The following is a 57671-nucleotide window of genomic DNA, read 5'->3' as shown; positions in this document are numbered from 1 at the left end:
TGGCGTAACAAAACAGGCACCTTGCGCCGGGGCGGACCTTCGATCACCGTTTTGGGATCAATGCCATACATCGGCATCAGCGCCTGAACACGATCAATATCCAGCGTGCGTGGCGTAAGATGATTGATATGGCAGGCCGGAAAACATACCACATCCGCGATCAACCGATGTTGTTGGTTCAGCGCCTGATAGGTGCGGCTCTCCACAAGGCTGTGTGAATGCCAGCGGAAGGTTTCCAGCGCTTCGTTGATAAACGCCTGCCCCTGGGACGCCGTCAGTCCGCCCTGCTGTTGATGCAGCGCGATAAGGTTTCGGCATTCCGGCGTGAAAATATCGCGCGAGGCTAAAATCCGTGCGGCTTCATCCCGAAGCGCCGGGTCGGCAATCAGCTCCAGCCGTAACAGCGAGGTAAAAATACGAAAAGGATTGCGCTGCAGCGCTTCATCATCAATGGGGCGAAACGCGGTGGAGTGCACCGGTACGCCCGCCTGCGACAGATCATAATAGCCCACCGGAAACATGCCCATGACGGCAAACATCTGGCGCAGCATGGCAAGCTCGTCCGCACTACCGACGCGAATGGCCCCGTGGCGCTCCAGACTGAGGCGGCTGAGTTCATCGGCCTCGGTCAGCCGTTGCTCTAGCACGCTATCAGCCGCAAGCGTTGCCTCATTAACCGCTTTCACCAACTGCATCAGCGTCCCGTAGAGCGGCACTTCCTGCTGATACATGTCCGACATGGCCTGGGAGAAGCCCGTGCGAATCGTATCCGCACTGATAAAGTTATCCATATTTACCACCTGACAGCATGAGCGTTGCAGCTACTGTAATCCAACGCGCTGCGGTCAGCGGAAAATATCATGAATTTGTGATCGGCTTAAAACCGTAGCGATTTTTCACCACCAGCATCACGGTGGTCAGCAGTGCCGGTATGGCGAGCAGCAAGAAAATAACGCTGAACGACCAGCCGAGTGACAACATTTCAGCCCCGACAAAGGCACTGAGGATGGCGCCGATTCGGCCCACCCCGTGCATCCAGCTGGAACCGGTTGCGCGGGCATGGGTAGGATAGTAGCTGGCGGAAAGCGCATTCATGCCGGTATTCGCTCCGTTAAAACAAAAACCGCTGCAAAAGGCAATGGCGCTCATGATAACGACCTGCGGCGGTGAAAAACCCAGCGCGACAATAGCGATACCGCCGCAGAAGTAGATCACAGCCAGCGACAGACTGGCATTGAAGCGATCCATCAGCCAGCCGGCAAACAGCGATCCCAGCGTGCCGCCTGCCTGGTACATCGCGGTGATTATCGCCGCTTCCGTCACGGACATTCCCTGTGTATTGACCAGGGATGGCAGCCAGCTGCCGATCAGATACACCAGGAACAGCCCCATAAAATAGCCGCCCCAGAGCATCAGGCTGCCGATGCGGTAGCGAGGAGAAATGACCGTTGCGATGGCGCTGTGTTCAGCAGGTGATTTTTCCGCTTCGGTCGCATGGAAATGCGTATCCGGGCTCGTACTGCCGGGAAGAATACGTTCAAGAATGGCGCGAATGTGCTGCGCGGGCGCACCGCGACTAATCAGGAAACGTACCGATTCAGGAAGCTGACGGATCAGGACCGGCAGGACCAGCAAAGGAAGAATACCGCCCAGCAACAGAACGGAATGCCAGTCGTAACGTGGTAACAACCATGACGCGGCAAAGCCGCCGCTGGCGGCCCCAAAGGTAAAGCCACAAAACACCACGGTGATAATGAATGAACGGCGCCGCTCCGGCGCATATTCAGCCACCAGCGTACTGACGTTGGGCATGGCCGCTCCCAGCCCCAGCCCGGTCAAAAAACGGAACAGGATCATCTGTTCGATACTATGGGAAAATGCGGTCACCAGCGTCCACAGACCAAAAAACAGGACGCTGAAAATGATCATTAACCGGCGGCCAAAGCGGTCGGCCAGCGGCCCGGCGACCATCGCCCCCAGCGCCAGACCAATCAGCGCTGCACTGATCACGACACCCAACTGATGAGTACTGACGTGCCAGGCGGTTTTCAGCGTCGGCGCGATAAAACCCATCAGGGCAATATCCATACCATCGAGCGCAACCACGATAAAACAGAGTACAATTAACCGAATTTGGCCACCACTCAGAGTACCCTGATTAATTAACTGGCGAACATCTACCGCCTCGACACTGCTCACGGGTAAACTCCTCAACGGCTGACTTAATCAACTATCAGATTTGGTAAAAAAAACGGCACTTATGATAGCTGATCGTTAACGATAAAACGCATGAAATTTCCGGCCGAAGCAGAAGCAATGCGGTAAGTTGATGTTTTTTCAGCAACCGTGAAAAACGCCCTGTCAGGCAAAAAAACAACGCCATCATTAATAATCAACCACTTAAAACGCTCCGCTGCAAAAAGTACACATTGTTAATAAAAATTTGCAGCAAAGTTAACAAAATCCAGCTTAAATAGTTGCCTGTCACCTGGCAATGTCATTAAGTTGGGTAAATGGAAAAAAATATCCTTTTCAATCAGCGCATTCGCTTGCGCCATTTACATGCCTTTGTTGCCGTCGCGCAGCAGGGAACCCTGGGGCGTGCAGCCGAGACCTTAAGTCTCAGTCAACCTGCGCTTTCTAAAACCCTCAACGAACTTGAAGAACTCACCGGCGTCCGCCTGTTCGAACGCGGTCGGCTGGGCGCACAACTGACCACCATGGGAGAACAGTTTCTTATCCATGCGGTAAAAGTGTTAGAAGCGCTGAATCATGCCGGCCAGAGTTTTAATGAACAGATTAACGAGCGTCCGGTAGTCATTCGCCTTGGTGCCTTAACCACGGCGGCGATGGGCATGTTGCCACAGATTCTTGACCGTTTTCATCAACTGCGTCCCAACACGACCATTCAGGTTGCCACCTTACATAATAATGTGTTGCTGGCGGGGCTGAGAGCGGGCGAATTTGATCTGGGCATCGGCCGAATGGCGGATAAAGAGATGATGACCGGCCTGACCTATGAACTGCTGTTTCTGGAGTCATTAAAGCTGGTCGTCAGACCGGAGCATCCGCTTCTAAGTGACAACGTCACGCTTTCACGTGCCATGCAGTGGCCTGTTGTGATTTCCCCGGAAGGCACCGCGCCGCGCCGCCTGGCACAGCAGATGCTGGATGAGCAAGGGTGCTGTCTGCCGCCCCATTGCGTCGAAACGTCTTCAACGTCGCTGGCCCGTCAGCTGGCGCTACGCTATGACTACATCTGGTTTGTGCCTTCCGGGGCCGTCAAAGAAGATCTCAGCCACAATGCCCTGATATCGTTGCCCATCACCTCTCCCGGCCCGGGTGAACCCGTAGGGATAATCACGCGCACCGGTAACACCTTAAGCCTGAGCGCCGAAGTGTTGATGAGTACCATTCGTAAGTTTCACAGCTAGCGACTGCGTTTAGCATGGCGCTCCCAGTTTTCCTGACGCGCTTTTTCCGTTTTGCGTAGACCGACATAGAGCGCACCGGAGCCGCCATGCTGCTTCTGTGCGACACAAAAGGTCTGGACGTCGTCAAATTCACGCAACCAGCGGTCAAGATAGCTGCGCACAATGTTGGCATGAGAGTCATTGTCCCGGCCTTTGCCGTGAATAATCAGCAGGTTTCTGTAGCCGACTCTACGGACATCCTGCATGAAGGTAAACAAATTTTGACGGCAGGTTTCAACAGGCTGGCGTAGCAGATTCAGGCTGGCATCCAGCGCATATTGCCCCTTGCGTAATTTATCCAGCACGCCCTGCTGAATGCCTTCAGCTTTAAACTCAAGTTGCTGCTCAAGAGGAATGATGTCCAGGTAACCGCGGGTTAAAAAGTTTTCGTCTTCAGGTTCTGGTGACCGAGGCGGCACTTTTTTGCTGGCGGCGCTGTGATTCCAGCGCGTATTTTCTGCATCTTTGAGTGGCGTAACGTCATTCATCGCGTCACGAAACAGATTGTCATCGTCAAGGTTCATGGCTCGCCCCTGGTAAATGATATGACGCAAAATTGACTTGAAACCAAATAGTAGCAAAATCGGTAAAGCCTGCGCTAATCCCGTTTTTATCGTCCCTTCTGGCCTTTCAGATTAAGATAAATTCTGTATGAGATCAAAAATCCGTAAAGATTTGTTTACGATCTTAATAAGATGACATCAAAAAACCCTGTCATAACAGCCTTTAGCAGTATTGCGGAAACCACACTTTTTGTATGCCTAAAAACTGCTCGGATGAGTTCCCTTACACCGAGAAAATGGTAAAATTGACCCCAGTCAATTATCGTCGAGCAAACTACTATGTTCCCTGAAAAACGTATTCAGTCAGGCGGTTGTGCGATTCACTGCCAGGATTGCAGCATCAGTCAGCTATGCATCCCTTTCACCCTTAATGAACATGAGCTGGATCAGCTTGATAATATTATTGAGCGAAAAAAACCCATTCAAAAAGGGCATACGCTGTTCAAAGCGGGTGATGAGCTGAAGTCGCTCTATGCAATCCGTTCCGGCACCATTAAAAGCTATACCATCACCGAGCAGGGAGATGAACAAATCACCGGTTTTCACCTGGCCGGCGATCTGGTGGGATTTGACGCCATTATGAACGCCAGTCATCCCAGCTTCGCCCAGGCGCTGGAAACGGCGATGGTCTGCGAAATTCCTTTCGATACGCTGGATGACCTGTCCGGCAAAATGCCTGCCCTGCGTCAGCAGATGATGCGCCTGATGAGCGGTGAAATTAAAGGCGACCAGGACATGATTTTGCTGCTGTCCAAGAAAAACGCGGAAGAGCGCCTGGCCGCCTTCGTCTGGAACTTATCCCGCCGCTATGGCCAGCGCGGCTTCTCACAGCGTGAGTTCCGTTTGACGATGACGCGCGGCGATATCGGGAACTATCTGGGTTTAACCGTTGAAACCATTAGCCGACTGCTGGGGCGTTTCCAGAAATCGGGTATGCTGGCCGTAAAAGGCAAATATATCACCATTGAGAACCACGCGATGCTGGAAGCGCTGGCCGGTCAGAGTCACCAGGCGGCGTAATCCTCAGGCCGGGTTAACAAATCTTATTTTGTTGATCCGGCTACATCTTTTCACTTTCTTAGTGCACTTAACATAGGCTATCTTTAAAACAGTCGCGTCGGTCTAAGGAGAGTAGCCTATGTCCCAGTATCAAAACATTCTGGTCGCCATTGATCCTCAGCAGGATGACCAGCCCGCGCTGCGACGTGCGGTCTATCTCAACCAGCTTATCGGCGGCAAAATCAAAGCATTTCTGCCCATCTACGACTTTTCATACGAAATGACCACCCTGCTGTCACCAGATGAACGCACCGCGATGCGCCAGGGTGTGATCAGCCAGCGCTCGGAATGGATTCGTGAACAGGCGCAGGCTTATCTGGATGCTGGTGTGGATATAGACATTAAAGTCATCTGGCACAACCGGCCCTATGAAGCAATCATCCAGGAAGTGCTGGCGCATCAACATGATTTAGTGCTGAAAATGGCGCACCAGCACGACCGGCTGGAAGCGGTTATTTTTACACCGACAGACTGGCACCTGTTACGTAAGTGCCCTTGCCCGGTGTGGATGGTTAAGGATCAACCCTGGCCCGAAGGCGGCAAAGCGCTGGTGGCGGTCAATCTGGCCAGCGAAGAACCGCACCACGATGCGCTTAATCAGAAACTCATTCGCGAAACCGTTAAACTGGCCGAAAGCGTCAATCATACCGAAGTGCATCTGGTGGGCGCCTATCCGATTACGCCAATCAACATTGCTATCGAACTGCCCGATTTTGATCCCAGCGTCTACAACGATGCCATTCGCGGCCAGCATCTGGTGGCCATGAAGGCCCTGCGACAAAAATTCTCCATCAGTGAAGAGTTTACCCACGTTGAAAAAGGCCTGCCGGAAGAAGTGATCCCGGAATTGTCCGCCCATCTTGGCGCGGGCATTGTGGTGTTAGGGACGATTGGACGGACCGGACTGTCGGCAGCTTTCCTGGGGAATACGGCTGAGCAGGTGATCGACCACCTGCGCTGTGACCTGCTGGCGATTAAGCCGGATGATTTTGTCTCGCCCATTACGCTTGACGACGAAGACGAGCAAGATTAACGCGGCCTTCAGTAAAAAGGGCGACGGTTATCGTCGCCCTTTTCTTTTACAGCGCTTTCAGAATACTTTCTACGCTGGCTTTGGCATCCCCGAACAGCATGTGAGTATTTTCTTTAAAGAACAGCGGATTTTGCACACCGGCATAGCCCGTACTCATTGAGCGTTTGAACACAATAACGTTTTGCGCTTTCCACACTTCCAGCACCGGCATACCGGCAATCGGGCTGCCCGGATCATCCTGCGCCGCAGGATTAACCGTGTCGTTGGCCCCGATAACCAGTACCGTATCGGTATCGCTAAAATCGTCGTTGATTTCGTCCATTTCCAGCACCACGTCATAAGGCACTTTCGCCTCTGCCAGCAGAACGTTCATATGGCCAGGCAAACGGCCGGCGACCGGATGAATACCAAAACGCACGTTGATGCCGCGGGCGCGGAGTTTTTCCGTGATTTCCGCTACCGGATACTGTGCCTGTGCAACGGCCATGCCATAGCCGGGCGTAATGATCACGGAACGGGAAGATCGGAGCATCTCTGCCGTTTCTTCTGCGCTGATTTCACGATGTTCGCCGGTCTCATCACTTGTCGTTGAAGCTGTGCCATCGCTGCCAAATCCACCGGCAATGACGCTGATAAACGAGCGGTTCATGGCCTTACACATTATGTAAGAGAGAATTGCCCCCGAGGAACCAACCAGCGCACCGGTCACGATAAGCAGATCGTTACTGAGCATAAACCCTGCCGCTGCGGCCGCCCAACCGGAATAAGAGTTGAGCATCGAAACAACGACCGGCATGTCTGCACCACCGATGGAGGCCACCAGGTGCCAGCCAAACGCCAACGCAATGATAAGCATGATCACCAGCGCAAACACCTGCGCACCGCGACTTTGCGTGTTGACAAACCACAGTAGCAGTAAAAACGAGACGACCAGCGCCAGCAGATTCAGCTTATGCCGCTGAGGCAGCATTAAGGGCCGCGACGAGAGTTTGCCACACAACTTGCCAAAGGCGACCAGCGAGCCCGTAAAGGTGACTGCACCGATAAAGATGCCGATAAAGACTTCGCTGAGATGGATGTTTTCAATAACTGCCGGCAAGCCAGGAGCATGATCGATATAGCTGTTAATGCCTACCAGTACGGCGGCCAGGCCGACGAAGCTGTGCAGTATCGCCACCAGCTCGGGCATTTCGGTCATTTCTACCCGTTTCGCCAGCCGAATACCGATGGCACCGCCAATAACCATCGCCAGCAAAATCCAGACAACATGACTGCTGTCGGGACCAAATACAGACGCGATCAGCGCAATCGCCATGCCGCTGATACCAAATATATTGCCCTGTCTTGAGGTCTCATGTTTTGAAAGACCCGCCAGACTCATAATGAACAGAATTGCAGCAACGATATAGGCTGCCGTCACTAATCCGCCAGACATAGCTTACCCCTTACGAAACATTTTCAGCATACGCTGCGTGACGGTGAAGCCACCGAAGATATTGATGCTGGCGATCAATACGGCAATAAAAGAAAGAAAACTCACCCAGCCGCCGTGCCCCATTTGCAATATTGCCCCTACCACAATAATGCCCGAAATCGCATTGGTGACTGACATGAGCGGCGTATGCAGCGCATGACTCACATTCCAGACCACGTAGTAGCCCACCACACAGGCCAGCGCAAAGACGGTGAAATGTGACAGGAATTCACTGGGGGCAACATTCGCGAGGCAGGCGAAGAGTACGACAGCGCCTGCCAGCAGCCCATATTTACGCCGGGGGGCACGGGTGCCGCCGGGCTTTTCGTTTGCGCCGGTGCAGCGGCAGCCGCGGTTTTCGGCGCGGCGGAGACCTGAACTGGCGGCGCAGGCCAGGTGATCTCGCCGTCTCGAATCACCGTGACGCTGCGGATGACGACATCATCAAAGTCAATGACGATCTCGCCATTCTTCTCTTTACAAAGCAATTTCATCAGGTTGACGAGATTGCTGCCGTAGAGCTGAGATGATTGCGTCGGTAACCGGCTGGGCAGATCCGTATACCCGATAATTTTTACGCCGTTGTCCGTTACAGTGACCCGATCGGCGACGGTAAGCGCACAGTTGCCGCCGGTTTGTGCCGCCAGGTCAACAATGACGCTGCCAGGCTTCATGCTGGCCACCATTTCCCCGGTGATCAACGTCGGCGCAGGTTTACCCGGAATCAGCGCCGTGGTGACAATAATATCCACCTCCTGGGCCTGCTGAGCGAACAGCGCCATTTCTGCTTTAATAAAAGCATCCGACATGACTCTGGCGTAACCATCACCACTGCCCGCCTCTTCTTTGAAATCCAGTTCAAGGAACTCTGCGCCCATACTTTGCACTTGTTCCTTCACTTCCGGACGCGTGTCAAAGGCGCGAACAACCGCGCCCAGGCTGCCTGCGGCACCGATTGCCGCCAGACCCGCCACGCCCGCACCAATCACCATCACTTTGGCTGGCGGGACTTTCCCGGCAGCGGTGATCTGACCGGTGAAAAAGCGACCAAATTCATGTGCCGCCTCCACGATGGCCCGATAACCTGCAATATTGGCCATTGAGCTCAGCGCATCCAGCGACTGCGCACGGGAAATACGGGGCACGGCGTCCATCGCCATAACGGTGACCTTACGCGCAGCCAGTTTATCCAGCAGTTCAGGGTCCTGAGCAGGCCAGATAAAACTGACCAGTGTGCTACCCTCGCGCATCAGTGCAATGTCGTCTTCACCGGGTGCATTCACTTTCAGCACAATATCGGCTTGCCAGACCTGCTGGCGATCGGTCAGCGTGGCGCCGGCCTTGACATAGCTGTCATCATCAAAACTGGCAGGCTTACCCGCACCCTGTTCAATCGTGACGCTAAAACCCAGCCTGATGAGTTGTTCAACGGTTTTCGGCGTGGCAGCCACGCGCGACTCATTGGCTGACCGCTCTTTGGGTATTCCAATTAACATAGTGTTCCCTTTCATCGATTAAAGGATGATGACCCTTGTGGTACAGACTGCTCTGACGTCATCCGCGCTCAGGCGGTGTGAATAAATGCAAGGGCATAATCGTGTCTAAACCTACTGAAAATGTTACAGGTTATCTACTGCACAGACGCACCAATGTCACATTCGCGGTAATATCCAGTTTTGGCCTCGTTATGCCGCATAACGTCACTGTCTGATCGCATCACTGGCAGATAAATAACTAACTAAGCGCCCTTCGATACGAACATTCCTTTCGAAAAAACCTAAATTTAACAACGCATTAACGGTTTTGATAAAGTTACGAACGTTTATTTCATCTGCCCGTCTTAAGCGTAAGGTAAAATACTGATTCGTGACGCCGGGATAAAAAAAACCGGATCACCACGAGAGAGAAATCGCAAAAATTGGCTGCGACAGCGTGTTTATAACATGTAATAATCAGCAGCTATTCTGTTATACATCAAGAGTCCAGCACGTTTTCGTACTCATTTTGCGTAAGGCGAAGGATCATTTTTATGAAGCTGAAGAACACTATTCTGGCATCTACATTGTTATCTCTGCTGGCGGGAAATGCGTTTGCCGCTAAAGAGCTGACGCCAGAACAAGCGGCCGCGTTGAAGCCATTCGAACGTATTAATATCACCGGTCGTTTTAATGCAATTGGCGATGCGGCGGATGCCGTCTCCAAACGTGCTGATGAACTGAATGCAGATTCGTATTACATTCAAGGTATTAACGACAGCAACGGTAACAGTGGTAACTGGCGCGTAACCGCGGATCTGTATAAGGCGAATGCGCCTAAAGCGAGTCAGGAAACCGACTACCGGATGTTTAATGGCCTGAAAGAGCTGCCGAAAGCGGAAGCCTATCGCCTTGAACCTTTTGATACCGTGACGGTGACCGGCTTTTTCCCCAGCCAGCCCGATGTGAACGAGGCAATTTCTAAAGCCGCGAAAGAAAAAGGCGCTGCGTCCTTCTTTATTGTGCGTCAGGTTGATGCCAATACCGGTGGCAACCAGTTCATTACCGCTTACATCTATAAGGCGGATGCAAAACAGCGCGCCGTGCAGAGCCCGGATAGCATTCCGGCGGATTCTCAGGCAGGTAAAGCCGCGCTGGCCGCAGGCGGTGCTGAGGCGAAAAAAGTCGAGATTCCGGGCGTTGCCTCCTCTGAAACCCCAAGCAATGCCGTGGGCCGCTTCTTTGAAACGCAGAGTTCAACCGGTAAACGCTATTCTGTGACGCTGCCAGACGGCCGGGAAATCCAGGAGCTGAACGCAGTCACCGCGGCACAGATGCAGCCGTTTGATACGGTCACCTTCAGCGGCCATTTCGGCACACCAACCGAAGTTTCGCAGGAAGCCGCCAAACGTGCGGCTGGCAAAGGTGCGAAGTTCTACCACATCACACGCCAGTGGCAGAACCAGAGCGGGGGTAACCTCACCGTGACCGCCGATCTGTTCAAATAAGCAATTAAGGGCGGCGCAAGCCGCCCTTAACTTTTTAATATTATTGTATTTTTAATAACCTCACTACACATAATTTACCTCATCTCTAAGCCTGAAATTTGCAGGGCTACACGACCTTATCAAGATCTTACCTTATACCTTATTGCAACTCACTGACTTCCCTTTACGGTCTGTTTCGGGGCTCACGCGTATAATGTATGTATTCGAAATAACAATCATCGCAACATTCATCATCTATAGCCATTAGCCTAGAGATTATTGAGCGTTTTACTTTACAATACCTACAGATTTTTGAAGCTATAAACATTATGTTCTACCTTCGGCAACTTAAAGTTAACCTTAACTTTCAAGTGGTTATGCCAGACAAAATAAAACATGATGCATGAAAGTTATTTATTATCGATCAAACCTGCAGCATAAAGCTGATCTGCCTGACGAAAAATAATTTACAAGAGACCTTTTCTAAATAAGTTGCAAATCAAAGCGCGAACTAACAGAACTAACTCGTTGTTATAATGGTTAAAAAGCCGAAAACGCTCGATGATATTTCAGTTTGCGACGAGATCTCCACATAAAGCACTCAGAGCTTTTAAAAAAGTCAGCGAACCAGACGCTTAACCGTGCTGAATGTAAACCCGTAGTACGACAAAATGCCTGGTGCAGTGTAGGTTAGCCCCAACTGTTTGCATAATCCCTGCGCAATTTTGCATAGTCACGCATTGCCATCCTTCACCGCACTCCGTAAAATCCTCCGCCTGTTTTTCAGCGTATTACACGCGATTTACGCAACACAACACCGATATAATAGGGTGTTTATGCTGGTCACCCAGCCACTTATGCTCGCAGGAAGAATGTTTTGGAGAAAAAATTAGGCCTCAGTGCCCTGACCGCGCTGGTACTCAGCTCCATGCTGGGTGCGGGTGTTTTCAGCTTGCCACAAAATATGGCGGCGGTCGCAGGTCCGGCCGCGTTGCTGACTGGCTGGCTGATCACCGGCGCAGGGATTATTTTCCTGTCACTGGCGATGCTGCTGCTGACGCGACTCAAACCCGATCTGGATGGCGGTATCTTTACCTACGCCCGCGCTGGATTCGGTGAATTGACGGGATTTTGTTCCGCCTGGGGTTACTGGCTGTGTGCGGTTATCGCCAACGTGTCCTATCTGGTTATTGTTTTCTCTGCCCTGAGTTTCTTCACCGATACGCCAGACAGGGTTATTTTTGGTAACGGGAATACCTGGCAGGCGATGCTGGGCGCATCCGTAGTGCTGTGGCTGGTTCACTGGCTGGTATTGCGGGGCGTTCAGACCGCCGCCAGCATTAACCTGCTGGCGACACTGGGCAAACTGGTGCCGCTGCTGCTGTTTGTGGTGCTGGCCGTCATGGCCTTCGATTATGACCGCTTCCATTTTGACTTTTCCGGGCTGAGCCTCGGCGTTCCGTTATGGCAACAGGTCAAACAGACCATGTTAATCACGCTATGGGTGTTTATCGGCGTGGAAGGTGCTGTAGTGGTCTCGTCGCGTGCGCGCCATAAAAAGGATGTCGGACGGGCGACGCTGCTGGCCGTGCTGGCCGCCCTGCTGGTTTATCTGCTGGTCACCCTGCTGTCGTTAGGGATCGTGCCGCGCGCGGCGCTGGCTGAAATGCGTAACCCTTCGATGGCGGGCCTGATGACGCAACTGACGGGAAGCTGGGGTAACGCAATCATTGTCTTGGGCTTGATTATTTCTGTCTGCGGTGCCTATCTGAGCTGGACCATTATGGCGGCAGAAGTGCCGTTTATTGCCGCGCAGCAAGGTGCCTTCCCTCGCAGTATTGCCCGCCAGAACGTCCGTAATGCGCCAGCCGCCTCACTGTGGCTGACAAACGGTAGTGTGCAGGTTTGCCTGATCCTGATCGCCCTGACCGGTGCGGATTACAACATGCTGTTGACCATTGCCTCAGAAATGATTCTGGTACCCTATTTGCTGGTGGGATTGTATTTGATCAAGGTGGTCAAAGGGCAACATAAACCCTGGGCGCTCGTGACAGGCATCGGTGCTAGCGTGTACGGCATCTGGTTGCTGTATGCCTCCGGTCCACTGCATCTGTTTATGTCTGTCGTGCTCTATGCGCCGGGCATTTTGCTGTTTATGTTCGCACGTCGGGGCGGACATGCGGTGGCGCTGCGGCCCGTTGAGCGGGTTGCCATGGTCTGTATTATGGTGGCAACCCTGCCTGCGATGTGGGCCCTACTGACTTAGTGAGACTGACCGAGAACCACGCACAGCAGGTCATCCTGCTGTGTCAGCGTCACGGGCTTACGGTACTCTTCATGAATCGCCTCCAGCTGTTTCTCTGACAGCGGATACGGAAGCTGGATATCCACGCGGGCAATGTGCTGCTGCTCGGCTAACGTAATCAGGCGGGCGATGTTGATTTCGTCGCTGACCTGGGTTGATATGATTTGCAAGGCTAATTCTTTCAGGTGATCTTCACTTGCCTGTAAACTGTGCGCAGATTTGCGTGTCACCATGCCGAATATGGGCAGTACGCCATAGATGGCATCCACAAAGCTCCAACGTTTTTTGCAGGATGCCGACAGGAAATCACTGTAGTTAAAGCGGATGCGATCACGGTATACCGCTGATGCCAGCTCTTTATCAAACACTTTGGCTCCTCAAGGTGATCACAATGAATCCGGAACTCATATTAAACGCAGGGTTAATGATTGCATATTTTGCGGATTATATACCAGTTACTCAAGGATATTTCGTGTGATTGGATAGAGCTCTGCGCCAGGAAAAGTTATGCTTTATCCCTCCTTTTTACGTTAGTGTGAATTATGCATAAAATCGTTTACGTAGAAGATGAACCGGAGGTCGGTTCGCTCATTGCCGCCTACCTGGGACGCCATGATATTGAAGTGATTGTTGAGACGCGCGGCGATCGGGCTGAAGCCACCATTGCCGAACAGCAACCTGACCTGGTCATGCTCGACATCATGCTGCCCGGCAAAGATGGCATGTCAATCTGCCGTGACTTACGGGCAAACTGGCAGGGGCCGATCGTGCTGCTGACCTCCCTTGACAGCGATATGAACCATATCCTCGCGCTGGAGATGGGCGCGCAGGACTATATTCTGAAAACGGCCCCCCCAGCCGTTCTGCTGGCGCGATTGCGTCTGCACCTGCGTCAGTCACAACAGGTGCAAAGTGAAGAAGCCCCTGCGCCGACGAAAAATACACGCATGTTGCGCTTTGGCTCACTGACCATCGATGCCCTGAATCGCCAGGTCGTGCTGTTTGAAGAAAATATCGCCCTGTCCACGGCGGATTTTGATCTGCTTTGGGTGCTGGCCAGCCATGCCGGGCAAATTCTTAACCGTGATGCCTTGCTGAAAACCTTACGCGGCGTCAGTTACGATGGCATGGATCGCAGTATTGATGTCGCCATCTCGCGTTTGCGTAAAAAACTGCACGACAGCGCAACAGAGCCATTCCGTATCAAAACCATCCGCAACAAAGGCTATTTGTTTGCGCCGCAGGCCTGGGACACGCGTTCGGTATGAAAAAACTTTTTATTCAGTTCTACCTGCTGCTGTTTGTCTGTTTTCTGGTGATGTCGCTGATGGTCGGGCTGGTCTATAAATTTACCGCCGAACGCGCAGGCCGCCAGTCCATGAACGACTTGATGGCCAGCTCGCTCTACCTGATTCGCAGTGAACTGCGTGAAATCCCGCCGCGCGACTGGAATAAAACGATCAAAAGTCTGGATCTCGGTTTGTCATTTGAGCTGCATATTGAGCCCATGAGCCGGTTCGAACTGGATGAAAATGAGTTACGCCGTCTGCGTGCGGGCGAAATCGTTGCGCTGGACGACAAATACACCTTCCTGCAACACATTCCGCGTAGTCATTATGTCCTGACCGTCGGACCTATACCTTACCTTTTTTATCTGCATCAAATGCGCCTGCTGGATATGGCACTGGTCGTATTTATTGGCATGTCGCTTGGGCTGCCGGTATTTATCTGGCTGCGTCCGCACTGGAAAGAGATGCTGCGACTCGAACATGCCGCTCAGCGTTTTGGTCAGGGACAACTGGACGTGCGTACTCATTTCGACAGCACCTCCAGCCTGTTTCGCGTTGGCGTCGCATTTAACCAAATGGCTGAGAATATCAATACGCTCGTCGCCAGCAAGAAACAGCTTATTGATGGTATCGCTCACGAGTTGCGTACACCGCTTGTGCGGCTGCGCTATCGTCTGGAGATGAGCGATAACCTGAGCGAAGCCGAATCTGCGGCGCTGAATCGTGATGTGAGTCAGTTGGAAAGCCTGATTGAAGAGCTGCTGACTTATGCCCGTCTGGATCGTCCACGCGTCGACCTTAATTTGCAGTCGCTGGATCTGGCCAGCTGGTTGCGTGAACGCATGGAAGACTTTCAGGCCATCAACCCGGATACGCAGATTGAGCTGGATTTACCCCAGCGGGAAAACTACGGCGTTTCAGACACCCGGCTTATGGAGCGCGTGCTGGACAATCTTGTCAATAACGCGCTGCGCTATGCAAACCAGCGCCTGCGGGTCAGCTTATGGTTTGACGGCGCAGTCGGTAATTTGCAGGTCGACGATGACGGTCCGGGGATCCCCCATGAAGAACGTGAACGTGTATTTGAACCCTTTGTCCGGCTCGATCCGAGTCGCGACCGCGCAACGGGCGGCTGTGGACTTGGCCTGGCCATCGTTCATTCCATCGCCCATGCGCTCAGCGGCCGGGTTTCCGTTGAAACCAGCCCGCTTGGTGGTGCCAGCCTGCGTTTTAGCTGGCCGCTCGATCTCCCCTTTCGGGAACTTCCACGACGTTAACGCATTCAGGAGCTTTGTGTGACTTCAGCCTATCAACACCTTTGTAAGACCTTCCAGCGCCTGTCGCGTTTCAGTCATCTCAGCGCCATCGCCGGATGGGACATGCAAACCATGATGCCCGCCGGTGGCAGCGCCGCACGGGGCGAAGCGCTGGCGGAAATGAGTGTGCTGCAACATCAGATTCTGACGGATAAACGCATTGGTGACTGGCTGGATCAGGCAGAACAGCAATCGCTGAATGATGTTGAACGCGCCAATCTGGGCGAAATGCGCCGCGCTTATGTTCAGGCAACATTACTGCCTGCTGAACTGGTCGAAGCCAAATCCATTGCGGGATCGCGCTGTGAGCATGCCTGGCGTACACAGCGTCCGGCAAACGACTGGCAGGGTTTTGCGACCAATTTGAAAGAGGTCGTACGCTTAAGCCGTCAGGAAGCTGAACTGCGTGCGCAAGCGAACGGCTGCTCCCGCTATGACGCGCTGCTTGACGTGTTTGAACCGGGCATGACCAGCGCCACGCTGGATCATACCTTCGGGCAGTTAAAAACCTGGCTTCCACACTTGTTGCAGCAGGTCGTCGAAAAACAGGCTCAGCAGCCGGTGATCACGCCCCAGGGACCGTTCCCGATAGCCTCACAGCGCGAACTGGGTTTACGCGTGATGGCCGAGCTGGGGTTTGATTTTAACCATGGCCGCCTGGACATTAGCGCGCACCCTTTCTGCGGCGGCGTGCCCGAAGATGTGCGTATTACCACCCGCTACAATCAGGATGAGTTTCTGAGCGCCATGATGGGCGTCATTCATGAGACTGGCCACGCGCGCTACGAACAGAATTTGCCTGAGCAATGGCGCGGTCAGCCGGTTGCGCTGGCGCGATCCACGGCCATCCATGAGTCACAAAGCCTGTTTATGGAAATGCAACTGGGACGCAGCGCACCTTTCCTGCAGCGTATCCTGCCGCAAATCATCAGTCAGCTCGGTGACCAGCCCGCCCTTCAGGCAGATAACTTTGTCCGGCTGACGCAGCAGGTTAAACCGGGCCTGATTCGGGTGGATGCGGACGAACTGAGCTATCCGGCGCACGTCATTCTGCGCTACGAGATCGAACGCGCGCTGATTGAAGGCGAGATTGAGGTTGAAGACATTCCGGCGCTATGGGATGAAAAGATGCAACAATCCCTGGGTCTGGATACGCGCGGCAACTACCGCGATGGCTGCATGCAGGATATTCACTGGACCGATGGCGCCTTCGGCTATTTCCCGACATACACACTCGGGGCGATGTACGCTGCGCAGCTGTTCCAGGCGTTACAAAACGCAATTCCGCAATCCGCCGAGCTGATACAGCATGGCGACCTGCAGCCGGTATTTGACTGGCTCCAGCAGAATATCTGGCAACATGGCAGCCGTTTCACCACCGAACAGTTGATTGTCAATGCTACTGGCGAAGCGCTCAACCCAGACTATTTCCGCAAACATCTTGAGCAACGTTACCTGAACAGTTAAGGTAGCAGGCGGCCTGAGGGCCGCCTTTTCCTCCCGTACATCCCCTTTGTACAATCGGTTACACAGCGATACTAATCACCCACGGACGCGCCAGTTTTATTTTCATATAGTCTTCTCACCGGCCCCGCAGTGGGCTACACATGAAAAAATAGTCCGAGGATTTTGCAATGAAAAAATTATTTGCACTGGTAATCGCCGCTGCTATGGGTCTGTCTTCAGTTGCTTTCGCTGCTGAGACAACTGCCGCTCCTGCAACTGCTGCTCCAGCGGCTGCGACCACCACCGCTGCACCTGCTAAAGCTGAGCACAAAGCTGCTGTCCATAAGAAGCATCATAAAGCTGCACAGAAAGCGCAGGCTGCTAAGAAACACCACAAAAAAGCTGCCCAGAAAGCACAGGCCGCTAAGAAGAAAGTAGCGAAGAAAGACACTGCACAGAAAGCGCAGGCTGCTAAGAAACACACCAAAAAGCCAGCTCAGAAAGCCCAGGCTGCTAAAAAACACCACAAAAAAGCTGCCCAGAAAGCTCAGGCCGCTAAAAAGCACCACAAAAAAGCAGCCCAGAAAGCTCAGGCCGCTAAAAAACACACCAAAAAGCCAGCTCAGAAAGCCCAGGCAGCTAAAAAGCACCACAAAAAAGCCGCTAAAAAATAAGGTCGCCCTTTAGGGTCCGAGTAAGCGTTAATAATTAAAAACACCCGGTTCTGCCGGGTGTTTCTTTACTGGAGTGGCTAATATGGTCCGTCGCTATCGCTTCGAAATTATTCTGATTGTGATGATCTTATGTGGCGTTATCGCGGCCAGTTTTTTTATTTAGTCGCTGTAGCGTACTGATTCACTGAAAAAACTCCCTTTTTCACGCCTCACTGACTATAGTTATGTCACTTTAGTAATAACAAAAACGTTTTCTTTTTCTCGCTATTGAGAGTTCTATGCGCCTGGCTACCCTGTTAATCGTTGGACTTTTCAGTTTCACCGCGTTTGTTCATGCTGATGATAATGATGATTCACCGACACCCGCCGAAATTAAAATGTTGTTTTTTGGCAAAGATCATCGCCAGGCCATTACCGATGTCAGCGCGGCCCCCTGGGATGCGATAGGACAACTGGAAACCGAAAGCGGTAATCTGTGCACCGCCACGTTAATTTCTCCCCATCTTGCCCTGACGGCGGGCCACTGTTTACTGACACCTCCAGGTAAATTTGATAAACCCGTAGCGCTACGTTTTATGTCTACCAAAAAAGGCTGGCGCTACGAAATTCATGACATCGATGCGCGCGTTGAACCGTCGCTGGTGCATAAGCTGAAAGCGGATGGCGAAGGCTGGATCGTCCCCAGCAATGCAGCGCCGTTCGATTACGGTTTGATTATTTTGCGCAATCCCCCTTCTGCCATTACGCCGATTCCGCTGTTTGAAGGTTCGCGTAGTGACTTAACCGAAGCGCTGAAAGCGGCGGGCCGCAAGGTGACCCAGGCAGGTTATCCCGCCGATCATCTCGACAGCCTGTATTCACACAGCGACTGCCTGATTACCGGCTGGGCGCAACGGGCGGTTTTATCGCATCAGTGCGATACCTTGCCTGGCGACAGCGGTTCTCCGCTCCTGCTGAAAGGCGATAAGGGCTGGCAACTGATAGCGGTGCAGAGTTCTGCCCCGGCGGCGAAAGACCGTTATCTGGCTGACAACCGCGCGATTGCCGTGACGTCATTTAAAGACCGGCTGGAAGCGCTGGCGCAGTAGCTCTCACCGTTACACAAAAAAGCCCGCATTCTTAAATGCGGGCTTTTTTATTCTTACAAGACCCTGTTTGCCGCCGTCAGGCGGTGATCTGCTCCATCGCCTGCATGATGCGCTTATCTGAAATGGGATAAGGCGTGCCAAGCTGCTGTGCGAACAGACTGATGCGGAGTTCTTCCAGCATCCAGCGAATATGCAGCACATCCTCATCATCCTGACGCTGCGGCGGCAGTTTGTTGCGCCAGGCCTGCCAGGCCTGTTCAACGGCCTGAACCCGGAGCATACGGGCGCGGTCGCTGTGGGGATCAACCGGCAATTTTTCCAGCCGACGCTCAATACCGTGCAGGTAACGCAAGGTATCTGCCAGATGCTGCCAGCCATTTTGGGTCACAAATCCCCGGTACACCAGCCCATTCATCTGCGCCTTAATATCGGCCAGCGCCAGCGCCAGTGTCATATCAACCCGACCTTTAAGGCGCTTATTGATATTGAAGACCGCCGTCAGAATCTGCTCAACCTGCTTTGCTATCTCCACCACGGTATCATTCAGCTCGGCGCGGACCTTCTCGCGCAGCGCATCGAAGGCCGCCTGTTCCCAGGCCGGTCCACCCGCCTCGGCAATCAGCTTATCGATACCGCAGGCAATACAGTCATCGATCAGCTCCATCACTTTGCCATAGGGATTGAAATAGAGGCCCAGCTTGGCTTTATTCGGCAATTTTTCGTGCAGATATTTCACCGGCGACGGAATATTCAGCAACAGCAACCGACGCTGACCGCGCCACATCATTTTCTGCTGCTCATGCTCACTGTCGAATAACCGGATGGCCACACTGTCTTTCTCATCGACCAGCGCGGGCCAGGCTTTTACCTGGTAGTCGCCGCGTTTTTGCTCGTAGCTGCGAGGCAAATCGCCAAAGCTCCAGAGGTGTAAACCGCGCTGTTCCAGACCATCATCCGCCACGTTGGACAGCGTTTCCTGCACCTTGCCTTTAAGCAGCACTTTCAGCGCCGCGAGATCTTTACCTTCCTGCAGCTTACGGTTGTGTTCGTCTACCACCCGGAAGGTCATTTTCAGATGATCGGGCACCTGTTCCCATTGCCAGTCGTCCCGCTCCAGCGTCACGCCCGTCATCCGGCGGAACTCGCGCGACAGGGCATCAAGCAGCGGCATTTCCATTGCGGTCACGCGACCTAAAAACGCCTCGGCATAGTTTGGCGCGGGCACCAGATGACGACGCAGCGGCTTCGGTAACGATTTAATCAGCGCAATAATCAGTTCACGCCGTACACCGGGAATCTGCCACTCAAAGCCGGCTTCATCGACCTGGTTCAGCAGCGGAAGCGGAATATGGACCGTCACGCCATCGGCATCCGCACCGGGTTCAAACTGATAACTCAACCTGAGTTTGAGATTGCCCTGATGCCAGACATTGGGATAGTCGAGCTGGCTGACCGTATCGGCGCCCGCTTTGATCAGCATCTGCTTATCAAAATTGAGCAGTTCCGGGGTGGTTTTGCTGACCTGTTTCCACCAGCTGTCAAAGTGGCGTGCGGAAACCACCTCTTTCCCTACACGTTGGTCGTAAAAGGCAAACAAGGTTTCGTCATCTACCAGAATGTCGCGGCGACGCGATTTATGTTCCAGGTCTTCCACTTCACTGCGCAGCTTCTGATTAGCACGGAAAAATGCGTGGCGCGTTTGCCAGTCGCCTTCCACCAGCGCGTGGCGAATAAACAATTCGCGACTCAGCGTAGGATCGATCGCGCCATAGTTGACCTTGCGCGCGGCCACAATCGGCAAGCCGTACAAGGTGACTTTCTCACTGGCCATGACGGCGCCCTGCGATTTCTCCCAGTGCGGTTCACTGTAGCTACGTTTGATCAGATGCTGTGCCAGCGGTTCTATCCATTCCGGATCGATACGCGCGGCAATACGGCCCCAGAGTCGGCTGGTTTCCACCAACTCCGCCACCATTGTCCACTTGGGCGGTTTTTTGAATAAACCTGAGCCCGGAAAAATGGCAAAGCGCGCATTGCGTGCACCGGTAAATTCCTGCTTTTCCGCATCTTTCTGGCCGATATGCGACAGTAAACCGGTCAGTAACGCACAGTGGATCTCGCGATACTCCGCCGGTTCGCTGTTCACCGGCATACCAAGCTCACGGACCACCTGACGCAGTTGGGTATAGATATCCTGCCATTCCCGTACGCGCAGGTAGTTAAGGAAATCGGCTTTACACTGGCGACGGAAGACATTGCCGGACAGCGCTTTTTGCTGCTCGCCCAGGTAGTTCCACAGGTTAACAAAGGCCATAAAATCAGACTCTTTGTCAGCAAAACGCCGGTGTTTTTCATCGGATGCCTGCTTCTTCTCTGCCGGGCGTTCGCGCGGATCCTGTATCGACAAACCTGCCGCGATAATCATCACTTCGCGCACACAGCCGTACTGCCGGGCAGCCAGCACCATGCGTGCCAGGCGCGGATCCACAGGCAGTTGCGCCAGCTGGCGGCCGGAGCCGGTGAGCTTATAATGGCCTTCTTCGCTCAGGGTCAGCGCGCCCAGCTCCTCCAGCAATCTGACGCCGTCCTGAATATGGCGTTTATCCGGCGCTTCCACAAACGGGAATGCCGCAATATCGCCCAGTCCCAGCGCGGTCATCTGCAAAATGACTGAGGCCAGATTGGTGCGCAGAATTTCGGGATCGGTAAAGGCCGGACGGCTCAGGAAATCCGCTTCAGAATACAACCGGATACAGATCCCTTCCGATACGCGGCCGCAACGTCCTTTACGCTGATTCGCGGAAGCCTGAGAAATGGGCTCTATCGGCAGACGCTGAACTTTGGTGCGGTAGCTGTAGCGGCTGATGCGCGCCGTGCCCGGATCGATGACGTACTTGATGCCCGGCACGGTGAGCGAGGTTTCGGCAACGTTCGTCGCCAGCACGATACGTCGCCCGCTGTGTGACTGAAATACCCGATTTTGCTCACTGTTCGACAGACGCGCATACAGCGACAGCACTTCGGTATGCGGCAAATCGCGCTTCATCAGCGCATCGGCGGTATCGCGAATCTCCCGCTCGCCGCTCATGAAGATCAGAATATCGCCCCGGCCCTCCTGGCTCAGCTCATCAACCGCATCAAATATCGCCTGAAGCTGATCGCGTTCCACATCGTCCGCCTCTTCGACGACCGGACGATAACGGACTTCCACCGGATAAGTCCGGCCCGATACTTCAATCACCGGCGCGTTGTTAAAGTGGCGGGAGAAGCGCTGCGGATCGATAGTCGCCGAGGTGATAATGACTTTAAGATCCGGACGGCGCGGCAGCAGCTCACGCAAATAACCCAGCAGGAAGTCGATATTCAGACTGCGTTCGTGCGCTTCATCGATGATGATGGTGTCATACTGCATCAACAGGCGATCCTGCTGGATCTCCGCCAGTAGAATCCCGTCGGTCATCAGCTTAATCTGCGTGGTTTCACCGACCTGATCATTAAAGCGCACTTTGTAGCCGACGCAGCCGCCCAGCGACGTTTCCAGCTCTTCGGCAATGCGGTTCGCGACGGTGCGCGCCGCAAGACGACGAGGTTGCGTATGGCCAATTAAACCGGTGATACCGCGTCCCAGCGCCAGGCAAATTTTGGGCAACTGGGTGGTTTTTCCCGAGCCGGTTTCACCTGCCACGATCACGACCTGATGAGCGCGAATCGCATCCGCGATATCCTGCTGTTTCTGACTGACCGGAAGATTATCCGGGAACGTGATGCGCGGTGTGGCGGCAATACGCTGGGCCACGCGCTGTTCAGCCGCGAGAATATCCTGCTCCAGTTCGGCGGCAATACCGTGTTGGGCATCAGGATTTTTCACTTTTCTGGCACCGTGCAACCGGCGTTGCAGCCGCTGCCGGTCGCGCAGCATCAGGGCATCAAGCCGCGACCAAAGCGGCGTTAAGGGAGATGAAACCGGAGAAGACATAGTAATGACGTACCTTACTCAGGCGGTATGGACTCAGCGTACAGTGCTAAGATAACCCGCTGATTAACGATAATAATTGCGCCTATCATAGCACATTCCCGTTTGCCGCGCGGCCCTCGCGCATGACGGGTTGTTCAATTAATTCGAATATAGCTCTCGAAATATTGCGCTTTCCCGCTCCGTTCAATATTTGTAAAGTGTAAGCCATTGAGCGGGAAGCCTTCCGCGTAACAGACAGGAAACTACGATGAGCAAAGTATTAGTTCTGAAATCAAGCATTCTTGCAGGCTATTCACAATCTGGTCAGCTGGCTGACTTCTATGCTGAGCAGGCAAAGGCCAAAGGCGATCAGGTGACCGTGCGTGACCTGGCAGAAAACCCGGTACCGGTGCTGGATGGTGAGTTAGTGGGCGCGCTGCGTCCTTCTGATGCGCCGCTGTCTCCGCGTCAGCAGGAAGCCTTGTCACTGTCTGATGCGCTGATTGCAGAGCTGCAGGCACATGATGTGGTGGTGATTGCTGCCCCAATGTACAACTTCAACATTCCTACGCAGTTGAAGAACTATTTCGACCTGATCGCCCGTGCTGGCGTGACCTTCCGTTATACCGAAGCCGGCCCGGAAGGCCTTGTCAAAGGCAAGCGCGCCGTGATTCTGTCCAGCCGTGGTGGCATTCACAAAGATACCGCTTCTGACCTGCTGACTCCTTACGTCAAGCTGTTCCTGGGCTTTATCGGTATCACTGATGTCGAGTTTGTGTTTGCCGAAGGCATTGCCTATGGCCCGGAAGTCGCGACAAAAGCCACCGCCGAAGCAAAAGACGCGATCAAACACATCGTTGCGGCCTGATTCGCCGATCTTATCTGGAAAACCGGGCTGAGCCCGGTTTTTTTATGCCTGCCGTACAACGTTGTCGCCCGGCTATTTCCTGAGCCACTGTCCGTTGATGCCGCGTACATATTCCCCCGCTGCGGCACGGTTTACCAGCTTCTGTCCGGCGATTCTGGCCACCTCATCCGTTGTCAGGTTGTTCTGCTCTGCCAGACGTTGATACTGTGCAGCACGACCGTCATTAATGCGTTTAACCAGTGCCAGCGTGTCGCTGTCATCTGCGCGCGGCGCAATATATCCTGACAGTGTTTCTCCCACCCGGCCTGACTGACGGGCTTCATCCAGCGTCAATGCCCAGGCGGGCAGGCTCATCGTAAGGGCCAGTAAGCATGTGATGCCGATGCGTTTCATGCGGACTCTCCTCAAAACAGGTCGCTCTGATTTTTCAATAACGCTTCCACATCCTTGTCCACTTTAATGTGGATCTCATGCTCGATTTTCACATTCATGTTGATGGTAATCGGATCTTTTGGCGCGGCAACTTCGATGCGCGGTACACAGCCCGTCAGCGGGAGTCCGGCTATCAGCAGCAGTAAGGCCCTGAGGCTCATGGTGAGGGTTCCTTTTTCGACGGCAGAGTGGCATTTTCCTCCACCCAGGATTGCAAATTATCGCCAAAGCGCAGGCTGCGCCACAACTGGAACAGGTTTTCCTGATGACGATAGTTTAAATTTACGGTCTGGTTGCGGTTGCTGAAACGGCTGGTGCCCTGCACCTGCGCGACCATGGTCAGTTCGCCCAGATTATCCAGATTCAGCGTGGCCCAGGAACGCGAAATCTCCATATAGCGCAGCCAGTCCATCGCGGCGCCTGCCGCAATATTATTTGCGGTGATGGCATCGGCCATGTCTTTATCCATCCGGAAGGTCAGCGGCCCGCTGTTGGCAATCCAGCCATTTTCGATGATCCAGCGCGCATTCGTGATCCACAGCGGTAATTCGCCATTCACCCTGCCCGACATCGCGAACTGCCTGGGTTTAATCGCGCTGACGAGTTTACTCAGGCTGATATCCCGAAGCGACACGCGCGCCGGGCTGTGCTGTGGCATCCGCAGAGACGGCATCGTAATTTTCCCGCCCAGCAGATCCATGCTGACATCCTGCAACCAGAGCGGATCGTTTTCCCGCCATGGCCAGGCGCCTTGTAAGTCAGCCTGAATATTCTGCAGGGCAAACTGATTCTTGATTTCTGCGATGCGCAATGAAACCGGTCCACGTAAGCCAAAATGCCACTGTTGGTTTTGCAGACGGAATGGCAGCGAGAAATCGATGCCGTTAATCTGGCTGTCTGGCGCCCAGACGCTGCCGTTTTTCACCGTCCAGTGTCCGCCCGCGTGAAAACCCTGCTGAGCGGCGGCAGAAAACGCCACCTGAGCGCGCAGTTCGCCCGCGCGAATTTTCATTTTCAGATCGGGGCTGAGCAACGGCTGAAAAACCGTCAGCGACTGCGTGGGCCACCAGGCCTGACCGCGCAGGCGCTCGCCATCCCAGCGCCCGTTAACCCGTACCGGGCCGACCTTGCCGGCTTTCAGTTCGCCGCCCCAGACAAAATGACCAGGATCGCGCCCGCGGGCGGCAAAATCCAGCGTCGAGTGAGCCAGCCAGCCCCCGTAGCTGAAGTGTGTCTGACCGGCCTGCATCTGAAATTTTCCGTCAAAGGAAGGCTTGTCCGCCTCTCGCTGCCAGTTCACCGGGGCAGTCAGGGTTAAACGCGGCTTTTCCACCCGCACACTGCCGTATTGCATCTGGTTAAAACCGGTCGACAAGGTATCAAGATGGATAAGCGTGCCGCGCCAGCCACCTGTCCCCTTCACATCCCATTTCGCCTGTAACGGATGCATCTCGCCTTCTCCCCAGTAGCGCCAGCGCCATTCACCCGTATCCGGCCAGAAGTCACGGGCCCCGCCGTCCAGGTGCAGGGTGAAGCGGCCAAAGCTGGGATCGTGCGCGCGCAGAATGGCCTGCAGGCGTCCAGAAATGCCCCGGGACGATAAGCGCACCCCCGCCAGCGGCCAGCGCGCTTCATCCACGTTCAGCGTTGAAAGTAAACGCCCGCGCAGACGCAACAGTGCGTTGGGTTTAACAATCAGTTCGGGATTCAGTAATGATCCGGTCAGTTGCCCAGGAATACTGCCGAACAGCTGCATGGCAGCAAATTTACTGTCGCCGGTCAGTTGTAACGGCAGCTGGCTTTGCGTCAGGCTGAGATGACCCGGACCTATGCCCAGAACGACATTGCCTTTGCCGCCCCGTCCCTGCGTCAGCAGGTTAAGGCGACCAGTGACCGTTGTGGCATCCAGCCCGGCCTGCCAGTTATCCAGCGTCAGCGTCACAAAGCCCGACAAGGGCTGCGCCGTGAGTGGCCAGTAATATTCACCTTTCTGAATAGTGATGCGGTCACGGCTTGCCTGCCACGGAAGACGCAGCAAGGGACGGGCAGCATCCGCTGTGGTGATGTTCAGCAGGCCGCTTTCATGCTGCCAGCTCAGTGCCGCTTTTAGCGGTTGCGGAAACCCGTCCAGGGCCAGCGCGCCCGCGATCTCGCCGTTAACCGGCAGGCCGTTAGCGTATTGCGGCAGTTCAAAATGACCTTTGAGGCTGAGCGGCTCGGGAAGCGCCGGATGGGTGATCGTCAATTGTCTGACCATCAGCTGCTGACCTTCCAGCGTGGCCTCAAGCTGTAAATTATCGCCCCGGTAATGCAGCTGCTGGCTGGCTTTATTGAGGGTCAAATCCAGGCCACCGGCATAGTCCTGCCAGGGCGAGATCGTCAGCTTATCAATGTGAATATCTGCGCCCGGCAGCATGGCCTGCCACTCTGCCAGCGTTTTCGTTGCGGTTGAGGCGGTTTGTGATTCGGGCAGCTGTTGCAGGCATTCGCTTTGCAACGTGACCTGTTGTGCGTTGAGCGTCCAGCGCGACTGTTGCCTGCCCAGCGCCGCGTTTTTGACGCTCGCCAGACGACAGTCACCGGCTAAATAATGAAGAGACGGAAAAATGAGTTGCCCGTCATGCCAGCGTGGGCTGTTTTCCAGTTCGACGCGCGTGCCTGCAGGTAGCCAGAGGCCCACCAGACGCGGCAGCCACTGTGTAAGAGTCAGCAGTAATCCCAGCAGCAATAAAATCAGCGCCAGAATCGCGGCCAGGCGTCGACGGAAACTCCGTGGCATGAAAACAAGACTCCTTTTTTTTCAATATCCTGGGCGTAATGATGGCACGTAACACGCCGAAGGTGAAGGTTTGACCGGTAAGGTTAAAGAGGTGTCAGCAAAAAGTAAGAGAAAACGTTATCCTTGTTGCATCCCTTTTCCAGGAGCACCACGATGAAAATCGCCGTATACAGTACTAAACACTACGACCAGAAATATTTTGAACAGGTCAATAAACAGTATGGTTTCGATCTGGTCTTTTATGATTTTTTGCTGAGCGAAAGCACGGCCAAGACTGCCGTAGACTGTGATGCGGTTTGTCTTTTTGTGAATGACGACGGTAGCCGCCCGGTGCTGGAGGAACTGGCGGAATTGGGGGTGAAATTTATCGCCCTGCGCTGCGCCGGATTTAATAATGTCGATCTGAAAGCCGCGGCTGAACTGGGTCTGGAAGTGGTTCGCGTGCCCGCCTATTCCCCGGAAGCCGTCGCTGAACATGCCGTCGGCCTGATGATGACATTGAATCGCCGTATTCATCGCGCCTATCAACGCACCCGCGATGCGAATTTTTCGCTGGACGGCCTGACCGGTTTTAATATGCATAACAAAACCGCCGGCATTATTGGCACCGGCAAAATAGGCATAGCCACCCTGCGCATCTTAAAAGGATTTGGCATGCGTTTACTGGCCTTCGATCCCTATCCTTCGGAACAGGCGTTATCGCTGGGCGCAGAATATGTCGATCTGAAAACCCTGTTTGCCGAGTCGCATGTGATTACACTGCATTGCCCGTTAACGCCGGAAAACCATCATCTGCTTAATGCTAACGCGTTTGCGCAGATGCGCGATGGCGTCATGATTATTAATACCAGTCGGGGTGGGTTAATTGATTCTCAGGCCGCCATTGATGCACTTAAGCAGCAAAAAATTGGCGCGTTAGGCATGGACGTTTATGAGAATGAGCGGGATTTGTTCTTTGAAGATAAATCGAATGATGTCATTCAGGATGATATTTTCCGCCGCCTGTCAGCCTGCCACAACGTGCTGTTCACAGGCCATCAGGCTTTTTTGACCGCTGAAGCTCTGACGGCGATTTCAGAAACCACGCTGGAAAACCTCAGCCGGCTTCATCGTGGCGAAGACTGTCCGAACCGGGTGATGGCCTGATAACGCAGGCCGGTCACAGCCGGCCTCCGCGTTTAGCGGGCGCAGTTACCGCCGAGCAATGCCTGCTCGCTGCAGCGGCGTCCGTTGACTAACTGACACATGCCGATGCGCGAGCCGTCCAGTTGATTTGAAAACGCCAGCGTTCCCCCTGCATTGGCACAACTGGCCTCCGCCATTGCAGACATAACCACACGTGGCTGAACGTGGGCGGCGGTGGCTTGTTGTGGCGGCTCGTTGTCATCGCTGTTACTGCTGCAGGCAGACAATAACAACGCGGCACCAGCCAGCAGAAAAGTCGCGGCTTTCATCAATCAGACTCCGGGAAGGTGAGTTAAAGGCTAAGCAAGAATATGTCAGCCCTGACACGGGGTCGAGAGAAGAAATAGCTTTTTACAAAAAATATTCTGACCTATTACAAGCAGAATTATCCTGTTATCACATAGTCACGTGGCGGAATATAGTTTAACCATGATGTCGAACGGAGAAAAAGAATGTTAATGGATATGCTGATTCGTATCGCGCTGGCGGGCATTCTGGGCGGTCTGATTGGACTGGAACGTCAGATGCGTGCCAAAGAAGCCGGATTACGCACTCATATTCTGGTGGGGATTGGCAGTGCGATGTTTATGCTGGTGTCTAAATATGGCTTTGCCGACATGTTGATGAAGGATCACGTTGCACTCGATCCCAGCCGCGTCGCGGCACAGGTTGTCAGCGGCATGGGTTTTCTGGGTGCCGGAACGATTCTGATCCAGAAACAGGTGGTTAAAGGCCTGACGACGGCAGCCGGGCTTTGGGTTACCGCCGCAATCGGCCTGGTCATCGGGAGCGGCATGTATGAAATCGGCATTTACGGCACCGTGCTGGCTCTGGTGGTGCTCGAGGTTTTCCGCCGTTTGAGTCATTTACTGATTGGTAAACACCATACGTTAATTGTTTATCTCAAGGCGAAAAGCGTGCCGCTGGTGCTGTTGGTCATGCAACGCGAAGGCATCCGCTATGGCAATATTTCGGTCATTAACCGGGACGAGGAAAGCGGTTTATGTGAATTAAGCGTTCAGGTTACCCTCTCCCGGAAATCCAGCGATGCGCATCTGTATGACAAAATCATGGAAGTAAAGGGCGTGCAGTCGCTGGAGATGATGTAGGACATGGATGCTGCGTTGTGCCGCTTCCGCACGATAAAAGCGTAGATGCACGTTCTTGTCGGGCGGGATAAATCCCACCCGACAGTAGACATATCCTTACCCTCACCATGAGATCTTCATTTCTGCTTTCATTGCGGCTTATTGTCGGCGTGAATAACGCCTTTATCTGACCGTGTTTATTCTCTGCTTTTCATCTTATCTCTCTTGCCAGTGCAGTTGGCAAAAATAAGACGGAAGGCAAAATATCGTGGTCAGTCACCATCAGGTTTATGCTTAACGATAATTGATATTGGAAATTGCACGCGTAATCCGTACCATACGCGGCATACTTTGCCTGCTGACAATCTTCGGCGGGTGATAACCTGTCATAAAGCAAATCAGGGGGCACGGCAACAGGCTCAAATGTGCCCCTTTGATTATTGAGAAACGACGTAATGCTGCAAAATCAAGAAATTAACAAGAAAGAACAATACAACCTCAACAAGCTCCAGAAGCGTTTGCGTCGTCACGTAGGCGAGGCCATTGCCGATTTTAATATGATCGAAGAAGGCGACCGCATCATGGTTTGCCTGTCCGGTGGTAAAGACAGCTATACCATGCTGGAGATCCTGCGTAGCCTGCAGAAGAGCGCGCCAGTGAGTTTCAGTCTGGTGGCAGTCAATCTTGATCAGAAGCAACCCGGTTTTCCGGGGCATATCCTGCCGGAATATCTTGAGGCGCAAGGTGTTGAGTACAAAATTGTTGAGGAAGACACCTACTCTATCGTTAAAGAGAAGATTCCAGAGGGCAAAACCACCTGCTCGCTGTGCTCGCGTCTGCGTCGTGGCATTTTGTACCGCACAGCCACAGAGCTGGGCTGTACCAAAATTGCGCTGGGCCACCATCGCGATGACATCCTGCAAACGCTGTTTTTAAATATGTTCTACGGCGGCAAGATGAAAGGCATGCCACCGAAGCTGATGAGCGATGACGGGAAACACATTGTCATTCGTCCACTGGCCTACTGCCGCGAGAAAGATATCATTCGTTTCTCCGAAGCGCGTCAGTTCCCGATTATCCCGTGTAATCTGTGTGGTTCGCAGCCTAACCTGCAGCGTCAGGTGGTGGCAGATATGCTGCGCGACTGGGATAAACGCTATCCGGGCCGAATTGAAACCATGTTAAGCGCGATGCAGAACGTCGTGCCGTCACACATGGCCGACGTGAATCTGTTTGATTTCAAAGGCATTCAGCACGGGGATGCGGTGGTGGATGGCGGCGATCTCGCTTTCGATCGCGAAACCCTGCCGGTGAATCCGGTTGGCTGGCGCAGCGATGAAGACGATGCACCCGATGTCAGTGAACGCCTTGATGTTTTAGAGATTAAATAACGCTGCTGAATACATTAAAGGTAAAGGGCATGCGCGTAAACGCATGCCCTTTTTTATACGTTGCGGTGAGGCGGCGGATCCATTATCGGCGGAAACTCCGGATCCGGTGGCGGATCGGGTTGCGGCTGAGGAATGGGGGGCGGATCGGTTGGAATCGGCTCGCTGTTATGTATCGCCTTCATACCGTGCTCCTCTGTAGCGAATGAACATTAAGCTTAGGAAAGATTAGGCCTTTCAGCCAGCAGGTAAAAAAAAGCCGGCAACAAGGCCGGCGTAGGTCGAATCAACTGTATTATGCAGTTATTCAAAAAAAGGAAGTAAGACAATATGGAGCGCAACGCCCATCGCTTGACGTTGCATTCACCTGCGGGAGAGAGTTTGCGTCAGTTGCCTCCGGCAGGTATTGATGTCGATCAGCTTTACTTCTGTTAAGCCCTCTGTCACTAAGGCAATTCACAGGCTTTGTCTGTCAAAGCCAACGCCGCTTACGTAAATACCCCGCCACGCCTAACGCCAGTATGACCAGTAAAATACAGAACACGCTGAAGCCGTAGCGCCATCCGCCGCCGGGAATGCCGCCCAGGTTGACACCAAACAGCCCGGTTAAAAAGGTAGCGGGCAGAAAAATCATCGCCATCAGCGACATCGTATAGGTGCGGCGATTCATGGATTCGGCCATTACCGAGGCGACTTCATCGGCCAGCACGGCCGTTCTGGCTACGCCCGCGTCCAGATCGTCCAGGCCGCGCCCCAGCCGGTCGGCAATCTCCTGCATGCGGCGGCGCTCACTGTCGTCCATCCAGGGCAGTTTCTCACTGGCGAGCCGGGCAAAAACATCACGCTGTGGAGCCATGTAACGGCGCATCACAATCAGCTGTTTGCGCAGCAGACCCAGTTCACCCCGCGGGGGAATGCGTTGGTCCAGTAAGGCATCTTCGAGCTCAATGATTTTGTCATGCAGGTCTTCGATAAATTCGCTGGTGTGACCGGTTAACGCATCGCAGACCTCGACCAGCCAGCTGCCACAGTTGACCGGGCCGTTACCGTTTTCGAGATCGGTCAGCACTTCATCCACGGCAAACACTTTACGTCGCCGGGTGGACACAATGAGCTGATCGTTAATAAACACCCGCATTGCCACTAACTGGTCAGGGCGCGCATCGCTGTTATGGTTCACGCTGCGCAGGACAATCATAAAACCGTCCCCCAACCGGGACACGCGAGGCCGCATGCTTTCACCGGCCAGCGCATCACGCACGGCATCCGGGATCTGAGGCGTGGATTGCAGCCATTCAGCGCTGCGGGGATGGGTATAATTGAGATGCAGCCAGCAGGGATGCTCATCGTGCAGCACCTGGGTTTCATCAATCGGTATCATGCCGCCCTTTCCATCCAACTGGCAGGAAATGATGGCATCTGTTACCTGAAGCGATTTTCCTTTCACACCGTCCACACCGTTACCCCGCTATCAAAATCAATACGATACAGTCTAGCGTGGCGGTGTTGAGTTGCAATCCTGAGCCTGTGTACAAAGATGTCAGAAGGCGGCCCAAGGCAGGCCGCCTTAGATCAGTGTTTCTCAATCCACAGTTCACGGCTGTAGGCGACATCTTCCGGGTTGGTGATCGGATAGCCTTTCACCCACGGCTTGATCAGGCGACCATTGGTGTACTGGTAAATGGGCGCGATGGGGGCCTGTTCCGCAATGATTTGTTCGGCCCGGTTGTAATATGCATTGCGGGCCTGGTCACTGGTTTCCATGCTCGCCTTGGCGATCACGGCATCATATTCGGCATTTTTGAAGCGCGGGATATTACTGCTGTTGCCGGATGTCAACAGAGTTAAAAAGGTCGACGGCTCATTGTAGTCCCCCACCCAGGAGGCACGGATGACGTCAAAGCGTCCAGAGTTACGGCTGTCGATATAGGTTTTCCACTCCTGATTTTCCAGCTTCACGTCCACGCCAAGATTCTTCTTCCACATGGATGCAACCGCAATGGCAATCTTCTGGTGGCTTTCAGACGTATTATACAGCAGCGTCAGCTTCAGGGGTTTCGCCGGCCCGTATCCTGCCGCCGCCAGCAACGCTCTGGCCTGCGCGTCCATCTCTTGTTGATTATGCTGTTGCTGCAAGGCAGGCAGCGGTGTAAATCCGGCGGTCACATCTGGTGTAAAGTGCCAGGCCGGTTTTTCACCCGTGCCCAAGACTTTGTCCGCGATAACCTGGCGATCGATACTCCATGACAGCGCTTTGCGTACGCGCGCATCGGCCGTAGGGCCCTGCTGCGTATTAAACGCGTAATAGTAGGTTCCGAGTTGATCCGGCGTATAAACCTGCCCCGGCAGCGTCTTTTTCAGCAGGGCATACATGTTTTTAGGAAACGATTCGGTAATGTCCACATCGCCCGCGCGGTAGCGCTTGGTGGCGCTGGATTCTTCGTTGATGGGCAAAAAGGTCACTTTAGTTAACACGGAGTGCGCGTTATCCCAGTAGCGCGGATTACGCACCAGTACGATTTTTTCGTTAACCACTCGGCTGTCAAGTTGGTAAGCGCCGTTTCCGACCAGCTTGCCGGGCTGTGTCCACTGATCGCCCTCTTTCTCAATCACGCGTTGCGGGACGGGATAGAAAGCCACATTAGACACCATGGCCGGAAACCAGGGCACCGGGCGCGAGAGCGTCACTTTCAGGCGGTGTTTATCCAGCGCGGTGACGCCCAGTTTGTCCGGTGTTGTCGTCCCTTTAGTGATAGCGTCCGCCTCACTTAAACCACTGAGCGCGACAAAAGAGGCCTGAGACGAACTGGTTTTAGGATCCACTACGCGCTGCCAGCTGTAGACAAAATCCTGTGCAGTGACGGGCTCGCCATCAGACCAGCGTGCATTATTGCGCAGGGTGAAAATCCAGACTTTGTTATCACTGCTGCTCCAGCTTTGTGCCACGCCCGGCACAATTTTCCCGTGAGCATCCTGGCTGGTGAGCCCTTCGTAGAGATCGCGCATCACCTGGATTTCGGGCAGTCCCACGGCTTTAGCCGGGTCAAGTGACGCAGGCTCATCTTTGATGTGACGGACAATCTCTTGTTTTGCGGCGAGCTGCGCGCCTGCGGGCACCTCTGCGGCAAAAACGGGTAAGGTGGCGCTAAGCAGACTCAGGGCGGTTAGCGTTGGAGAAAAGCGAATAATCATGTTCACCCCTTTACGATAAAGAAGTGCTGCATCAGCGTCTCACTGAGTCAGCCTGTTACCGGCCACTTTATCGCAAATTGCTGATTGATAAATAGCTATTTTCCCCCGGCGGCTTTTCCGCTACTTTTAAGGAAACCCTCTGGAGAATGTCACTATGCCGTCAATGCATCCCCGCTCACAGCGCGGAAAACTGGCTATTTCCTGGCAGCAATACGGGCGTTCCGTTCTGGGTGCCCCGCTGCTCTGGTTTCCCGCTAATCAGACTGACAGCAACAGTGGACTGATTCTGGCTGGCACGCACGGTGATGAAAACGCCGCGATTGCGGCCCTTTCTGCGGCGCTGCGCACCCTGCCTGACGGCCTGCGCCGTCATCACGTTGTTCTGGCGGTCAATCCCGACGGCTGCCAGCTGGGGCTGCGGGCGAATGCTAATGGCGTTGACCTGAACCGTAACTTCCCGGCGGCTAACTGGCAGTCAGGTGAAACGGTGTACCGCTGGAACAGCGCGGCAGACGCGCGGGATGTGACGCTTTCGACAGGGGCACATCCCGCCTCAGAGCCGGAAACCCAGGCATTATGCAGCCTGATTCATCAGCTAAAACCGGCCTGGGTGGTTTCCTGGCATGAGCCGCTGGCCTGTATCGACGATCCGCATCACGCCGAGGTCGGTGCCTGGCTGGCCGCGCAGACGGGTTTGCCGCGCGTCAGCAGCGTGGGCTATGCCACGCCGGGCTCCTTTGGCAGTTGGTGTCACGACCTGAGTCTGCCGTGCGTGACCGCAGAGATGCCCGTCATTGCGGTAGATGAGGCGACGGAAACGTGGCTGGAGGTGATGGTTAATCTGCTGCGCTGGCAGCCGTGATTAATGCTCCGTTCTGTACCTTCAGGGCGGGCTCGACATCGACAGCCAGCCAGGTGGCACCATCCAAATCGGCAAAGCGCACCATAGGTACCAGCGGCAAGGCGGCGCGAATCGCCCGGGACGTACAGATCATGCAGCCCAACATCAGCGTAAAGCCCTGATCGCGCGCAGCCTGTGCCAGCGCCAGCGCTTCCGTCAGCCCACCGGCTTTATCAAGTTTGATATTCACCATGTCGTAGCGCCCATGCAGCGCGGGCAGGCTTTCCCGCGTGTGGCAACTTTCATCGGCACAGATGGGTAAAGGGTGAATAAAATTTGCCAGCGCCTCGTCTTCTCCAGCCGGTAACGGCTGTTCCAGCATAGCGATTTCCAGATCGGCTAACAGCTGGCAGCGTGCCGCCAGCCCTTCGGCGTGCCATGACTCATTCGCATCCACGATTAACGTGGCGTCGGGCACCGCCGCACGGATCGCCATCAGGCGCTCGGTGATAAAGTTGTTGTCCATTTTAATTTTGAGCAGCGTTGCGCCATGCTGCCACAGTGCCTGGGCACTGCTGGCCATCGCCTCTGGTGTATCAATGCTGACCGTTTGTGCGGTGATCACTGACGCGATCGGTGCAATGCCGACGACCTGCTCCAGCGTGCGGTGCTGCTGCCGGGCGGCCAGATCCCACAGCGCGCAGTCAATGGCGTTCCGGGCGGCCCCTGCGGGCAACAGCGTTTGCAGTGCCTCGCGGGTCAGGCCCTGCTGAAGCTGGGGCATCACCGTCGCGATGTGCTCCAGCACCAGCGCTTCGCTTTCGCCATAGCGCGTATAAGGCGTGGCTTCTCCCGTGCCTTTTACTCCGTTTTCTTCAATTTCCACCACCACGACTTTGGCTTCAGTGCGGCTGCCGCGCGCGATGACAAACGGCGTATGCAACGGCCAGGCTTCGGGATAACATTTTACCGTCCTCATTAGCGCTCCTTGTTGTCAGCGATTCATCACTGTCATTTAAATTCAGGCAACAATTACACTCGTAAACCCTTAAAATTTATGTCATAAACAAAGGCTATATCTGTACTGATGCCCTATTTTTTTGTCAGATAACATCATTAGAAGGAATTCGTATGTCTCAGACTGTTCACTTTCAGGGCAACCCGGTAGCGGTTGCTGGCCAGTTTCCGCAGCCCGGCGATAGCGCTAAACCTTTTACGCTGGTGGCCAAAAACCTCGCGAATGTCTCACTCTCTGAGTATGCAGGAAAACGCAAGATTCTGAATATTTTTCCCAGCGTCGATACTGGCGTGTGTGCGTCTTCGGTACGTAAATTTAACCAACTGGCGGGCGAACTGAATAATACCGTGGTGTTATGCATTTCAGCCGATCTGCCGTTTGCTCAGTCGCGCTTTTGCGGCGCAGATAACCTGAATAACGTGGTCACGCTGTCCACGCTGCGCGGTGGCGAGTTCAAACAGGATTACGGGGTGGAAATTGCTGACGGTGCCCTGCAGGGCCTGACCGCGCGTGCCGTCATCGTGCTGGATGAGCATGACAACGTGCTGTACAGCCAGCTGGTGAATGAGATCACCACCGAGCCGGATTATGATGCCGCGCTTGCCGCACTGAAATAAGACGGGACACAGCGGATAAGCGCCCGCTTATCCGCTGTGTTGTTATTCGCCGTCGCTGTCCCCGCGTTTCTGCCCTAACCCGTATTCCCGCAACTTATTGGCAATCGCCGTGTGCGAAACGCCAAGCCGTTTTGCCAGTTTTCGCGTACTGGGATAAGAAAGATACAAACGCGTGAGGATGGAACGTTCAAAGCGACGGGTAATCTGATCCAGCGTCCCTTCCATCGCTTCTTCTCCCAGCGACACATCGAGCGCCTGTTCCGGCAGTACGATGTCCTGAGGGCGCAATTCGTGGCCTTCGAGCTGGGTCAGCGCCCGATACAGCGCGTTTTTCAACTGGCGCACATTGCCCGGCCAGTTGTAACGCACCAGAAACGCGTTGAGCTGCGAAGAAAGGCGTGGTCGGGGAATCCCCTGTTCATCGGCAAAACGCGCCACAAACATTTCCGTCAGCGGCATGATGTCCTGCACACGCTCGCGCAGCGGCGGCAGGTTAAGCGTCAGGACGTTAAGGCGATAGAACAAGTCTTCCCGGAACTCGCCACGCTGCACCAGTTCGAATAAATTCTTCTGCGTGGCGCAAATGACGCGCACGTTGACATGCACTTCATGCTCTTCCCCGACGCGACGGAAGGTGCCGTCATTCAGGAAGCGCAGCAGCTTGGTCTGCATCGTGGGCGACATTTCGCCAATTTCATCCAGCAGCACCGAGCCGCCATTGGCCTGTTCGAAAAAGCCCTTTTTGCCTTCCAGCGCATTGGGATACGCGCCCGCCGCGTGACCAAACAGCTCACTTTCCGCCACATCATCGGGAAGTGAAGCGCAGTTAAGTGCCAGAAACGGCATTTTTCCACGCGCACTGCGTAAATGGCAGGCACGGGCCAGCATATCTTTACCGGTGCCGGTATCACCAATAATCAGTAATGGCGCATCATGCATTGCCAGTTTACGTGCCTGCTCCACCACCTGACGCATTTTGGGCGTCACGGCGACGATATGATCGAACTCCGTTTCGTCCGTCACCACCAGGTTTTGTAACTGGCGCCCCATCCTGGCGGTGGACTTCAGCATTACCATCGCACCTACCAGCTGATCCTGCTGTTCGCTGTCGGCAGACAGATAGATGGGATGGGCTTCCATCAGAAAATCGCGCCCTTCAATGACCACATGCTGCGCCTGCGCCTGGACACGTTCGCTTTCCAGCCAGCGGCCAAAATTAAAACCGTTGATCAGGTGGTCGGCATTCACATTGCGGATCTTGTTCTCATCCAGATTAAACAGGTTTTGCGCGGCCGGGTTGGCCAGTTCTACCTTGCTTCTGAGATCAACAGAAAAAACCGGCTCGGGCATGGCTACCAGCAAGGCGCTCAGTACCCGATGCTCCCGCTCTGAAGGCATATAGGGCACCGTGCGAACATCCGTTACGCCCGGCGTGCGACGGATTTCTGCCATCAGGTTACTAAACTGCTCAAACTCAAGCGTGGAGAAATTAAGATAGATGCGGCCTGATGAGGCCACTTCGATGCCGCGAAGATCGATTCCGCGCGCAACCAAAAGATCCAGTAATTCGCGCGCCAGGCCGATTCGGTCCTGACAAAACACTTCTAAACGCATTGCGTGGGCCTTATCCGTTTATTATCCGGCGATAATACGCTAAACCCCTACGCCGCAGAAAGGGGGCTGTCAGGAAAAGTTGACAGCCTTGATGCAAGCGCGTTTTTTTTAAACGGCAGGCTGTGGCGATGGCGGGAGAGCCCTGACGGTGACATTCGCTCAACGTTGTCAGGAGATAAAGCACAGAAGGCACAGCATCTGCACTCACGTTTCAGTGCACAGCCGTTACTGGCGTTTCTCTCCGCCCTTCTGCAACGCTTCTTTTATCTGGCCTATCAATTCACGACGGTAGTCGCCCAGGCGGGGTTTGTCGTTTTCCATCCAGGGTAACGGCCGACACAGCTCCATAGCTTTAATGCCAAGACGTGCGGTCAGCAGGCCTGCGCCAATGCCCTGCGCGGCACGGGCGGACAGGCGCGCCGCGATATCCTGCGACATCCAGTCCATGCCCACTTCACGCACCAGCTCAGACGCGCCGGCAAATGCCATATTCAGCAGCACCAGCCGGAACAGGCGCAGTCGGCTAAAGTAGCCCAGTTCAATACCGTAAATAGCGGCAATACGGTTGACCAGCCTGATATTGCGCCAGGCAATAAAGGCCATATCGACCAGCGCCAGCGGACTCACCGCAATCATCAGGGCGGATTCTGCGGCATGACGACTGATTTCCCGCCGGGCCTGGCGATCGAGCACCGGCTGCACCAGTTGGGCATACAACCGCACGGTTTCACCGTCATTATGGGTTTCATGGAGCGAAGCATGCCAGCGTTGTAACGCAGGATGCGCGTGATCGAGTTCGGCCTGGCGAGCCAGTTTTTCGCAAAAATCCCGCCCTTTACCCACGCTGTGGCTGTTAAGCAGTTCCCGACCCAGATCGCGCTCTTCTGCACGCTGACGCAGCTGATACAGTCGTCGCCACTCGCGGGTTAACGCGCCGACACCCGCGGCCACGATCAGTCCCCCGGCCATCCCGCTGCCCAGCGCAAACCAGTCGTGCGCCAGCCAGGCGTTGTGGCTCCACTGCACGCCCTGCGCCACGATGCTGATCCCAAACAGGCCCAGCCCGGCACCGACCATGTTGCGCCACAAACTGCGTTTGGGTTTCAGGGCCGCTTCGACGGCGCGCTCCCCTGCGCTTTCCTCTTCCACCGCCGTCTCGCTTTCTGCAACGGCTAAAAACGCGTTCCGGGCTTCCGCGTCGAAGGTTTGCGCCGGACGCAACACGTCATTCGGCTTGTCGTTCAGCGGCGTGGCAAAATCAATACGCGGCTTTAACGGATCGCTCATCGCAATTTATCTCCCAGTAAAAACTCCAGTGCCGCATCCATGCGGATGTGCGGCAGAGGACGATCGATATCCAGTTGCTGTGGGCGAAACTGCTCAAACTGAAAACCCTGTTGTTGCCAGAACGCCGCCCCCGGCAGGCGCGGGGGAACTTCACCCGGATAGACCGTCAGTGCCTCGCCATCCGCTAAGCGGTGCCCGCGCAACGCGGGGATTTTTTCACCCTGATGATCAACCTGTCCACTCTGTGTCGCCTGTACCGAAGCCAGACCAATACAGTCCATGCTGATACCTTCAAACGCGGCATTTTGCCAGGCATCCTGCACCAGTTGCTGTAACAGGGACACCATATTGCCGTGCTGGTCGTGAGTAATGTGATCGGCTTTGGTGGCGGCGAACAGCAGCTTATCGATCACCGGCGAAAAGAGACGGCGAAACAGCGTGCGCTGACCGTAGTGAAAACTCTGCATAAGCTGCGTGAGGGCTAACCGCATATCGTTAAAGGCCTGCGGGCCGCTGTTGAGCGGTTGCAGGCAGTCCACCAGCACAATCTGGCGGTCAAAGCGCACAAAATGGTTTTTATAGAATCCTTTAACAACATGCTGGCAGTAGTAATGAAACCGCTGTTGCAGCATGGCGAAATTGCTGCCTTTGTCCGCCTGCGCCAGTTTCGCCGCCTGGGCATCGTCAGCAGCAGGCCACGGAAAAAACTGGAGTGCGGGCGCGCCCGCCATATCGCCGGGCAGCACGAAGCGGCCTGGCTGGATAAAGTGTAATCCTTCGGCTTTGCAGCGATGCAGGTAGTCAGTCCAGGCCTCGGCAATGTCGGCTAAACGGTTCTCTTCAGCCGGTGCCAGCGGATCGAGGCGCTGACACAGGTCGCGCCAGGGTTGCGCCCACAGGGCGCGATCGCCCTGCAACAAGCCGTTCATCTGGCGTGACCAGGTCAGGTAATCCTGTGCCAGCATTGGCAGATCAAGCAACCATTCGCCGGGGTAATCAACGATTTCAAGATAGAGCGTGGCGGTCTCTTTCAGATGACGCAGCAGCGAGTCATGCGGACGGTAACGTAACGCCAGGCGCATTTCGCTGACGCCACGCGTGGGCGTGGGCCAGGCAGGTGGTGAACCGTAAAGCTGCGCCAGCCCTTCATCATAGGTGAAACGGGCCGTGCCCATGTCACGTTGCGGCACACGTTTCACCCCTAACAGGCGTTCATCACGCACAACGGAAAACAGCGGCAAACGAGCGCCGCTGTGGACAGAAAGAAGTTGGTTGACCAGCGAGGTGATAAAAGCTGTTTTACCACTGCGGCTGAGACCGGTGACCGCCAGGCGAAGGTGGCGGTCGACGCCGCGATTCATTAATGCTATCAGTTCAGTTTGCAGTCTTTTCATCGTTTTCCCTGATGAAGCGCGACGCTACACGGTTCATCACGCGTTTCAATAGCGGCTCAAGCGCCAGGCCAAGCAAAATGCGCAGTGGACGGCGCGCGACCGATTTGACGGCCCAGCCGGTCACACCGGCAGGCCCGTAAGTAACAGCATTGATAATGATGAATCTGGCGGCTGACTTCAATGCAGGTGTGGCACGATGGCGAAACGTTGCTGCGCGCGAAACGGTCATGAATACCTCCCGGTCATCAGCAGACGGGCCGGTCTGGCCCGTAGCAGACGATAATTAAATCTGACGGAAACGACTGCGCACACTAAACGTTTCAGAGGTGACGTAACGTTCTATATCGCGAACATTACGCTCATCCTGTTGCAGCGCGGTTTCCAGTTGGTCAAGCAGTTCGCTGGCTGTGGGCTGAGCTTCACCGTTGTCGACGCCAGCAGGTTTTACGTCCAGCACAAAACCCAGCGCAAAGTAGGCAATCACGGTAAACACAAACAGCCCAAAGAACAGCGATAACACCACAATGATACGCAGCAGCCGCACCGGCACATCCAGATACTCAGCCAGCCCGGCACAGACGCCCATCAGCTTTCCTTCGTCAGGCTTACGCCATAATTTACGGCCTCTTATCATGGCTGCCTCCAGTTAGGATGTTCTGCATCCAGGATCGCTTCTAACGCATCAATGCGTTCGCGCATGCGCTGAGCATCCCGGGTCACCTGTTGCAGACGCTGCATCTGACTCTGTGACAGCTCCGCTCCGCCGCTGCGCTTGTTACTGTAGTGTAACCACAGCCAGACGGGGGCCACGAACAGCACAAATATTGTAAGAGGTATCGCCAAAAATAGTGCGCTCATTGACTCTCCTTAATCCTTTCCTACTGTCAGCGGCGGTTTATTCGCTGCGGTTCATTTTGGCTTTCAGCGCATTCAGTTGCTGACTGATTTCGTCATCGGCTTTCAGCTCAGTAAACTGCTGATCCAGGGTTTTAGGTTTACCAAAACCGTGGCTCTCCGCTTCCGCTTCCATATGATCGATTCGGCGTTCAAACGATTCGAAACGCGCCATGGCTTCATCAATTTTACCACTGTCCAGCTGACGGCGGACATCACGGGATGACGAGGCGGCCTGATGGCGCAGCGTCAACGCCTGCTGGCGCGCGCGGGTTTCGCTCAGTTTTTTCTCCAGCTCAGCAATCTCACCTTTCATGCGCGTCAGCGTTTCGTCAACCTGTTCGACTTCGCGTTTGAGCGAGGCGATCAGATCGGTCAGCTTCTGTTTTTCGATAAGCGCAGAACGGGCCAGATCTTCTTTATCTTTGCGAATCGCCAGTTCTGCTTTTTCCTGCCATTCAGCCTGCTGCAGCTCAGCCTGCTCGATACGGCGTGACAGCTGTTTCTTTTCGGCCAGCGCGCGGGCTGACGTCGAACGCACCTCGACCAGCGTATCTTCCATCTCCTGAATCATCAGGCGCACCAGTTTCTGCGGATCCTCTGCGCGTTCCAGCAGTGAATTGATGTTGGCATTAACGATGTCAGCGAAACGAGTAAAAATACCCATAATGATGCTCCTCTTGATGGTCATAGTTTTAGCTTGCTGGTGAGAACTAATTCAAGATGCGTGCCAATTTTTATCTTATTGATTTTAATTACGATAATAAGCTGGCAGTTTTTTTTGCCTGACCTAATATAGTTAAATTGATTAATCAGTGGCGAAATTCATCATGTCTGTGAACAACGACAATTTGCTGGGCGAATCAAATAACTTTCTGGAAGTGCTGGAGCAGGTGTCTAAGCTCGCGCCGCTGGAGAAGCCTGTGCTGGTGGTGGGCGAACGCGGGACAGGTAAGGAGCTGATTGCCAGCCGTCTGCACTACCTTTCTGACCGCTGGCAGGGCCCTTTTGTCTCTCTTAACTGTGCGGCGCTGAACGAGAATCTGCTTGATTCTGAGCTTTTTGGCCATGAGGCAGGTGCCTTTACCGGTGCGCAAAAACGTCATCTGGGCCGCTTTGAGCGCGCGGATGGTGGCACCTTGTTTCTTGATGAACTGGCGACAGCCCCCATGCTGGTTCAGGAAAAATTGTTGCGGGTAATTGAATACGGCCAACTGGAACGCGTGGGCGGAAACCATGTTTTTCAGGTTAATGTGCGTCTGATCTGCGCCACCAATGAAGATTTACCCGCGCTGGCCGAAGCCGGTAAGTTTCGGGCCGATCTGCTGGATCGCCTGGCCTTTGATGTGGTGCAGTTGCCGCCGCTTCGGGAGCGCCGCAGCGACATTCTGGTCATGGCTGACCATTTTGCCATACAGATGTGTCGGGAGCTCAAACTGCCGTTGTTTCCCGGCTTTACGCCCCGCGCACAGCAAACCTTGCTTGAGCATCACTGGCTGGGCAACGTGCGCGAGCTGAAAAACGTGGTCGAACGATCCGTCTATCGCCATAACACCAGCGATACCGCGCTGGATGAAATCATCATTAACCCGTTTGCCCGCCGCAGTGAAGCCGCAGACAGGGCCGCCCCCTTGCCTGCTACCGAGTCGCCAACCGCCCTGCCTTCACTTCCGCTTGATCTGCGCCAGTGGCAGAACCAGCAGGAACGTGACGTGGTGGAAATCAGCCTGCAACAGGCAAAGTATAATCAGCGCCGCGCGGCCAGCTTACTGGGCGTCACCTATCATCAACTCCGTGCCATCATGAAAAAACACGGTATTCAGGCGCGCGACGGACAACATTAGCGGGCTTTTATATACGTACAGAAGCTGACAACGTGCCGGGGCATGCTGTAATGCATTCAGGCGGGTAAAAAAAGGGCCCGCCGAAGCGGGCAACTGGAAGCAATGTGAGCAATGTCGTGCTCTTCTTCGGTAGAGCCCCGTCGAAGTGCAACTGAATAATAATCATTCCTGTTTGCATCTGTAAAGTGTTATTGAGAATTTTTCTCATCTCCACACCAACGCTGCGCCTTTTTGCGCGGATCGTTTACACCTGCTGTACGAATCGTCGGCAATCGATGACGCAGAGTTGGGACCACGCGCGCTTTGCGATACACTTTGCCCAATGCCCGAGAATCGTTGAGTTCTATGTTAAAACTAATGCCTTCGCTGTTGCTGAGTCTCAGCGTGTTGAGCGCACCTGTGTGGTCCGCGCCCGCACCTGCCACGGATATTCGTCAAAGCGGCTTTGTCTATTGCGTCAACGGGACGCTAAACACGTTTAACCCGCAGATGGCCAGTAGTGGTTTAACGGTGGACACACTGGCGGCGCAGCTCTATGACCGCCTGCTTGATGTCGATCCTTATACCTATCGTTTACAGGCTGACCTGGCCGACAGCTGGGATGTACGTGATAACGGCGCGACCTATCGCTTTCACTTGCGTCACGGTGTGCAGTTTCAGCACACCTCAAACTTTAGGCCTACCCGCACGATGAATGCTGACGATGTGGTCTTTAGCTTTGCGCGCATGTTTGACCGTAAACATCCCTGGCATGACGTTAATGGCGGCTATTATCCCTATTTCGACAGCCTGCAGTTCGCTGACGCCGTGCAGAGCGTGAAAAAGATCGATAACTATACGGTCGAAATTCGCCTGAACAGCCCTGATGCGTCGTTTCTCTGGCACATGGCAACCCACTATGCGCCCATCCTCTCGAAGGAATACGCAGACAGCCTGGACAAAACAGGTCATCAGGAAACGCTGGATCGGTTACCTGTGGGCACCGGCCCGTTTCAGCTGAGTGAATACCGCAGTGGGCAATATATTCGCCTGGCCCGCAATCCCTACTACTGGAAAGGCGTACCGCGCCTGCAACAGGTGGTGATTGATCTTGGCGCGGGCGGCACCGGCCGGTTATCGAAACTGCTGACCGGTGAGTGCGATGTGCTGGCCTATCCTGCCGCCAGCCAGATTTCCATTCTGCGCGACGATCCCCGGCTACGTATGACGTTGCGGCCCGGTATGAACATCGCCTATCTGGCCTTCAACACGCGAAAACCCCCGCTCGACAGACCGGAAGTGCGTCACGCGCTGGCGCTGGCCATTAATAATGAACGCCTGATGGAGTCGATTTATTACGGCACGGCAGAAACTGCGGCCTCGATTTTGCCGCGTGCCTCCTGGGCTTACGATACGGATGCCAGCATCACCGCCTACGATCCGAAAAAGGCCAGGGCTGCGCTGGAAGCGGCGGGCGTGACCGATCTTCACCTGCGTCTGGTGGTGCCTGCCGCCTCGCAGTCCTGGAACCCTGCGCCGCTGAAAACGGCAGAACTGATTCAGGCCGATCTGGCACAAATTGGCGTTAACGTCACTATCGTGCCGGTTGAAGGCCGTTTTCAGGAAGCACAGTTGATGGCGATGAACCACGACCTGACCCTGGCAGGCTGGGCAACCGACAGTAACGATCCTGACAGTTTCTTTCGTCCCCTGCTGAGCTGCGCGGCGATTGCCTCACAGACCAACTATGCGCACTGGTGCTCGCCTGCGTTTGACAGCACGCTGAAAAATGCTCTGCTGTCGCAACAGCTGTCCGGACGCATTGAGAACTATGATAAAGCTCAGCAAATTTTAGCCCAGGAACTGCCCGTCCTGCCGCTGGCTTCATCCTTGCGCCTGCAAGCCTACCGGCATGATATTAAAGGCCTGGTACTGAGTCCGTTTGGTAACGCTTCTTTTGCTGGTGTTTATCGTGATGAGCGGGAGGATCGATAAGTGATCATCTATATTTTGCGTCGGCTGGTGTTACTGGTGATTACGCTGTTTTTTCTCTCGCTGGTGAGTTTCAGCCTGAGCTATTTCACACCGAATGCCCCGCTCGAAGGCGCCTCACTGTTCGATGCCTGGTGGTTTTGGTTTAAAGGTATGCTGCAACTGGATTTTGGCGTATCCAGCACCAATGGTCAGGAAATTGGCCTGCAACTGCGCGAGGTCTTTCCGGCCACCATGGAGCTGTGCCTGATGGCCTTTACGCTTGCCTTAATCGTCGGCATTCCGCTGGGGATTTGTGCGGGTGCCCTGCGTCATAAATGGCAGGACAAAGTTATCAGCGCGTTTGCCTTGCTGGGATTTTCGATCCCGGTCTTCTGGCTCGCCCTGCTGTTTACCCTGTTTTTCTCGTTAACGCTGGGCTGGTTGCCGGTTTCCGGTCGCTATGATCTGCTCTATCCGGTCCAGAACATAACCGGTTTTGCTTTAATCGATGCCTGGCTCAGCCCCTCACCGTGGCGGCATGAAATGATGATCAGCGTGCTGATGCACCTGATTTTACCGGTGACCGTGCTGGCGATGGCCCCGACCACTGAGATTGTGCGTTTACTGCGTATCAGCACCAGCGATGTCGTCGATAAAAACTATGTTAAAGCTGCGGCGACCCGCGGGCTCTCGCGCTTTACCGTTATTCGCCGTCATGTGCTGCATAACGCCCTTCCGCCTGTCATTCCGCGCCTGGGTTTACAGTTCTCCAGCATGTTAACGCTGGCGATGATTACGGAGATGGTTTTTAACTGGCCTGGTCTGGGGCGCTGGCTGATTAACGCCATCCGTCAGCAGGACTATGCGGCCATCTCAGCAGGCGTAATGGTGACCGGTGGACTGGTGATTGTGGTGAATGTGCTCGCTGACATCGTTGGCGCGGCGCTGAATCCGCTGAAACATAAGGAATGGTATGCCGTCCGATAACATCTACGCCGAAAAACGCCTGCCCAGTGCGTTTCGCCAGAGCTGGCACCATTTTTATGGCGATATGCCGGCGATGATTGGCCTGTACGGCTTTGGCGCGCTGCTGCTACTGTGTCTGTTCGGCCATTTTCTGGCCCCTTACAACATCGACCAGCAATTTCTGGGTTATCAACTGCTACCGCCCTCCTGGTCGCGCTACGGTGAGGTTTCCTTTTTTCTCGGGACGGACGATCTGGGGCGTGATTTACTGAGCCGCCTGCTGAACGGCGTGGCCCCCACGGTTGGATCGGCCATTCTCGTCACGCTGTTTGCCACCTTCTGGGCGCTGGTACTGGGGATTGTGGCGGGCATGACGCACGGTGTGCGTTCTGCGGTGCTGAATCATGTCCTGGATACGCTGCTGTCCATTCCCTCACTCTTGCTGGCCATTATCGTAGTGGCGTTTCTGGGGCCGCGCCTGGAGCACGCATTACTGGCCGTGTGGCTGGCGCTGATGCCGCGCCTGGTGCGCGAAATCTACAGCGCCGTTCATGACGAACTGGAAAAAGAGTATGTGATTGCGGCTCGCCTGGATGGTGCGACCAGCATCAATATTTTGTGGCACGCCATTTTGCCTAACGTTTTGCCTATGCTGATCAGTGAAATTACGCGCGCGCTGTCGATGGCTATTCTCGATATCGCCGCACTGGGTTTTCTTGACCTCGGCGCGCAGTTGCCCTCGCCTGAGTGGGGCGCGATGCTGGGTGATTCGCTGGAGCTGGTGTATGTTGCGCCCTGGACTGTCATGCTTCCCGGTGCCGCGCTGATGGTCAGCGTGTTAATGGTTAATCTGCTCGGTGACGGCATTCGTCGGGCCGTCGAGGCAGGAGTGGAATAATGCCGTTACTGGATATTCGTAATCTGACGATTGAATTTATGACCGCTGACGGGCCGGTCAAAGCGGTAGACCGCATCAATTTATCACTGACTGAAGGCGAAATTCGCGGTCTGGTGGGTGAGTCGGGCTCGGGCAAAAGTCTGGTTGCCAAGGCGATTTGTGGCGTGACCAACGACAACTGGCGCGTCACCGCAGACCGTATGGTCTTTGATGACGTGGATTTGCTGCGTTTGTCGCCGCGTGAGCGTCGCCGCATCGTAGGTCACAATGTGTCGATGATTTTCCAGGAACCGCAGTCCTGTCTTGATCCCTCGGAAAGTGTCGGCCGTCAGTTGATGCAGGCGATTCCGCGCTGGACGTACAAAGGACCGTGGATGAAGCGCTTTTGGTTCTGGCGAAAAAACCGCGCCATTGAGCTGCTGCACCGCGTCGGTATTAAAGATCACAAAGACATCATGCGCAGCTTTCCCTACGAACTCACCGAGGGCGAGTGTCAGAAAGTGATGATTGCCATCGCACTGGCGAATCAGCCGCGCCTGCTGATTGCCGACGAGCCGACCAACGCCATGGAGCCGACGACGCAGGCGCAGATCTTTCGCCTGTTGAGCCGTCTGAATCAGAACAACAACACCACGATTCTGCTGATCAGCCATGACCTGCGTACCCTGAGTCACTGGGCTGACAGGATCAACGTTATGTACTGCGGACAAACCGTGGAAACGGCGCAGAGTGAAGACCTGATGACCACGCCGCACCATCCGTATACCCAGGCGCTGATTCGTGCGATGCCAGACTTTGGCCGCCCGCTTCCTCACAAGAGCCGCCTGAATACCTTATCCGGCGCGATTCCATCGCTCGAAAGCCTGCCCATTGGCTGCCGTCTTGGGCCGCGCTGCCCGTATGCACAGCGTAAATGTGTGGAAACGCCACGGCTGACGGGCTCCCGTTCGCATCTCTATGCCTGCCATTTTCCGCTCAACGTGGAGGGCCAATAGCATGGAAACGCTACTGGAAGTGCGCAATCTCAGCAAAACGTTTCGTTATCGTACCGGTCTGTTTCGCCGTCAGCATGTCGAGGCGGTGAAGTCCGTGAGCTTCACGCTACGGGAGAAGCAGACGCTGGCGATCATCGGCGAAAATGGCTCCGGCAAATCAACGCTGGCAAAAATGCTCAGCGGCACCGTTGCCCCAACGGAGGGGGAAATCATTATTGACGATCATGCGCTGAGCTTTGGGGATTATGGCTACCGTAGCCAGCGCATCCGTATGATTTTTCAGGATCCTTCTACGTCGCTTAATCCCCGGCAGCGCGTCAGTCAGATTCTGGAGCTGCCGCTGCGCCTGAATACCGATCTTGGCGCCGAGGCGCGCGAGAAACGCATCATTGGCACGCTGCGTCAGGTGGGATTACTGCGCGACCATGCCGGTTATTATCCGCATATGCTGGCACCAGGCCAAAAACAGCGTCTGGGCCTGGCGCGGGCATTAATTCTGCAACCCAAAGTGATTATTGCTGATGAAGCGCTAGCCTCACTGGATATGACCATGCGCTCACAGTTGGTCAACCTGATGCTGGAGCTGCAGGAAAAACACGGCATCGCCTACATCTACGTGACGCAACATTTAGGGATGATGAAGCATATCAGCGACAAAGTGTTGGTCATGCATCAGGGCGAAGTCGTGGAACGCGGCGGGACGGCCGACGTGCTGGCTTCTCCGCTGCATGATCTGACCAAACGTCTGATCAACAGCCATTTCGGCGAAGCGTTAACGGCCGAAGCGTGGCGACGCGAGCGTTGATTTTTCGGGGTTTTGTGGAAAACTGTGCGCAGTTTTCCTGATTTAAGGCAGACGTGCTAGAATCCGCACGTCGATTAACGTCGGTCGTCTATTATTTAAACAACGCGACCGCCAACTACCATGACCATAAGGATTACAGCTATGGGTTTTCTTTCCGGTAAGCGCATTCTGATTACTGGTGTTGCCAGTAAACTTTCCATCGCCTACGGTATTGCACAGGCGATGCACAAACAGGGCGCAGAACTGGCTTTCACCTACCAAAACGACAAACTGAAAGGTCGTGTGGAAGAGTTCGCCAAAGATTTGGGTTCTGACATCGTACTGCCATGTGATGTTGCAGAAGATGAAAGCATCCAGTCCCTGTTCGCTGAGCTGGCAAAAACCTGGCCGAAATTTGACGGTTTCGTTCACTCAATTGGTTTTGCCCCAGGCGACCAGCTGGATGGCGATTACGTGAATGCCGTAACCCGCGAAGGTTTCAAAATTGCGCACGACATCAGTGCCTACAGCTTTGTTGCCATGGCAAAAGAGTGCCGTGCGATGCTGAACCCCAACTCAGCGCTGCTGACGCTGTCCTACCTGGGTGCAGAGCGCGCTATCCCTAACTACAACGTAATGGGCCTGGCAAAAGCGTCTCTGGAAGCAAACGTACGTTACATGGCCAATGCCATGGGACCAGAAGGTGTGCGTGTGAACGCCGTTTCTGCCGGTCCAATCCGTACGCTGGCGGCTTCAGGCATCAAAGATTTCCGTAAGATGCTGGCTCACTGTGAAGCGGTAACCCCGATTCGCCGTACCGTGACCATCGAAGACGTGGGTAACTCTGCGGCCTTCCTGTGTTCCGATCTGGCGGGTGGTATCACCGGCGAAATCGTTCACGTCGACGGCGGTTTCAGCATCGCCGCGATGAACGAACTGGAACTGAAATAAGTTTCCTCATGGGCGAGCGCTGCTCGCCCTGTCCTTCCCCGCCCGCGCCCTCGTTATTCCTTATTGCTATTAATTATCACCGATCGGTCTTTTGCCGTACCCTGCCCGTGGGCGAGGATAAGTCAGCCCTGCGGCCTGCGACCGGTTCACTGACTCTGTCCCGCATGTGCCGCATCAGATTTTGCAAAAGGACTGATGATGCAACAACGCCGCTATACTGGCCAGGATCACTGGTTTTACGAGAGCCAGACCTGTCCGCGTACCGTTCCGGCTGCCCCGCTTTTTCCTGAAGCAGCGCATATCGACGATCGGTTCTTGTTGGGGTTAGCGCAGGAAACCTCTTCTGTTCAGCCGGTGTTGCAGGCCGGACAACCCGCCATTCAGATTGCTCATGAGATTGTTGACCTGCTGTTTCCCGACCAGGTTGACGTTACGCTGACCCATACGCTGACGCTTTACGATCGGTTAAGCAGCGCGCTGACCGTGGCGCAGGTTACGGGCATTCAGCGGCTCTGCAATCACTACTCTGCAAGACTCAATCCTCTGCCTGGTCCTGACTCGTCGCGCGAGAGCAATAACCGCCTGACACAAATTACCCAGTACGCCCGACTGCTGGCCATGCAACCCACTCTGATTACTGCCGACAGTGTGCGCGCCCTTCACGCCGCAGGTCTGAGCGAAGCCGATATTGTCACGCTTAATCAGTTGGTAGGCTTTGTCTGTTACCAGGCACGCGTGATCGCCGGTATTCATGCTCTGCTGAACATGCCGGTACGCTGGATCCCCGGCATGTCACCTGCACCGGATGCGCCAGCCACCGATGCCCCCGGCGTCTGGCAGCCAGTCCTGAAACCGCTTGAGCCCCGCTATGCCAGCGAGGCGCAGCATAAGGCCGTGGCGCAATGCCAGACATCGTCTGCGCCAGAGGACGCCCTCTGGTTGCTGGCGCACGCACCGGCGTTATTAGAGCATTGGTACAGGTTGAATCATCAGGAGGAGACGGTCTTCACCGTCGGGGTTGAGGCTACAGCGGCCAGCCTGCTGGGAAATCGCTGGCGTCCACCGTCGTTAACGCCCTGTAGCGGCCAGGCTGGCGCCTTTGATAATGCGAACCTGACCGACGCTGACCGGGCGGTCAGCGCGTTAACCGCCCTGCTGACCCGTCAGCCAGAACGTTTTTGCGCCGCCGATCTCCAGCCATTGCAAGAATCCGGCTGGTCCGTTGCCGATCAGTTCGCGCTTATCCAGGCCATCGCGCGGGCAAACTGGAACAGCCGTTTATTTTATGCCTGTGGTGAGGCGCGCTAAAGATCCAGATGACTGCGCGCTTCGTCATAGAAGTGCTGTGCCAGCGGCGTTGCCCGACCCGGTTCAGCGACCACCAGGGCCGCCTGGCGCGCCATCTTTGGCATTATGACAGGTCGCTGTTCCAGTCCGTGTAAAGACGCGGGCAGCAGATGACCGCGTGGCGAAACCAGTACGCCCAACCCGACCTGCGTACACTGCAGCAGTTGCATAATGGAGGCGCTTTCTACCACCACGCGCGGCATCAGCGACATCTCCCGCAACGCCATATCCAGATAGCGACGAAAATAGCGCGTGGGTTCAGCCAGACACAGCGGCTGACGGGCCAGCGTTGGCAGATCCAGGCTTTCAACCTCGCCTAAGTGCTGAAAATGTCCGGGATGAAACACCGCTTCAACGCCACGGTCCGCCAGCAACGCGGCCTGAAAATGCAGTTCACGCAGCGTCGCCATTTCAAAAAAACCAATCCCGACATCGACCGTATGACTGTTCAGCGCCTCCAGCAGCTGGTCGGCGCTCAGGACGGCAATACGGTAATCGAGTTGTGGATAGCGCACCTGAACCGCTTTGAGCAGCTGGGCCAGCGACACGCTGCACTGCGGTACCACACCCAGCCGCAATGTGCCGTTAACGCCGTGTTTCAGTGACTCGACTTCCAGCTTCAGCCCCTGATAAACGGAGACGATTTCCCGCGCCCAGGCCAGCACCCGATCCCCTTCTGGCGTGAATCCGGCAAAGTTATTGCTGCGGTTGATCAGGGATAACCCCAGTTCGCGTTCCAGATTTTTTAACCGCATTGATAAGGTAGGCTGGCTGACAAAACTCGCCTCAGCGGCACGGCCAAAATGGCGTTCGCGTTCGAGGTTGCAGAGGTAGATGAGTTGCTTAATGTCGATTTTTTGTGCCCGCCATAACGTCGCTCAGTTGAACGCCTATTATGTGCCGAGGGCGCAACAGAATGCCAGTCAGTGTGCGTTCAGGATTCCGCTACAGGCAGAGTGCAGTAATACAGCCCGAGTGTCCGGCTGACAGGAGTTACTTTTGGGGGCGAGACGAAAGGCGTAATGGGCGCGCAACAGGCCGGACTCTTTCAGGTCAGGCTGGCAGAATTATTATTTTTTATGGTGTTTTCCCTGGTGTTGCCCGTTGTTACTTCGTTGGATAAGGCCAGGCGTGATCAATGCCCGTTGACGACAGTACGCCCGTCGCCAGTAAATAGATCACGACAAGTGTGAAAACAACAATTGCCGATATTTCAAAGACTTTAACTAACCTGTTTTTCGCCATAAATAACCCCCTGTTAATTGCGTGTATTGCACTTTCCACCTCTTACCATAGAGTGTTACCGGTAAAATTCAAGCACAGATCACAAAATGAAACATAAAGCATTGCTTATATTTTTGTGTTAATCGTGAACGTGAGGGGAACGGATAAAAACGGAGCTTAGAACGGAACGGAATGCCGTAACATGTCAGACAGGGAGGGCGCACCTGCTGCGCCCAGTGAGGCCGCCGTCAGCCGACGCCAAGCATCGACTTCACTTCCTGCGCAATCTTTTCGACCTGAGGACCGTAAATCACCTGAACATCCTGCTCACTGACGCGATTCACCCCATTCGCGCCCGTACTCATCAGGGTGTGATCCACCACCTCTTTCATATCTTTTACCCGCACCCGTAAGCGCGTGAAGCAGCAATCGATGTCCTCTATATTGGCAGCCCCACCCAATCCACTGATAATGACCTGAGTGCGTTCACTGCCATCAACGACCTGCGGTTTTTCCTCCTCGGTTTCCCGTCCCGGTGTTTCAACATTCATGCGGGTAATGACAAAACGGAACCCGTAGTAATAGATCGGTGCGTAGATCACGCCAAGCACCAGCGTCCACCACCAGTGGGTTTTACTGCCACCCAGCACACCGAAGACCACCAGGTCGATAATGCCGCCCTGCACGTTGCCAATCATCAGATGCAGCATTGACATCAACATAAATGAAAGGCCGGTCAAAAACGCATGCAACACATAAAGCACGGGCGACACAAAAATAAAGCAGAACTCCAGGGGTTCGGTGATCCCGGTGGTAAAGGAGGTCAGCGCGCCGGCCAGCACCAGCGCTTTCACGCGTTGTTTATGCTCCGGACGTGCGGTGTGATAGATCGCCAGTGCTGCAGCAGGCAGCCCGAACATCATCACCGGTATTTTTCCCTGCGCCAGGAACTGGGTAGCCGTTCGCAGCGTGGCATCCGGGATGAGGCCAGGATGTGTCAGCGAGGCATTGAAAATATTCAATGCGCCGACAAGGGTCTGTCCGTCCACAACCGCCATACCGCCAATCGGCGTAAAGCGGACCGTTTCATTGAGAATATGGTGCAGCCCGGTGGGAATCAGCAGGCGTTCAGCCGCCCCCAGCAGAAATGCACCGTACTGACCACTGTGGCCAATCATCTGTCCCACCCAAGCGATGCCCTCTCCGAGGGTTGGCCAGATCAGCGCCAGCAATACACCCACCAGCGGCAGAACCACGACGGTGACAATGGGCACAAAACGTCGGCCGCCAAAGAAGCTGATCGCTGTAGGAAGTTGCTGCGTATAAAAACGATTGTGCAACATTACGGTGAGCAGGCCGGCCACCACGCCGCCCAGCACGCTCATGTTGTAGGTAAAAATCCCCAGCATCTGGATATATTCCGCCGAGGTCATCATGGCGGTCGTTTGATCCAGTCCCGCCTGTTGCAGCGCCTGAGGCGTCGTTGTGGCCGCCGTTATGCCTTTTGCGGCCAGCGTCGCATTAATCCCCACGTTCATGGCGATATAGCCAATCACCGCCGCAAAGGCGGCGGTCGGTTTCTCGGCTTTTGCCAGACCAATCGCACTGGCGACGGCAAAGAACAGGGGCAGATTGGCAAACAGCGCCCCTGCGACTTTGCGAATAAAACCGATAATGAGCTGCGCCACCTGCATTTGCGCAAAGGCTTCCCCCGTCACTGCGGGGTTCTGCATGGCCGCGGCCAGCCCCAGAAAAATACCGGCTGCCGCGATCACCGAAATGGGCATCATCAACGCCTTGCCAAATGCATGAATCTGGCTGGTCAGGTGTTTCATGGTTTCGCGCCTTTTTGTGTCATAAACAGCAAGTATTAGCGCGATGTGCCGATAACACCTGATACGGAGAAGTTATGAAAGGGTAAAATATGAACAGCATCACAGTTGTTGTGCCGTCACGATAAACGCGACCTATCGCACCATTAAGTCAATCAATTAGACAAGCTATGTCGTCGAACGCACACTAATCTTCACTATCAGGATATATCCTTGCAACATTCGTCCAACAAAAAAATAAGCCTGCACCTATGATGAAATTTAAGCGCCAAATTAAACCATACCGCGCCGCCGCGGGTGGCTGGGGTTCACTGGAAGCCACGACACGTTTTGTTTTCGACAGTAAAGCTGCCCTGAAAAACCTGCGCAATCTCATGCGCATGAACAAGGCGCGTGGCTTTGACTGCCCGGGCTGCGCCTGGGGCGATGACAATAAAAGTACTTTCAGCTTTTGTGAAAACGGAGCGAAAGCGGTAACCTGGGAAGCGACACGCCGCGTTGTGGATGCCGACTTCTTTGCGAAACACAGCGTGACCACGCTCTATGCTCAAAGCGATTATTTTCTGGAGTATCAGGGCCGCCTGACGCATCCCCTGCGCTACAACCGTGAAACCGATCACTACGAGCCCATCAGTTGGGATGACGCCTATGCGCTTATCGCGCAGCACATCAAAGCGATGGACAATCCAGACCAGATGGAGCTTTACACCTCAGGTCGCGCCAGTAATGAAGCGTCATGGCTTTATCAGCTGTTTGGCCGCATGCTGGGCACCAATAACTTCCCTGACTGCTCGAACATGTGTCACGAAGCCAGCGGTGCGGGACTGAAGCGCAGCATTGGCGTGGGTAAAGGCACGATTCGTCTGGATGATTTTGACCACGCGGATGCGATTTTTGTTTTTGGACAGAACCCGGGCACTAACCATCCACGCATGTTGCACAGCCTGCGTCACGCTGCCGATCACGGTGCAAAAATTGTGACCTTTAATACGCTGCGCGAACGCGGTCTGGAACGGTTCGCCGATCCGCAGAAGCCGCTGGAAATTGTGACCTCGAAAGCCGGTACCATCAGCTCGGCCTATTATCAGCCGCACCTGGGTGGCGATATGGCCGCGGTGCGCGGCATGGTTAAAGCCCTGCTGGAAACGCATCGCGCGCGCATTGCGGCAGGCGAAAGCGGCCTGTTCGATCAGGCGTTCCTGAATGCCAAAACGCACGGCGTTGAAGCCTACTTTGACGCCGTGGATAACACCGACTGGATGCAGATTGTGGCGCAGTCCGGCCTGACTGAAGCGCAGATCCGTGAAGCGGCAGCGATTTACCAGAGCGCCGATCGGGTCATCTGTACCTGGGCGATGGGTATCACTCAGCACAAACATTCCGTCGATACCGTGCGCGAAATTACTAACCTGCAGCTGCTGTTTGGCCAGTTAGGTAAAAAAGGTGCGGGTCTGTGCCCTGTTCGTGGTCACAGTAATGTGCAGGGTAACCGCACCATGGGCATTGATGAGAAACCGGCAAAACCGTTCCTGGATGCGCTGGGTCAGCACTTCAATTTTGAGCCACCGCGTGCGGCAGGTCATAACACCGTTGAAGCACTGAATGCCATGCTGCGTGACGAAATCAAAGTGCTTATCGCGCTGGGTGGCAACCTGGCGGCGGCGGCACCTGATTCACCGCGCACCGAAGAAGCGCTGTCACGTTGTGGCCTGACCGTGCATATCAGTACCAAACTGAACCGCAGCCATCTGGTTCCCGGTCATGAGGGCCTGATTCTGCCTACGCTGGGCCGCACCGAGCGCGATTTGCAGGCGACGGGCAATCAGTATATTACCGTGGAAGATTCCTTCAGCATGGTGCACGCGTCTGAAGGCGTGGGTATTCCGCTGGCGGATACACAACGTTCAGAAACGTCGATTGTCGCCAGCATTGCGCATGCGGTACTGGGCGATGAAAAGGTGAAGTGGCTGGATCTGGCGGCGGACTACAACCTGATTCGCGATCACATCGCAGCCACGATTCCTGGCTTTGCCGACTTTAACAGCAAATGCGATCAGCCTGGTGGGTTCTATCTGGGTAATGCCGCCGCCGAACTGCGCTTCAACACGACGACCGGTAAGGCCGAGTTCAGCCCTGCCGCGCTGCCTGACTCGCTGTTTCCGCAGTTGGATCAGGAGGTGCCCTTCACGCTGCAAACCCTGCGTTCGCACGATCAGTACAACACGACGATTTACGGCCTTGATGACCGCTATCGCGGCGTTTACGGTCAGCGTGAAGTCGTCTTTATCAACCCGGACGATATGGCGGCATTAGGCTTCAGCGAAGGCCAGAATGTTGACATTGAAACCCTGTGGAATGATGGCGTAACACGTCGCGTGAGCGGCTTTAAGCTGGTGCCTTACAACATCCCGCGTGGCAACCTGGCGGCCTATTATCCAGAAACCAACCCGCTGGTTCCGCTGAACAGCTACGGTGATATTAGCGGTACGCCAACCTCGAAATCGGTGCCGGTTAAGCTGGAATTGTCGCAGGCAACGGTCACCCAACGCATTGCCTGATTCAGGCTTTGCTCCAGGCAAAAAGCCGGTTCGTCCGGCTTTTTGCCTTGCCGCGGGACCGCGATTCGCGTAAAACTGTCAGCCGCTATTAGGCCACGAAACGTAAAAATCATGTTCCAGGATAATCCGCTGCTTGCGCAGCTTAAAGAGAAGCTCCATTCACAAACGCCGCGTGCAGAAGGCGTTGTAAAAGGCACCGAAAAGGGATTCGGCTTTCTGGAAGTCGATGCACAAAAAAGTTATTTCATCCCGCCCCCGCAGATGAAGAAAGTGATGCACGGCGACCGTATTATTGCCGTCATCCACACCGATAAAGATCGTGAAAGCGCAGAGCCAGAAACGCTGGTCGAGCCTTTCCTGAGCCGTTTTGTAGGCCGTGTGCAGAAAAAAGACGATCGTCTTTCTATCGTGCCCGATCATCCCCTGCTGAAAGAGGCCATTCAGTGCCGTCCGGTACGTGGGCTGACCCACGATTTCCAACAGGGCGACTGGGCCGTCGCGGAAATGCGACGTCATCCGTTAAAGGGTGACCGCGGCTTTTATGCCGAACTGACCGAATTTATTGTCAGCGCAGACGACCACCTTGCGCCGTGGTGGGTGACACTGTCACGTCACAATCTGGAGCGCCAGGCCCCTGAAATGGGTTTTGGCGAGATGCTGGACGAAAACCTGCAGCGTGAAGACCTGACCGCGCTGGATTTCGTGACCATCGACAGCGCCAGCACAGAAGATATGGACGATGCGCTCTACGTTGAGGCGCTGGAAGACAATGCCCTGCGCCTGACGGTCGCCATTGCCGATCCGACCGCCTACGTGGCTGAAGGCAGCGAGCTGGATAAGCTGGCCGCGCAACGTGCGTTCACCAACTACCTGCCGGGCTTTAATATTCCGATGCTGCCGCGTGAGCTTTCCGATGATGTCTGCTCCCTGCGCCCTGATGTGCGTCGCCCGGTACTGGCCTGTCGCGTCACCGTGGCGCAGGACGGCAGCCTGTCTGATGTGCACTTCTTCGCGGCCTGGATCGAATCGAAAGCCAAACTGGTTTACGACGAGGTTTCTGACTGGCTGGAAAACAGCGGCGAGTG

General features: G+C 54.7%; 50 protein-coding genes and 1 pseudogene (2 of these 51 only partly in view). 26 read left to right on the top strand and 25 right to left on the bottom strand.

All coding sequences use genetic code 11. The features are described 5' to 3' along the window. Both GC087_RS11555 and GC087_RS11550 read right to left on the bottom strand, forming a co-directional pair. Positions 1 to 791, bottom strand: partial view of a 2-oxoadipate dioxygenase/decarboxylase HglS gene (locus tag GC087_RS11555; protein ID WP_058701858.1) — the 5' portion only. Its footprint begins 550 nt before the window's first position; 791 of the gene's 1341 nt are visible here — the first part of the coding sequence; the start codon lies at positions 789 to 791; its stop codon lies off the left edge, out of view. A 67-nt stretch (positions 792 to 858) separates the two neighbouring features. After that, positions 859 to 2199: an MFS transporter gene (locus GC087_RS11550; protein ID WP_033741755.1), complete on the bottom strand. Its 1341-nt coding sequence runs from the start codon at positions 2197 to 2199 to the stop codon at positions 859 to 861. A gap of 314 nt (positions 2200 to 2513) precedes the next feature. Between GC087_RS11550 and GC087_RS11545 the strand changes: the two genes are divergently transcribed. Beyond that, complete coding sequence (locus tag GC087_RS11545) at positions 2514 to 3434, top strand: LysR substrate-binding domain-containing protein (RefSeq protein WP_033741756.1); 921 nt, start codon at positions 2514 to 2516, stop codon at positions 3432 to 3434. On the opposite strand, the gene smrA is transcribed toward GC087_RS11545, so the two are convergent. Further along, a complete protein-coding gene (gene smrA / locus GC087_RS11540; RefSeq protein ID WP_058701856.1) occupies positions 3431 to 3997 on the bottom strand; it encodes a DNA endonuclease SmrA in 567 nt (188 codons plus the stop codon). The genes GC087_RS11545 and smrA overlap by 4 nt on opposite strands. 318 nt (positions 3998 to 4315) lie before the next feature. Here smrA and GC087_RS11535 point away from each other — a divergent pair, with 318 nt between their 5' ends. Next, entirely contained in the window at positions 4316 to 5056 is a 741-nt protein-coding gene (locus GC087_RS11535) for a fumarate/nitrate reduction transcriptional regulator Fnr (RefSeq protein ID WP_006119246.1), read from the top strand. Positions 5057 to 5174: 118 nt separating this feature from the next. After that, entirely contained in the window at positions 5175 to 6128 is a 954-nt protein-coding gene (gene uspE, locus GC087_RS11530; RefSeq protein WP_058701855.1) for a universal stress protein UspE, read from the top strand. Positions 6129 to 6174: 46 nt separating this feature from the next. Here the strand turns inward: uspE and pntB are convergent, their stop codons facing one another. Further along, entirely contained in the window at positions 6175 to 7563 is a 1389-nt protein-coding gene (gene pntB / locus GC087_RS11525) for a Re/Si-specific NAD(P)(+) transhydrogenase subunit beta (RefSeq protein ID WP_058701854.1), read from the bottom strand. Positions 7564 to 7566: 3 nt separating this feature from the next. Further along, positions 7567 to 9098, bottom strand: a pseudogene (pntA, locus tag GC087_RS11520) (Re/Si-specific NAD(P)(+) transhydrogenase subunit alpha). Between the two features lie 533 nt (positions 9099 to 9631). On the opposite strand from pntA, the gene ydgH reads away from it, so the two are divergent. Together ydgH and GC087_RS11510 are read left to right on the top strand one after the other, a co-directional pair. Then, a complete protein-coding gene (gene ydgH, locus GC087_RS11515; RefSeq protein ID WP_006119253.1) occupies positions 9632 to 10585 on the top strand; it encodes a DUF1471 family protein YdgH in 954 nt (317 codons plus the stop codon). An 856-nt stretch (positions 10586 to 11441) separates the two neighbouring features. After that, on the top strand, positions 11442 to 12830 hold the full coding sequence (locus GC087_RS11510; RefSeq protein ID WP_324028407.1) for a basic amino acid/polyamine antiporter: 1389 nt from the start codon (positions 11442 to 11444) through the stop codon (positions 12828 to 12830). Here GC087_RS11510 and GC087_RS11505 read toward each other — a convergent pair. Then, a complete protein-coding gene (locus tag GC087_RS11505) occupies positions 12827 to 13237 on the bottom strand; it encodes a hypothetical protein (RefSeq protein ID WP_006119255.1) in 411 nt (136 codons plus the stop codon). The genes GC087_RS11510 and GC087_RS11505 overlap by 4 nt on opposite strands. A gap of 174 nt (positions 13238 to 13411) precedes the next feature. On the opposite strand from GC087_RS11505, the gene rstA reads away from it, so the two are divergent. The 5 genes from rstA (at position 13412) to GC087_RS11480 (ending at position 18682) form a co-directional block, all read left to right on the top strand. After that, positions 13412 to 14137 carry a two-component system response regulator RstA gene (gene rstA / locus GC087_RS11500; protein ID WP_006119256.1) on the top strand — a complete coding sequence of 242 codons (726 nt, stop codon included), beginning with the start codon at positions 13412 to 13414 and terminating at the stop codon, positions 14135 to 14137. Then, complete coding sequence (rstB, locus tag GC087_RS11495) at positions 14134 to 15435, top strand: two-component system sensor histidine kinase RstB (protein WP_006119257.1); 1302 nt, start codon at positions 14134 to 14136, stop codon at positions 15433 to 15435. Before rstA ends, rstB begins: the two co-directional genes overlap by 4 nt. A gap of 18 nt (positions 15436 to 15453) precedes the next feature. Further along, positions 15454 to 16941 carry a carboxypeptidase M32 gene (locus tag GC087_RS11490; protein ID WP_058701851.1) on the top strand — a complete coding sequence of 496 codons (1488 nt, stop codon included), beginning with the start codon at positions 15454 to 15456 and terminating at the stop codon, positions 16939 to 16941. Between the two features lie 167 nt (positions 16942 to 17108). Continuing rightward, a complete protein-coding gene (asr, locus tag GC087_RS11485) occupies positions 17109 to 17594 on the top strand; it encodes an acid resistance repetitive basic protein Asr (protein WP_006119259.1) in 486 nt (161 codons plus the stop codon). A 278-nt stretch (positions 17595 to 17872) separates the two neighbouring features. Continuing rightward, positions 17873 to 18682 carry a trypsin-like serine peptidase gene (locus tag GC087_RS11480; RefSeq protein ID WP_006119261.1) on the top strand — a complete coding sequence of 270 codons (810 nt, stop codon included), beginning with the start codon at positions 17873 to 17875 and terminating at the stop codon, positions 18680 to 18682. A 76-nt stretch (positions 18683 to 18758) separates the two neighbouring features. On the opposite strand, the gene hrpA is transcribed toward GC087_RS11480, so the two are convergent. Then, entirely contained in the window at positions 18759 to 22658 is a 3900-nt protein-coding gene (gene hrpA, locus GC087_RS11475; protein ID WP_324028406.1) for an ATP-dependent RNA helicase HrpA, read from the bottom strand. 247 nt (positions 22659 to 22905) lie between these two features. On the opposite strand from hrpA, the gene azoR reads away from it, so the two are divergent. Then, a complete protein-coding gene (gene azoR, locus GC087_RS11470) occupies positions 22906 to 23505 on the top strand; it encodes an FMN-dependent NADH-azoreductase (protein WP_006119264.1) in 600 nt (199 codons plus the stop codon). A 72-nt stretch (positions 23506 to 23577) separates the two neighbouring features. Here azoR and GC087_RS11465 read toward each other — a convergent pair whose 3' ends face one another. Genes GC087_RS11465 through GC087_RS11455 form a run of 3 tightly spaced genes read right to left on the bottom strand, consistent with a single transcriptional unit; the run spans position 23578 to position 26716 of the window. Continuing rightward, entirely contained in the window at positions 23578 to 23898 is a 321-nt protein-coding gene (locus tag GC087_RS11465; protein ID WP_033741770.1) for a YdbL family probable chaperone protein, read from the bottom strand. An 11-nt stretch (positions 23899 to 23909) separates the two neighbouring features. Continuing rightward, on the bottom strand, positions 23910 to 24098 hold the full coding sequence (locus tag GC087_RS11460) for a YnbE family lipoprotein (RefSeq protein ID WP_006119266.1): 189 nt from the start codon (positions 24096 to 24098) through the stop codon (positions 23910 to 23912). After that, entirely contained in the window at positions 24095 to 26716 is a 2622-nt protein-coding gene (locus GC087_RS11455; RefSeq protein WP_324028405.1) for a YdbH family protein, read from the bottom strand. The genes GC087_RS11460 and GC087_RS11455 overlap by 4 nt, the downstream gene beginning before the upstream one ends. A gap of 153 nt (positions 26717 to 26869) precedes the next feature. Between GC087_RS11455 and GC087_RS11450 the strand changes: the two genes are divergently transcribed. Continuing rightward, entirely contained in the window at positions 26870 to 27862 is a 993-nt protein-coding gene (locus GC087_RS11450; RefSeq protein WP_058701848.1) for a 2-hydroxyacid dehydrogenase, read from the top strand. Between the two features lie 32 nt (positions 27863 to 27894). Here GC087_RS11450 and GC087_RS11445 read toward each other — a convergent pair whose 3' ends face one another. Further along, positions 27895 to 28170, bottom strand: a complete 276-nt coding sequence (locus GC087_RS11445) for a putative hemolysin (protein WP_039340234.1) — start codon at positions 28168 to 28170, stop codon at positions 27895 to 27897. A gap of 183 nt (positions 28171 to 28353) precedes the next feature. On the opposite strand from GC087_RS11445, the gene GC087_RS11440 reads away from it, so the two are divergent. Both GC087_RS11440 and ttcA read left to right on the top strand, forming a co-directional pair. Next, positions 28354 to 29010, top strand: coding sequence for an MgtC/SapB family protein (locus GC087_RS11440; RefSeq protein ID WP_006119272.1), 657 nt, complete (start codon positions 28354 to 28356; stop codon positions 29008 to 29010). Between the two features lie 434 nt (positions 29011 to 29444). Further along, the gene (gene ttcA / locus GC087_RS11435; RefSeq protein WP_324028404.1) at positions 29445 to 30380 is read left to right on the top strand and encodes a tRNA 2-thiocytidine(32) synthetase TtcA; all 936 of its coding nucleotides are present in this window, start codon (positions 29445 to 29447) and stop codon (positions 30378 to 30380) included. A gap of 53 nt (positions 30381 to 30433) precedes the next feature. Here ttcA and GC087_RS11430 read toward each other — a convergent pair whose 3' ends face one another. From GC087_RS11430 to GC087_RS11420, 3 genes are all read right to left on the bottom strand, one after another. Beyond that, on the bottom strand, positions 30434 to 30562 hold the full coding sequence (locus GC087_RS11430; protein WP_255421282.1) for a hypothetical protein: 129 nt from the start codon (positions 30560 to 30562) through the stop codon (positions 30434 to 30436). A gap of 287 nt (positions 30563 to 30849) precedes the next feature. Next, a complete protein-coding gene (gene zntB, locus GC087_RS11425; RefSeq protein ID WP_006119281.1) occupies positions 30850 to 31833 on the bottom strand; it encodes a zinc transporter ZntB in 984 nt (327 codons plus the stop codon). 116 nt (positions 31834 to 31949) lie between these two features. Continuing rightward, complete coding sequence (locus GC087_RS11420) at positions 31950 to 33569, bottom strand: peptide ABC transporter substrate-binding protein (protein ID WP_058701847.1); 1620 nt, start codon at positions 33567 to 33569, stop codon at positions 31950 to 31952. Between the two features lie 154 nt (positions 33570 to 33723). Between GC087_RS11420 and mpaA the strand changes: the two genes are divergently transcribed. Further along, positions 33724 to 34431, top strand: coding sequence for a murein tripeptide amidase MpaA (mpaA, locus tag GC087_RS11415; protein WP_039340227.1), 708 nt, complete (start codon positions 33724 to 33726; stop codon positions 34429 to 34431). Here the strand turns inward: mpaA and ycjG are convergent. After that, complete coding sequence (ycjG, locus tag GC087_RS11410) at positions 34406 to 35389, bottom strand: L-Ala-D/L-Glu epimerase (protein WP_058701846.1); 984 nt, start codon at positions 35387 to 35389, stop codon at positions 34406 to 34408. The two genes, mpaA and ycjG, sit on opposite strands and share 26 nt — an antisense overlap. A gap of 152 nt (positions 35390 to 35541) precedes the next feature. Here ycjG and tpx point away from each other — a divergent pair, with 152 nt between their 5' ends. After that, positions 35542 to 36045, top strand: coding sequence for a thiol peroxidase (gene tpx, locus GC087_RS11405; protein WP_006119290.1), 504 nt, complete (start codon positions 35542 to 35544; stop codon positions 36043 to 36045). Positions 36046 to 36087: 42 nt separating this feature from the next. Here the strand turns inward: tpx and tyrR are convergent, their stop codons facing one another. From tyrR to pspA, 7 genes are all read right to left on the bottom strand, one after another. Further along, positions 36088 to 37659, bottom strand: a complete 1572-nt coding sequence (gene tyrR / locus GC087_RS11400) for a transcriptional regulator TyrR (protein ID WP_058701845.1) — start codon at positions 37657 to 37659, stop codon at positions 36088 to 36090. Positions 37660 to 37884: 225 nt separating this feature from the next. Continuing rightward, positions 37885 to 38946, bottom strand: coding sequence for a TIGR01620 family protein (locus GC087_RS11395; RefSeq protein ID WP_324028403.1), 1062 nt, complete (start codon positions 38944 to 38946; stop codon positions 37885 to 37887). Continuing rightward, the gene (locus GC087_RS11390) at positions 38943 to 40340 is read right to left on the bottom strand and encodes a YcjX family GTP-binding protein (RefSeq protein WP_324028402.1); all 1398 of its coding nucleotides are present in this window, start codon (positions 40338 to 40340) and stop codon (positions 38943 to 38945) included. Before GC087_RS11390 ends, GC087_RS11395 begins: the two co-directional genes overlap by 4 nt. Beyond that, the gene (pspD, locus tag GC087_RS11385; protein WP_006119296.1) at positions 40321 to 40569 is read right to left on the bottom strand and encodes a phage shock protein PspD; all 249 of its coding nucleotides are present in this window, start codon (positions 40567 to 40569) and stop codon (positions 40321 to 40323) included. The genes GC087_RS11390 and pspD overlap by 20 nt, the downstream gene beginning before the upstream one ends. A gap of 54 nt (positions 40570 to 40623) precedes the next feature. Continuing rightward, positions 40624 to 40974: an envelope stress response membrane protein PspC gene (gene pspC, locus GC087_RS11380; protein ID WP_039340218.1), complete on the bottom strand. Its 351-nt coding sequence runs from the start codon at positions 40972 to 40974 to the stop codon at positions 40624 to 40626. Continuing rightward, a complete protein-coding gene (gene pspB, locus GC087_RS11375; protein WP_006119299.1) occupies positions 40971 to 41198 on the bottom strand; it encodes an envelope stress response membrane protein PspB in 228 nt (75 codons plus the stop codon). The genes pspC and pspB overlap by 4 nt, the downstream gene beginning before the upstream one ends. A gap of 37 nt (positions 41199 to 41235) precedes the next feature. Next, complete coding sequence (gene pspA / locus GC087_RS11370) at positions 41236 to 41901, bottom strand: phage shock protein PspA (protein ID WP_058701842.1); 666 nt, start codon at positions 41899 to 41901, stop codon at positions 41236 to 41238. 163 nt (positions 41902 to 42064) lie between these two features. Here pspA and pspF point away from each other — a divergent pair, with 163 nt between their 5' ends. The 8 genes from pspF to GC087_RS11330 all read left to right on the top strand — a co-directional run bounded on the left by pspF (position 42065) and on the right by GC087_RS11330 (position 50933). After that, complete coding sequence (gene pspF, locus GC087_RS11365; protein WP_324028401.1) at positions 42065 to 43078, top strand: phage shock protein operon transcriptional activator; 1014 nt, start codon at positions 42065 to 42067, stop codon at positions 43076 to 43078. A 345-nt stretch (positions 43079 to 43423) separates the two neighbouring features. Beyond that, positions 43424 to 45052 (top strand): ABC transporter substrate-binding protein SapA, encoded by a 1629-nt coding sequence (gene sapA / locus GC087_RS11360; protein ID WP_058701841.1) that lies wholly within the window; start codon positions 43424 to 43426, stop codon positions 45050 to 45052. Beyond that, positions 45053 to 46018, top strand: a complete 966-nt coding sequence (gene sapB / locus GC087_RS11355) for a putrescine export ABC transporter permease SapB (protein ID WP_039340214.1) — start codon at positions 45053 to 45055, stop codon at positions 46016 to 46018. Continuing rightward, positions 46005 to 46895: a putrescine export ABC transporter permease SapC gene (sapC, locus tag GC087_RS11350; protein ID WP_164481992.1), complete on the top strand. Its 891-nt coding sequence runs from the start codon at positions 46005 to 46007 to the stop codon at positions 46893 to 46895. Before sapB ends, sapC begins: the two co-directional genes overlap by 14 nt. Beyond that, positions 46895 to 47890, top strand: coding sequence for a putrescine export ABC transporter ATP-binding protein SapD (gene sapD / locus GC087_RS11345; RefSeq protein ID WP_006119309.1), 996 nt, complete (start codon positions 46895 to 46897; stop codon positions 47888 to 47890). Before sapC ends, sapD begins: the two co-directional genes overlap by 1 nt. Position 47891: 1 nt before the next feature. Continuing rightward, entirely contained in the window at positions 47892 to 48695 is an 804-nt protein-coding gene (gene sapF / locus GC087_RS11340) for a putrescine export ABC transporter ATP-binding protein SapF (RefSeq protein WP_324028400.1), read from the top strand. Between the two features lie 141 nt (positions 48696 to 48836). Then, positions 48837 to 49625, top strand: coding sequence for an enoyl-ACP reductase FabI (gene fabI / locus GC087_RS11335; protein ID WP_006119311.1), 789 nt, complete (start codon positions 48837 to 48839; stop codon positions 49623 to 49625). A 198-nt stretch (positions 49626 to 49823) separates the two neighbouring features. Further along, positions 49824 to 50933, top strand: coding sequence for a carboxymuconolactone decarboxylase family protein (locus GC087_RS11330; RefSeq protein WP_324030621.1), 1110 nt, complete (start codon positions 49824 to 49826; stop codon positions 50931 to 50933). On the opposite strand, the gene GC087_RS11325 is transcribed toward GC087_RS11330, so the two are convergent. From GC087_RS11325 to GC087_RS11315, 3 genes are all read right to left on the bottom strand, one after another. Then, positions 50930 to 51826, bottom strand: coding sequence for a LysR family transcriptional regulator (locus GC087_RS11325; RefSeq protein WP_033741802.1), 897 nt, complete (start codon positions 51824 to 51826; stop codon positions 50930 to 50932). The genes GC087_RS11330 and GC087_RS11325 overlap by 4 nt on opposite strands. A 253-nt stretch (positions 51827 to 52079) precedes the next feature. Continuing rightward, positions 52080 to 52217, bottom strand: a complete 138-nt coding sequence (locus GC087_RS11320) for a hypothetical protein (RefSeq protein ID WP_185199395.1) — start codon at positions 52215 to 52217, stop codon at positions 52080 to 52082. A gap of 227 nt (positions 52218 to 52444) precedes the next feature. Beyond that, positions 52445 to 54031: a PTS transporter subunit EIIC gene (locus GC087_RS11315; protein ID WP_039340206.1), complete on the bottom strand. Its 1587-nt coding sequence runs from the start codon at positions 54029 to 54031 to the stop codon at positions 52445 to 52447. Between the two features lie 251 nt (positions 54032 to 54282). Here GC087_RS11315 and GC087_RS11310 point away from each other — a divergent pair, with 251 nt between their 5' ends. Both GC087_RS11310 and GC087_RS11305 read left to right on the top strand, forming a co-directional pair. Beyond that, positions 54283 to 56586: an FdhF/YdeP family oxidoreductase gene (locus GC087_RS11310; protein ID WP_324030619.1), complete on the top strand. Its 2304-nt coding sequence runs from the start codon at positions 54283 to 54285 to the stop codon at positions 56584 to 56586. A 111-nt stretch (positions 56587 to 56697) separates the two neighbouring features. Beyond that, positions 56698 to 57671, top strand: partial view of an exoribonuclease II gene (locus GC087_RS11305; protein WP_058708093.1) — the 5' portion only. The gene runs 958 nt beyond the window's last position; 974 of the gene's 1932 nt are visible here — the first part of the coding sequence; it begins with the start codon at positions 56698 to 56700; its stop codon lies off the right edge, out of view.

Origin of the sequence: Pantoea sp. JZ2, assembly GCF_035191405.1 — a bacterium.
In the GTDB taxonomy this organism is placed as follows: domain Bacteria; phylum Pseudomonadota; class Gammaproteobacteria; order Enterobacterales; family Enterobacteriaceae; genus Pantoea; species Pantoea stewartii.
This window is presented reverse-complemented; position numbering and strand designations above follow the sequence as displayed.

What these genes read in the sequence shown, in the direction of transcription:
- GC087_RS11420 (WP_058701847.1), bottom strand. Translation starts at nt 33,569, where the DNA reads ATGATTATTCGCTTTTCTCCAACGCTAACCGCCCTGAGTCTGCTTAGC.
- GC087_RS11315 (WP_039340206.1), bottom strand. Translation starts at nt 54,031, where the DNA reads ATGAAACACCTGACCAGCCAGATTCATGCATTTGGCAAGGCGTTGATG.
- azoR (WP_006119264.1), top strand. Translation starts at nt 22,906, where the DNA reads ATGAGCAAAGTATTAGTTCTGAAATCAAGCATTCTTGCAGGCTATTCA.
- GC087_RS11445 (WP_039340234.1), bottom strand. Translation starts at nt 28,170, where the DNA reads ATGAAAGCCGCGACTTTTCTGCTGGCTGGTGCCGCGTTGTTATTGTCT.
- fabI (WP_006119311.1), top strand. Translation starts at nt 48,837, where the DNA reads ATGGGTTTTCTTTCCGGTAAGCGCATTCTGATTACTGGTGTTGCCAGT.
- GC087_RS11545 (WP_033741756.1), top strand. Translation starts at nt 2,514, where the DNA reads ATGGAAAAAAATATCCTTTTCAATCAGCGCATTCGCTTGCGCCATTTA.
- GC087_RS11330 (WP_324030621.1), top strand. Translation starts at nt 49,824, where the DNA reads ATGCAACAACGCCGCTATACTGGCCAGGATCACTGGTTTTACGAGAGC.
- pspA (WP_058701842.1), bottom strand. Translation starts at nt 41,901, where the DNA reads ATGGGTATTTTTACTCGTTTCGCTGACATCGTTAATGCCAACATCAAT.
- GC087_RS11455 (WP_324028405.1), bottom strand. Translation starts at nt 26,716, where the DNA reads ATGCCACGGAGTTTCCGTCGACGCCTGGCCGCGATTCTGGCGCTGATT.
- uspE (WP_058701855.1), top strand. Translation starts at nt 5,175, where the DNA reads ATGTCCCAGTATCAAAACATTCTGGTCGCCATTGATCCTCAGCAGGAT.
- hrpA (WP_324028406.1), bottom strand. Translation starts at nt 22,658, where the DNA reads ATGTCTTCTCCGGTTTCATCTCCCTTAACGCCGCTTTGGTCGCGGCTT.
- GC087_RS11395 (WP_324028403.1), bottom strand. Translation starts at nt 38,946, where the DNA reads ATGAGCGATCCGTTAAAGCCGCGTATTGATTTTGCCACGCCGCTGAAC.
- GC087_RS11310 (WP_324030619.1), top strand. Translation starts at nt 54,283, where the DNA reads ATGAAATTTAAGCGCCAAATTAAACCATACCGCGCCGCCGCGGGTGGC.
- pspB (WP_006119299.1), bottom strand. Translation starts at nt 41,198, where the DNA reads ATGAGCGCACTATTTTTGGCGATACCTCTTACAATATTTGTGCTGTTC.
- rstA (WP_006119256.1), top strand. Translation starts at nt 13,412, where the DNA reads ATGCATAAAATCGTTTACGTAGAAGATGAACCGGAGGTCGGTTCGCTC.
- pspC (WP_039340218.1), bottom strand. Translation starts at nt 40,974, where the DNA reads ATGATAAGAGGCCGTAAATTATGGCGTAAGCCTGACGAAGGAAAGCTG.
- pspF (WP_324028401.1), top strand. Translation starts at nt 42,065, where the DNA reads ATGTCTGTGAACAACGACAATTTGCTGGGCGAATCAAATAACTTTCTG.
- GC087_RS11390 (WP_324028402.1), bottom strand. Translation starts at nt 40,340, where the DNA reads ATGAAAAGACTGCAAACTGAACTGATAGCATTAATGAATCGCGGCGTC.
- sapC (WP_164481992.1), top strand. Translation starts at nt 46,005, where the DNA reads ATGCCGTCCGATAACATCTACGCCGAAAAACGCCTGCCCAGTGCGTTT.
- GC087_RS11450 (WP_058701848.1), top strand. Translation starts at nt 26,870, where the DNA reads ATGAAAATCGCCGTATACAGTACTAAACACTACGACCAGAAATATTTT.
- pntB (WP_058701854.1), bottom strand. Translation starts at nt 7,563, where the DNA reads ATGTCTGGCGGATTAGTGACGGCAGCCTATATCGTTGCTGCAATTCTG.
- GC087_RS11320 (WP_185199395.1), bottom strand. Translation starts at nt 52,217, where the DNA reads ATGGCGAAAAACAGGTTAGTTAAAGTCTTTGAAATATCGGCAATTGTT.
- smrA (WP_058701856.1), bottom strand. Translation starts at nt 3,997, where the DNA reads ATGAACCTTGACGATGACAATCTGTTTCGTGACGCGATGAATGACGTT.
- tpx (WP_006119290.1), top strand. Translation starts at nt 35,542, where the DNA reads ATGTCTCAGACTGTTCACTTTCAGGGCAACCCGGTAGCGGTTGCTGGC.
- pspD (WP_006119296.1), bottom strand. Translation starts at nt 40,569, where the DNA reads ATGACCGTTTCGCGCGCAGCAACGTTTCGCCATCGTGCCACACCTGCA.
- sapA (WP_058701841.1), top strand. Translation starts at nt 43,424, where the DNA reads ATGTTAAAACTAATGCCTTCGCTGTTGCTGAGTCTCAGCGTGTTGAGC.
- GC087_RS11440 (WP_006119272.1), top strand. Translation starts at nt 28,354, where the DNA reads ATGTTAATGGATATGCTGATTCGTATCGCGCTGGCGGGCATTCTGGGC.
- GC087_RS11480 (WP_006119261.1), top strand. Translation starts at nt 17,873, where the DNA reads ATGCGCCTGGCTACCCTGTTAATCGTTGGACTTTTCAGTTTCACCGCG.
- asr (WP_006119259.1), top strand. Translation starts at nt 17,109, where the DNA reads ATGAAAAAATTATTTGCACTGGTAATCGCCGCTGCTATGGGTCTGTCT.
- GC087_RS11465 (WP_033741770.1), bottom strand. Translation starts at nt 23,898, where the DNA reads ATGAAACGCATCGGCATCACATGCTTACTGGCCCTTACGATGAGCCTG.
- sapF (WP_324028400.1), top strand. Translation starts at nt 47,892, where the DNA reads ATGGAAACGCTACTGGAAGTGCGCAATCTCAGCAAAACGTTTCGTTAT.
- GC087_RS11535 (WP_006119246.1), top strand. Translation starts at nt 4,316, where the DNA reads ATGTTCCCTGAAAAACGTATTCAGTCAGGCGGTTGTGCGATTCACTGC.
- ttcA (WP_324028404.1), top strand. Translation starts at nt 29,445, where the DNA reads ATGCTGCAAAATCAAGAAATTAACAAGAAAGAACAATACAACCTCAAC.
- sapD (WP_006119309.1), top strand. Translation starts at nt 46,895, where the DNA reads ATGCCGTTACTGGATATTCGTAATCTGACGATTGAATTTATGACCGCT.
- mpaA (WP_039340227.1), top strand. Translation starts at nt 33,724, where the DNA reads ATGCCGTCAATGCATCCCCGCTCACAGCGCGGAAAACTGGCTATTTCC.
- ydgH (WP_006119253.1), top strand. Translation starts at nt 9,632, where the DNA reads ATGAAGCTGAAGAACACTATTCTGGCATCTACATTGTTATCTCTGCTG.
- tyrR (WP_058701845.1), bottom strand. Translation starts at nt 37,659, where the DNA reads ATGCGTTTAGAAGTGTTTTGTCAGGACCGAATCGGCCTGGCGCGCGAA.
- rstB (WP_006119257.1), top strand. Translation starts at nt 14,134, where the DNA reads ATGAAAAAACTTTTTATTCAGTTCTACCTGCTGCTGTTTGTCTGTTTT.
- GC087_RS11460 (WP_006119266.1), bottom strand. Translation starts at nt 24,098, where the DNA reads ATGAGCCTCAGGGCCTTACTGCTGCTGATAGCCGGACTCCCGCTGACG.
- ycjG (WP_058701846.1), bottom strand. Translation starts at nt 35,389, where the DNA reads ATGAGGACGGTAAAATGTTATCCCGAAGCCTGGCCGTTGCATACGCCG.
- GC087_RS11430 (WP_255421282.1), bottom strand. Translation starts at nt 30,562, where the DNA reads ATGAAGGCGATACATAACAGCGAGCCGATTCCAACCGATCCGCCCCCC.